Genomic DNA, 56,238 nt, shown 5'->3' on the forward strand with positions numbered 1-56,238 from the left:
GAGGCCGACGAGGTCGTGCCCTCGCTCCAGTCGTACTGGCTGCCGATCCACGTGACCGTCGCGACCCTGTCCGTCGGGGTCTTCGCCGTCGGCGCCATCGTCAGCGGGCTCTACCTGCTCAGCGACCGCGAGGTCGGCGGTGAGCGCTTCTGGCGCAAGCTGCCCCCGCCCCAGTCGCTGGAGAGGTTCTCCTACTCCCTGCACATCATCGGGTTCCCGCTGTGGTCCTTCACGCTCATCGCCGGCGCGATCTGGGCGCGCGAGGCCTGGGGTGCGTACTGGACGTGGGACCCCAAGGAGGTGTGGACCTTCGTCATCTGGACGGTCTACGCCGCCTACCTGCACGCGCGGGCGACGAAGAACACCTCGCGCCGCACGGCGAACTGGATCGCCGTCGCCGGATTCGCGTGCATCATCATCAACTACACCGTCGTCAACTTCTACTTCATCGGCATGCACAGCTACGCGCAGTGAGGGCGACATGATCCGCTACACCCTGCTCCGGTTCCTCATCTTCTTCGGGTGCCTCGCGTTGTTCTGGTTGCTCGGCCTGCGGGACACCAACGAGCTGCCCTGGCTGGCCGTCCTGGCCGCCATCGCGTCGATGGTCATCTCGGCGTTCGTCCTCAAGCCCTTCCGGGCGGACATGATCCGGCAGATCGAGGAGCGTCGCGCCGCCAAGGCGGAGAAGCGGGCCGCCAGGACCGACACCGACGAGGCCGTCGAGGACCGCGCCCAGGAGCGCAAGGCGACCGAGCGCGAGGCGGAGTCCCCCGTGGAGGACGAGGAAGAGACCTACCGCTGAGGCGCTCGCGCTTGGCACACCAGGGCTGAAGTACCTGCACGTGGCCGGGAAACCTTGTGATGACCGCGCCACGAGCCGGCCCCGGGAGGCCAAGGCGGTCAACTCAGGGCTTCCCGGCCATTTCGGACGCTCGAGGACGGCGGCAGGCCCCCTTGAGGCGTCGGTCGGGCGAGTCGCACGGGTATCAGGTGGCCCGAACGCCCTCGCTCGCTCAGACGGCCAGCGGGACGACCAGCAGGACCGCCCAGGCCAGCTCGGCGATGCCGGTCAGGCCCAGCGCGGGGATCAACGCCCGGCCGGTGGCCCCGTCCTTGACGGCCCTGATGCCCGGCCACGCGACGAGCAGCCCGAGGAGGGCGACCGGCGCCCAGACCTGCCAGATGGCCATGAGCAGCGTGCACACGGCGGCCACGACGAAGAGCGCGAGGTAGAGCCGGCGGGTGCCCGCGTCGCCGAGGCGGACCGCGAGCGTGGTCTTGCCGGTCTCGCTGTCGGTGGGGATGTCGCGCAGGTTGTTGGCCACGAGGATCGCGCTGGCCAGGGATCCGACACCGATGGCGCCGAGCAGGCCGATGGGGGTGATCGTGCCGATCTGGGTGTAGAGGGTGCCGAGGGTGGCGACGAGGCCGAAGAAGATGAAGACGTACACCTCACCCAATCCGCGGTAGCCGTACGGGTTGTCGCCACCGGTGTAGCGCCAGGCCGCGAGGATCGCGAGCGCGCCGATCGGCAGGAGGATCCACGCCGCGCTCAGGGCGACGAGCGCGAAGCCGAAGAACCCGCCGAGCCCCAGGAAGGCGAAGGCCATCGCCTTCACGTCGGCCGGCGCGGCCAGCCCCTGCCCGACGAGACGGACCGGGCCGACGCGCTCCTCGTCCGTGCCGCGGATCCCGTCGCTGTAGTCGTTGGCGTAGTTGACGCCGATCTGCAGGCAGCAGGAGACCAGCAGGGCCAGCAGTGCGAAGCCGAGCACGGCACCCGTCTCCTCCTCCTCGAGGTTCAAGTGGGCCGCCGCGGCGGCGGTGCCGACGATGACGGGTGCGATGGCTGCGGGGAGGGTTCGCGGTCGGGCGCCGGCGATCCAGTCGGAGAGTGAGGCCACGATGGTCGATCCTACGAGCGATCAGCCCTCGAGCAGGCGCGCCACGGCGGTGCGGTCGGGCTTTCCGGGGCCGCGCAGGGGCATCTCCGTCACGACGAGGGCCCGCCGGGGGAGCGCGTGGGCGGGCAGGTGGGGACGCAGCATCTCGCGGATCTCGCCGAGCCCCTCCGGCGGCACCGGACCGGGCGGCGGCCCCCCGGGTGAGGTGACCGCGGCGAGCCCGATGATCTGGCCCCACTCGGGGTCCGGCAGGCCGACGACCACGGCGCCGGTGACGGCCGGGACGTGCGCGACGACGGCGTCCTCGACGGTGCGTGGGGTGACCTTCATCCCGCCGGTGTTGATCAGGTCGTCCGACCGACCCAGGACGGTGACCCTCCCTTCGCCGTCGACGGAGCCGAGGTCGCTGGTGCGGAACCACGTCTGCCCGTCCCGGGCGACGAAGGCGTCCGTCTCGAGGCCGAGGTAGCCGTGCGCGACGACCGGTCCGCCGATCTCGAGGGTGCCGTCGACCCCGGTGCGCACGGTGACGTCGCGCAGGGGTTTGCCGTTGTAGACGCAGCCGCCGGCGGTCTCGGACATGCCGTAGGTGGTCACGATCCGTACGCCCTCGGAGCGGGCCCGGTCGAGCAGCGGTGCGGCAGTGGCGGCCCCGCCGACGAGGATCGCGTCGAAGCGACGCAGTGCCTCCAGCCCGAGCGGGTCATCGACGAGCCGGGCGAGCTGGGTGGGCACGAGGGAGGTGTAGCGGCGCTCCCCGTGCATCCTCGCCGTGGCCTCGACGAGGGCAAAGGCGCTGTCCTGAGGTGCGAGGGCCCCCCGACCCGAGCCTCGAAGGGGGGTGACCCCCGACGCCTCGAGGACCACCGGCGTCGTCCCTGCCGTGATGCTCCGCAGCAGCACCTGCAGCCCCGCGATGTGGTGCGGGGGGAGGGCGAGCAGCCACTGCCCGTGGCCACCCAGCCGCTCGGCGGTCGCCTCGGCGCTCGCGATGAGGTTCGCGGCGGTGAGGAGGGAGAGCTTGGGGGTGCCGGTCGAGCCGGAGGTGGCGACGGTGACCGCCAGGTCGTCGGGGACCGGCCCGTCCGGGATGATCGGCGACTCGTCCGGGGAGTGCGGGTGGATCGGTGCGGTGCCGGTCAGCGCGCGCTCCAGGGTGGGGAGGGCGTCGAGCACGGCGGGGCCTGCGGGCAGGGGGAGCGGGGTGATCGGCACCCGTCCATCTTGGCGGATGCGCAGGGCGCCGGGGGGAGCCCCTCCACAACCCGTCGGGCCAACCCCATCGCCAGCGCGCGCCGGCCTCCCTAGCGTCGTCCGCATGGGGATGACACGTTGTGCTTCCGTCGGCCGTGTGGGCGTGCCGCCGCAGGGGTGGGCGCGGGCAGCCGCGCTCGGCTGCCTGCTGTGCGTCCTGCCCTCGATCCTGTGGCGCCTGGCGATGCTCGCCGGGGTGGACACCGGCTTCGTCGACGCGGACTGGTACCGCGCGGAGGGCTCCAGGATCGCCTACGTCCTCGGCCTCGATGCCCTGCAGCTGGCCGGGGCGCTGCTCTGCCTGGGCCTGGCGATGCCGTGGGGCGAGCGGATACCCCCCTTCGTGCCGGTCCTCGGCGGCCGGGCCATCCACCGGCTGCTGCCGATGGCCCTGGGCGGAGCCGGGGCCGTGCTGCTGTACCTCGTCATGGGGCTGCTGGCCACGTCGTACGGCAGCGTGTGGTTGGGCCTGCGCGAGGGATGGACGCCGGCGGCGGGGATGGGCCCGGTCGAGGTGATGGTCCTCGGTCTGGCCTATGTGCCACTCCTGATGTGGCCGGTGGTGCTCACCGTGGCGCTCGTCGGGTACTGGCGGCGCCGCAGCCCCCTTCGCCCGGCATCAGGTGGTCACCTCGTGCGGTGAGGACCGACGGGAAGCGCACCGACCGACCATCTGATGGTGCCCGGGCTCAGGCGAAGATACTGGCCACGAGCACCAGCGGCAGCGAGACGACCGCGCCGAGGGAGGTCGCGAGGGTCAGCGTCTTCAGCGCGCCCTGGGTGGACAGGCCGAGGAGGCTCTTGAACATCCAGAAGAAGTTGCTGTTGACGTGCAGGGCGAACATCGCACCCGAGGCGATCGCCAGAGCGATGACGACGGGGTCGACCCCGGTGGAGGCGACGACCGGCGCGATGATGCCGGCCGCGGTGATCGCGCCAACCGACACGGAGCCGATGGCGAAGTGCAGCAGCGCGGCGATGAACCACGACAGCAGGACGGTGATGAGGATCGGTGCCCCGGCGTCCGCGGAGAAGAGTCCGGCGAGGGTCTTGTCGAGCCCGGTCTCGCTGATGACGGCGCCCAGCGAGCCACCGATGCCGGTGATGAGCAGGATCTCGCCCGTGGTGCGGAAGCCGTGGGAGAGCGCATTGCCCGTGCCGTCGCCGCCCAGGGTCCGGCGCCCGATCACGAAGGCGACGAGCAGGCCGATGAAGAGCGCGATGTTGGCATTGCCGACGAACGCGATGACCGCGTTGTCGCTGCCGAAGAGCTCGGCGAAGGCGCCCATGGCGATGAGCACGAGCGGGATGAGCACAGGGCTCAGGCGCAGGATCAGCGGCATCCGCAGCGCCTTGGCCGGGATCGCGTCAGGGTCCTCGATGTCGGCGTCGTGCGCGTCGTGCGCCGCCCGGTGCTCGTCCTCGGTGCCGATGGCCTTCCAGGCCGCGTGGTGCGGGTGGTCAGGATGTTCGACCTCGTCCTCGTCGATGTCGGTGCGCTCGTTCCAGAAGCCGGTGCTCAGCAGCAGCTTGAAGAGGAAGGCCACCACCAACGCGGTGATCAACCCGATCGGGGCCCCGTAGATGAGGTAGGTGCCCAGGGGGAGGTCGAGCAGCCCGGCGACGGCGACGGCCGCCAACCCGGGCACGACGAAGACGTACCCCGCGAAGATGCCGATGGCGATCGACCCGGCGAGCCACGGGAGGCCGCGGCGCTTGTCGATGACCGGCGCTGCTTGGCGGGCCATCGGCGAGGCGAGGACCACCTGCACGTCGACGTAGATCGAGGGGAAGATCGTCGACAGCGCAGCGGCCATCGCGTAGGGCAGACGGCCCCCGACCCGGGCGGCGATGATGTCCACCAACCGACGGAAGGTCCCGGTCGCCTGCAGCAGCGAGCCGATGAGGACACCGAAGCCGATGAGCAGACCGACCTCGGTCATGATGTCGCCGAAGCCGACCGTGATCGCCTCGGTGGTCCCCGCCAGCCCCACCCCGGCAGACAGGCCGAGGAAGAGCGAGGAGACGATCAGCGAGATGACCGGGTCGACCTTGAACCTGATGATGAGCAGGATCGCAAGGGCGATGGCGATGAGGGTGAGGGCGACGTCCACGGCGGGCACCCTACGCGCCGGTGGCCGGCATCACACCTCGGGACCGCGGCTGCCCGACAGGTGAGAAGGCGGTCAGAAGTACCAGGGGAAGGACGACCAGTCCGGGTCGCGCTTGTCGAGGAACTGGTCACGCCCCTCGACGGCCTCGTCGGTCATGTAGGCCAGCCGCGTGGCCTCGCCGGCGAAGACCTGCTGGCCCATGAGCCCGTCGTCGGTGAGGTTCAGGGCGAACTTGACCATCCGGATCGCTGTCGGCGACTTGGCCATGATCTCGCGGGCCATCTGCAGCGCCTCGACCTCGATCTCGGCGTGCTCGACGACCGCGTTGACGGCGCCCATCTCGTGGGCCTCCTGTGCGGTGTAGGCGCGGCCGAGGAAGAAGATCTCGCGAGCGCGCTTCTGCCCGACCATCTTCGCCAGGTAGGCGCTCCCGTAGCCGCCGTCGAAGGAACCCACGTCGGCGTCCGTCTGCTTGAAGCGGGCGTGCTGGCTGGCGATCGTCATGTCGCACACGACGTGCAGCGAGTGCCCGCCGCCGGCGGCCCAGCCGCCGACGAGGGCGATGACGACCTTCGGCATGGTGCGGATGAGCCGCTGCACCTCGAGGATGTGCAGCCGGCCCCCTTCGGCCTTGACCCGGCGCTCGTCGATGCCGGCGACACTGTCGTCGCCGGTCGGGTCGCTCGCGTACTGGTACCCGGAGCGGCCGCGGATGCGCTGGTCGCCGCCGGTGCAGAAGGCCCAGCCCTCGGTCGTCGCGCTGCTGCCCTCGCGCGGCGTGGGGCCGTTGCCGGTGAGCAGGACGACGCCGACGTCCGGGCTGCGGCGGGCGTGGTCGAGCGTGCGGTAGAGCTCGTCGACGGTGTGCGGTCGGAAGGCGTTGAGGATCTCGGGGCGGTCGAAGGCGATCCGCACGCAGCCGAGCTCCGTGGAGCGGTGGTACGTGATGTCGGTGAGGTCCTCGAAGCCGGGGACCACCTCCCAGGCCTGCGGGTCGAAGGTCTCGCTGACGTTCTCCAGTGCACTCACGGCCCGAGCCTATGGCCATTCGCTGCCGCGATCTCCACAACCCCCGTCGCCGGTCCGTCGACCCCCACAGCCGGGCGAAGGGGGCTCCCCCTCCCCTCCCGCAGCCGGTGGGCTGGGCACGTGGCCGATCGCAGGGACCGGTCACCGACGAGAGGACGGACCGATGGGCGAGCGCTGGTTGTACGGAGTGGACGGTGGGCTGCTGGAGCCCGACGACGAGTGGGGGAGGGACCCCTGGCTCGACGGGGTCCCCCCGTCCCGGGACGCCGGTCGCGTCCCGGACGGCCTGGGCACGGTGACCGAGGTCGTCCTCATCGACGGTCACGTCGTCGACTCGGTGACTCGGCCGGTCTCCGGGAGCGGGTACGAGTGTGCCGCCCTCGAGCTGGCGCACCTGCGCGAGCCCGCACCGCCGCCACGGGTCGAGCGCGTGATCGTCCGGGAGGAGCCGCAGGAGCAGATGCTCCACTGGCTCGAGCGCGTGGTCGGCAGCAAGGAGGCACTCGACACACTGGACGACGACCCGCTGCCGCTGGGGGAGCCGCTCGAGCCCGACCTGCTGCCACTCGGGAGCCGGGACCTCGCGTGCGCCGTCGACGAGCACCTCGACCTGCTGGAACCGGCGCCGATCCTGTCCGGGCAACTGATCACGGCCTACCGTCGGCTTCTCGCCACGGCCGCCCACGCGGGGATGCTCCACCTGTGGCGGGACTTCCCGCCGACCAAGGTGACGGCGACGATCGTCCACACCGTCGTCAAGGCGAATGCGCTCACCGGCACCGGCGCCCCCTTCAGCTACGGAACCTTCGTGCGCGGGCTGGGTGAGGGCACGGCACCCTCGGCGCGCTCCCGCAGCCTGGCGCTGCTCGTCGGCGGCAGCCAGTGGCCGCACGGGCGCAGTCCCTCGGAGGCCCCGGGGGTCTACGTCCTCGGCGACACCGGCCTGCTCGTGAGCCGCTTCCGCAACGAGCTGATCACCTACCGTGACCTCGCCCGCACGGCCGAGGCCGCACTCGGGCAAGTGGCGGCGGGGTGACGTGCCGGGCGGCCCCGGGGAGCCGACGTGAGGCAGGCTGTCCCCATGGCGAGCAAGCAGTCGACCCGGGTCCGCAGGGCCGTCCAGCGCTACGCCGCCGGACGCGAGGAGCTGCGCGCCGTCACGGACGCCTATGTCGCCCTCGTGACGCAGCTGCTCGACGACGCGGGCATCAACTACCTGGCGGTGACCGGGCGGACCAAGTCGGTCGAGTCCTTCGCCAGCAAGGCAGCCCGCCGACTGCCGGGTGGCCGGCTCGCGCACCCGAAGCCGCTCACCGACATCACCGACCAGATCGGCGTCCGTGTCGTCACCTACGTGCTCTCCGACGTCGCCGCGGTCGCCCAGCTGCTCACGGCCCAGCTCGAGGTGCGCGAGGACCGCGACATGGGCCAGGAGACGGCGGACGCCGGACGGTTCGGTTACTCGAGCCGGCACCTCCTCGTCGCCCTCGACGAGGAGCGCGAGGAGCCGGGGATCCCCACCGGGACCCTGGCCTCGGTCCAGATCCGCACCGTGCTCCAGCACGCCTGGGCGGAGTTCGAGCACGACGTGCGCTACAAGGGATCCGTCAGCGCGGAGCACGGCCCCGACTTCGACCGCCGGTTCACCCTCGCGGCGGGTCTCCTCGAGCTGGCCGACCAGCAGTTCACCGCCATCCGCGACCGCCACCGCGAGGAGCTCACGTCGCCGGCGGAGGGAGCCGACGACGACCCCCGGATCAGTCCCACCGACCTCGCCGCCTTCCTCGCCGGCCAGTTCACGGACGCCGGCTGGTCCCGCACCGACCACTACGCGTGGATCAGCAGCCTGCTGCTCGAGCTGGGCATCACCTCTCTGTCCGAGCTGCGCGAGGTCCTGCGGGACGTCGACGTCGAGGCCATCGAGTCGCGGATGGGGTACCGCTACCCGCCCGGCGCGGTCCGCCGTCTCGATGACGCCCTGCTGTCGGTGTACGGGCAGCGGTACGTCGAGCTGCACGGCAATGCGCACCGGGTCCGCCTTCTCGCCGCCAGACTGGACAAGTTCACCGACTGACCGGTCGCGCCCTCGGTTACCGTCGGGCCATGGCACTTCGCTGGTACCAGGTCTCCGTGGACGCGCGGGACGCCGCAACCCTTGCCCGCTGGTGGGCCGACGTCCTCGACTGGGAGCTCGGCTTCGAGGACGAGTACGAGGTCAACGTCGTCCCGCCCGGGACCAGCGACGACCCCGTCGACACGGTGGAGACGTGGCAGGCGATGCCGCCGACCTTCGTCTTCGCGCCGGTACCCGAGGGCAAGACGGTGAAGAACCGCCTGCACATCGACCTCGCCCCGCACATCGACCAGGACCGGGACGCGTTGATCGAGGAGCTGCTGGTCAAGGGCGCCACCCGCGTCGATGTCGGCCAGGACCCCGATGTCACCTGGACGGTGCTCGCCGACCCGGAGGGCAACGAGTTCTGCGTGCTCTCCAGCCGCGACCGATGAGCGCACCGGCCCCGGACGAGCTGCTCGACGCGCTGCACGTCGTCACCCTGCCGCTGCGCACCCGGTTCCGCGGGATCACCGAGCGGGAGATCGCGCTGGTGCGCGGGCCCCACGGTTGGGGTGAGTTCGCGCCCTTCGTCGAGTACGGGCCGCAGGAGTCGGCCCGCTGGCTGGCCGCGGCGATCGAAGCCGCCTGGACCGGGTGGCCGGACCCGGTGCGCACCGCGGTGCCCGTCAACGCGACCGTCCCTGCGGTCCCCGCCGGCGACGTGGCGGGGATCCTCGCCCGCTACGACGGATGCACCACCGCCAAGGTCAAGGTCGCCGAGTCCGGCCAGAGCCGGGCCGATGACATCGACCGGGTCGCCGCGGTCCGCGACGCCATGGGCCCGCACGGTCGCATCCGCGTCGATGCCAACGGCGGCTGGACCCTCACCCAGGCGCACGACGCGCTCGCAGCCCTCGCCCCCTTCGGCCTGGAGTACGCCGAGCAGCCCTGTGCCGACGTGCGTGACCTCGCCCGGCTGCGGGTGGAGCTGGCGCGCGCCGGCATCGACGTACCGGTCGCCGCCGACGAGTCGATCCGCAAGGCCGAGGACCCGCTCGAGGTCGCGCGGCTGGGCGCCGCGGACCTCGTGGTGGTCAAGGTCGCCCCCCTCGGTGGCGTCGTCCGCGCCCTCGAGGTCGTCGCCGACTGCGGGCTGCCGGCCGTCGTCTCCTCCGCGATCGACTCCAGCGTCGGCCTGCGGGCCGGGGTGGCGCTCGCCGCAGCGCTGCCCGAGCTGGAGCACGCCTGCGGTCTCGGCACCGGGGCGCTGCTCGGCGCGGACGTCACGACCGACCCGCTCCTGCCCGTGCACGGGCAGCTGCCCGTGCGCGACGTCGTGCCCGACCCCGACCTGCTCGCCACCCACGCCGCGCCCGCGGCGCGGCTGGACTGGTGGCGCGACCGTGTCACCGCCGCCCTGGCGCACCTGTGACCCCCACGTCCACAGCCCGAGCCGCCTGACTCCGCTGCTCCACAACCGGGGCGAAGGGGGCGCTCGCTCACCCCACGAGCCGATGGGCTGTGGGCATGGACATCCCACCGCTGCTGCTCGAGGACCTCGAGGTACCAGCCCTCCGCCTGGAGCGCCTCGCCGACGGTGTCGACGGGCTCGTCGCGCGGACCGCGCACGGTACGAGCCACTCGTGGCGGGGCCCTGCCGCCGACCGGCACCGCGAGCTCGTCGCGGCGCACGCGGCCGACCTCACCGCGCTCGGTGCCGCCCTCCGGGACGCAGCCGCCGCGGTGCGGACGCTGGCGGCGGTTGCGTCGGGGCACGCGGCCGTGCGGCGGACGCCTCCGGTGAGTCATGCCGGCTCACCTGCCGGTGAGTCATGACTGACCCAGTCGCTTCACGCGGTCGCACGGCTTCCCCGTCCGGTGCGGGTGCTGCCGTGAGCCGCGAGCTCACCGTCACCGGCGGCGCGCACGGCCTGGCCGTCTCCCTCGAGGAGCTCGAGGAGGGGGCGCGGGTCCTGGAGGTCGCCGGCCGGGACGTGGCGGAGACCGCGGTGCTCGTCGGCGCCACGGCGGTCGAGCCGGCTCTCGCACTCGCTGGCGTGATCGCACCCGTCGAGTACGTGACCGCGGAGGCCGCGGTCCTCGACTGCGCCCGCGACGCCGTCGGGGTCTCGGCGCGGGTGCTCGCCACCGCCGAGGCGACCCGGGCGGCGGTGGGGCTGTACCGCGAGGGGGAGCAGGCGGCGGAGGCGCTCTTCGACGTCGCAGCCACCTCGGTGGGAGTCACCATCGGCGCCTCCGTGCCGACCGCGGCCCTGGCGGTCGGTCTCCTCACCCCGCTCCTGCTCCCGCGGCTGCCGGTGCTCGGCGCACCCGCCACGGCGGCCCTCGTCGGTCTCGGCCTGGGACTGGGGCAGGAGGTCGACGAGCTGCTCGTGCACGCGCCCGGACTCGTCCCGTTCGTGGCCGAGGGGTTCGACGGTCTGGTCATCGGTCTCGGCAGGGGCACACCGGCGCTGGGGACCTGGCTGCGGTGGCGGTCGGGACGGCTGGGTGTGCCCTACCCGCCACGCACGCAGCAGGAGGCACTGCAGGTCGTCATCGCCGCGACCGAGGGGATCGCCCTCGACGAGTCCGACCAGGACGTGCGCGTGGTTCCCCACGTCGTGACGGGTGTGCGGGCGCCCCGCAGCGTCGCCGACCTCGTCGACGACAGCGGCCCCACCTCGGGCGGCTCCCGGGTCCGGGTCGTCGGTGTCCCGCGCGCCGAAGGGTCGTGGACCTGGGTGGTCGACGTGCCGGGGACGCAGAGCTTCGACCCCCGGGCGGGGGAGAACCCCTGGGACCTCACGAGCAACGTCCTGCTCGCCGCGGGGGAGCAGACCCTGACGATGCGGGCCGTCACTCGCGCCCTCACCGACGCCCAGCGGCGCACCGGCTCCGGTGGACGCAGCCGGGTCCTCCTCGGTGGCCGCAGCCAGGGCGGCCTCACGGCCGCCGCGCTCGCCGCCGACCCGCACTTCCGCCGCCGCTTCCGGGTCACCCACGTCGTCACCGCCGGCGCGCCCGTCGCGGGCCTGGACGTCCCCGACGACGTGTCGGTGCTCAGCCTCGAGCACACCGAGGACCCCGTCGCCGGGCTCGACGGCGCGGACAACTCCGACCGGGAGGACTGGGTGACCGTGGAGCGCCGGGTGGCTGACCTGCTCGGGCCCGACGACGGGGCGACGGACGCGCACGCCACCGAGCTGTACGCGCAGACCGCCCGCCTCGTCGACGAGAGCGACGACCCCTCGCTGGCGGCGTGGCGCGCGGGCGCGGACGCCTTCCTGGACGGCGAAGGGGGTGACCCGGTCGTCATCGACTACGCGGTCGAGCGGGTCCCGGCCGGGAGCGCGGCAGTGGCAGGATCGGTCCCGTGAATCCCTCGACGACCGGAGCCCGCGTCCTCCTCGACGAGCTCGTCCGGCTCGGCGTGCGTGAGATCGTCCTGTGCCCGGGCTCCCGCTCGGCGCCCCAGGCCTACGCCGCGCACGACCTCGACGCGTCCGGTCGGGCCCGGCTGCACGTGCGGGTGGACGAGCGCAGCGCGGCCTTCCTCGCCCTCGGTCTGGCCAAGGAGAGCAGGCGCCCGGCCGTCGTCATCACCACGAGCGGCACCGCCGTCGCCAACCTCCACCCCGCCGTCCTCGAGGCACACCACGGGGCGGTCCCGCTCCTCCTGCTCACCGCTGACCGGCCACCCGAGCTGCGGGGAGTCGGCGCCAACCAGGCGACCGACCAGCCCGGCATCTTCGGGGAGCACGTCCGGCTCGCCCTCGAGCTGGAGACCCCGCAGGACCCGCCCCGCCAGGCCGCGGCATGGCGCACCGGTGCCGCCCGCGCATGGGCAGCGACCACCGGGGCGCTCGGCGGCTCCGGTCACGCCGGGCCGGTCCACCTCGACCTGCCCTACCGCGACCCCCTCGCGCCGGACACGACGTCCACGGTTCGAGGTACTAGGGCGCCGCTGGACACACCCGAACACCTCGAACCATCGGACCCGGTCGCCGGTCGCCCCGGTGGGACGCCGTGGGTGACCCTGCCCGCGCCCGCCCCGGTGGCAACTGCCGGGGCCACGCCCCTGGCGCACGACCCGCAGACCCTCGTCGTCATCGGCGAGCTCCCGGGCGCCGAGCACCGCGCCGCCGCGCTGGACTGGGCGGCCCGCCACGGCGCGCCGGTCATCGCCGAGCCGGGGCCGGGGACGCACGACCTGGTCCTCCCGCACGGTGCGCAGCTCCTTGCCGCCACCGGGTGGGTCGACGCCCACCTGCCCGCCCGTCTCCTCGTCATCGGCCGGCCGACCCTCGGGCGCGCGATCCCGGCCCTCACCCGTCGTCCCGGCGTGCGTGTCGAGGTCGTGACGCCGGGGGAGCCCGGGGCCGCCGGCTGGGCCGATGCCACGCACTCGGCCGCAGCGGTCCACCCCTTCGCCGCGCTCATCGGTGACGACGACGACCGGGGGGCGGCCCCCCTTCGCGCGGGCGGGGGGACCCGCGCACCAAGGGGCACGGCCTTCGCCCGGACGTGGCTGGAGGCCGCCGACCGGGTGGCCGACGCCCTGGACGGTGCCGGTGACCTCGACGGGCCCACGACCGCCCGGACGCTGCACGACGCGGTGCCGGGGGAGAGCCTGGTGCTCCTCGGCAGCAGCAGCGTCGCCCGGGACCTGCACCTCGGGGTGGCACGGCCGCGGGCCGACGTGCGCCCCGTGACCAGCCGTGGGCTGGCCGGTATCGACGGCTGCGTCTCGACGGCGGTCGGGCTGGCGCTGGCCCGCACCGACCCGACCTACGCGCTGCTCGGGGACCTGACCTTCCTCCACGACGCCAACGGACTGCTCATCGGTCCCGACGAGCCGGTGCCGGACCTGACGATCGTCGTCGTCGACGACGACGGGGGCAGCATCTTCGACACCCTCGAGTACGGGGCGGACGAGCACGCCGGGCCGATGCGCCGGCTCTTCACCACGCCGACCGGCGCGGACATCGAGGCCCTCTGCGCCGCTCACGGCGTGCCCGCCACGACCGCCCGGACCCCCGAGGACCTCGCCCGCCTGGTCGAGACCCCCGCCACGGGTGTCCGCGTGGTCCGGGTCCCGATCGCCGCCGGCTCCCGCCGCGCCGCAGGGGAGCGGACCCGGGCGGCCGTCGTCGCGGCCCTGGGCTGACCCGGGCCCTCGGGCGTCAGCCGCCCAGGGCGGTGCGCATCGGCAGCAGCTTGGCCACCGACTCCGCGACCTCGTCCTCGGCGCGGGAGCCGGCGACGATGCCGCAGCCGGCGTAGAGGCGAAGGGAGTTGGGCGCGTCGTAGGAGCCGCACCGCAGCGCGATGCCCCACTCGCCGTCACCGGAGGCGTCCATCCAGCCGACCGGCCCGGCGTACCGGCCGCGGTCCATGTGCTCCAGCTCCGCGATGACGCGGTCGGCGTCCGCCGTCGGGGTCCCGCACACCGCCGCGCTCGGGTGCAGCGAGGCGGCCAGGGCCAGCGAGGTGGAGCTGTCGTCGACGACCCCCGCGACGTCCGTCGCCAGGTGCATCACGTTGTTCAGGTGCAGGACGAAGGGGGACTCCGGCACGTTGATCGAGGAGGTGTGGTCGGTCAGCGCGTCCGCGACCGAGCGCACGGCGTACTCGTGCTCCTCGAGGTCCTTGCTGCTGCGGGCCAGGGAGCCGGCGAGTGCCAGGTCGTGGCTGTCGTCACCGGTGCGGCGGATCGTGCCGGCGAGCACGCGGGAGGTCACGAGGCCGCGCTCGAGGCGGACAAGCATCTCGGGGGTGGCGCCCACCAGCCCGTCCACGGCGAAGACCCAGGTGGTGTCGTAGTCCTCGGCCAGGCGCGTGAGCAGCCAGCGGGGGTCGATGCGCTCGTCCGCGGTCGCCTGCACGGAGCGCGCGAGGACGACCTTGTCCAGGTCGCCGGCGTTGATCCGGGAGACCGCCTCCTCGACGGCGGCGGCCCACCGCTCCTTGGTCAGGTCGCTGTCGGTGAAGGCGACCGCCCCGGGGTCCACGGGGGCGGGCTGGGGCTCGAGCGGCTCGTCGGCCGTCGGGACCGCGGCGGCGGTCGTGGTCGTCGTCACCCAGGCCCGGTCACCGCGGCGGCCGACGACGACCTCGGGGACGACGAGCACGGACTCGGTGCCGGAGTGCGACGAGTAGGCCATCGACCCGAAGGCGATGGGCCCGGTGCCGGGCTCGTCCACGTCGTCGCGCACGATGGCCTCGGCGGTCACCGTGCGCCACCACTCCTGCGCCCGGACGAAGCGGTCCGACCCGCGCGAGCGGAAGGTCGCGACCGTGCCCCACCCGACCAGGCCTTCTCCCTTGCGCACCCACGAGACGATGTCGCCCGCGTCCGCCGGCTCCGGCAGCAGCCTCAGCAGGTCGCCGACCTGAGCCGCGGGGACGGAGATGGTGCGTACGACCAGGGCGGGTCGGGAGTGGCCGAGCGGCCCCGGGACGTCGTCGGGTGATGGAGATGTCATGGCCGCAACAGCCTACGACCGCGGGTGCGAGGATGTGCACATGAGCCGCGCCACCCTCCAGAAGGACCCCAAGGCCGTCGCCGCGATGTTCGACGAGACCGCAGCGAAGTACGACCTGATGAACGACGTGATGTCCCTGGGCCAGACCCGCCTGTGGCGGCGGGCCGTCCTGCAGTCGCTGGAGCCGCGGCCCGGCCAGCGCATCCTCGACATCGCCGCGGGCACGGGGACCTCGTCGGTGCCGCTGCGCAAGGCGGGCGCGGACGTCGTCTCGGCCGACTTCTCGCTCGGGATGCTCCACCAGGGCCAGCGCCAGTACCCCGACCTGGACTTCTCCGCCGCGGATGCGACGCGGCTGCCATTCGCGGACGAGTCCTTCGACACGGTCACCATGTCCTTCGGCTTCCGCAACGTCGTCGACCGCGGCGCGGCGCTCGCGGAGTTCCTGCGCGTGACCAAGCCGGGTGGCCGGCTGCTCATCTGCGAGTTCAGCCAGCCGGTCAACAAGGCCTTGCGCACGGTCTACTCCGAGTACCTCATGGCCGCCTTCCCGCCGGTGGCCCGCACGCTCAGCTCCAACCCCGACTCCTACGTCTACCTCGCCGAGTCGATCCAGGCCTGGCCCGCCCAGCGCGAGCTCGCCACGACGATCTCCGCGGCCGGATGGGCCGACGTGCAGTGGCGCAACCTGACCGGCGGCATCGTCGCCCTCCACCGCGCGACCAAGAGGTAACGGGCCCGGAGGTTAGGTCTACCTGTGTCGTTCGCCTCGACATGGAGAGGTAGGCTTCCCGCGATCGTGAAATCCTTCACAAGCCCTCGAGGAACCCATTCGTGACCAGTGCACTGCCTGCGGCCGGTGATGGCCGCACCGCCGACGTCATCGTCGTCGGGGCCGGCCCCGGTGGCTCCGCGACGGCGGCATGGTTGGCGAAGGCCGGCAAGGACGTCGTCCTGCTGGAGAAGTCCGTCTTCCCCCGGGACAAGATCTGCGGCGACGGCCTGACCCCCCGCGCCGTCCGCCAGCTGATCAACCTCGGACTGCCCATGTCGGAGACCGACGGGTGGGCCCACAACAAGGGCCTGCGGATCATCGGCGGCGGCATGACCCTCCAGCTCGACTGGCCGGACGTCGCCTCCTTCCCGGGGCACGGCATGGTGCGTGCCCGAGCCGACCTCGACGAGGTGCTCGCCCGCCACGCCGCCGCCAGCGGCGCCACCCTCCTCGAGGGCCGCAACGTCGCCGAGCCGATCCTCGACGAGCAGGACCGCATCATCGGCGTCACCGCCAAGGTCGTCGACCAGCGCGGCCGCGCCACCGGCGAGCGCGAGACGTACTACGCCCCGGTCGTCGTCGCCGCGGACGGCGTCTCCTCACGGCTGTCCGTGAAGATGGGCCGCGAGAAGCGCGAGGATCGGCCGATGGCCGTCGCCGTGCGCGCCTACTACGAGACCCCCCGCCACGACGACGAGTACCTCGAGAGCCACCTCGAGCTGTGGTCGACGACGCCGAAGGGGGAGAAGATCCTCATGCCGGGGTACGGCTGGCTGTTCGGCCTCGGCGACGGTCGCAGCAACGTCGGTCTGGGCGTGCTCAACACCTCGGAGGCCTTCGGCCGCACCGACTACAAGGACGTCATGCGCCGTTGGGTCGAGACGATGCCGCCCGAGTGGGGCATCAACGCCGACACGATGAGCGGGGAGATCACCGCTGCCGCGCTGCCGATGGCCTTCAACCGCCAGCCGCTCTACGACCGTGGCCTGATGCTCGTCGGCGACTCCGGCGGCATGGTCAACCCCTTCAACGGCGAGGGCATCGACTACGCGCTCGAGGCCGGCCACGCGGCCGCGGAGACCATCCTCCAGGCCCTCGCCCGCCCGACCGCGGCCGACCGCGAGCGGGTCCTGCAGTCCTACGTCACCCGGATGAAGGACATGCACGGCGGCTACTTCCGGCTCGGTGCGCAGTTCGCCAAGATCATCGGCAAGCCCGAGATCATGCGCCTGGCGACGAAGTACGGGTTGCCCCGGGAGACGCTGATGAAGTTCATGCTCAAGCTCATGGCCAACCTGCCCGAGGAGAAGGGCGGCGGGGTCGACGACCGGCTCGTGCGCCTCCTGACCAGGATGGCCCCCAATGCCTGAGGGCACTGCAGGCAGGGCAAACACCTGCCCTAGGATCGTCAGTGGCGTGCATCACATGAGAGAAAGCGAGGCCGTGCAGCGATGAACCCCTACATCCCGCTGCTGATCCTCTTCGCGCTCGGCCTCGGCTTCGCGCTCGTCTCGGTCGGCACGAGCCTGGTCGTCGGACCTGCTCGCTACAACGCCGCCAAGGCACAGGCCTACGAGTGCGGCATCCAGCCCACTCCGCAGGCCGCTGAGGGTGGCAAGTTCCCGGTCAAGTACTACCTGACCGCAATGCTGTTCATCATCTTCGACATCGAGGCCCTGTTCCTCTACCCCTTCGCCGTCGCCTTCGACGAGCTCGGGGCCTTCACCCTCGGTGCCGTGGTGCTCTTCCTGTTCAACGCGTTCTTCATCGCCGACGCCTACGTCTGGCGTCGCGGCGGGTTCGAGTGGGACTGACGAGGACGGAGACGAAAAATGGGACTTGAGGAGAAGCTGCCTTCGGGCATCGCACTCACGACGGTGGAGAAGCTCGCCGGCTACATGCGCAAGTCGTCGATGTGGCCCGCCACCTTCGGCCTGGCGTGCTGCGCCATCGAGATGATGGCCGTGGGCACCCCGCACTACGACCTGGCCCGCTTCGGCATGGAGCGCTTCGCGGCGACCCCCCGGCAGGCGGACCTGATGATCGTCGCCGGTCGGGTGAGCAACAAGATGGCCCCGGTCGTGCGCCAGGTCTACGACCAGATGGCCAACCCCAAGTGGGTCATCTCGATGGGCGTCTGCGCCAGCTCCGGTGGCATGTTCAACAACTACGCGATCGTCCAGGGCGTCGACCACATCATCCCGGTCGACATCTACCTGCCCGGGTGTCCGCCGCGGCCGGAGATGCTGCTCAACTCGATCCTCACCCTCCACGAGCAGATCCAGAGCACTCCGCTGGGCGTCAACCGTGAGGCAGCGGCCCGTGCCGCCGAGAAGGCTGCCCTCGGCGCGGTCCCGACCGAGCTGCAGGCCCCGACCCACGACCACGAGTCCCTCCTCGGAAGGAACCTGCTGGCATGAGCGAGGAGAACGCCTCCCCGGATGAGCCGGGCAAGGACGTCGAGGCCCCGCAGCCCAAGGGCGTCCGGCCGGAGGGCAAGGGACTCGGCGGCAATGCGCACGAGGACTACCCCTCGACCGAGGGCCTCACCGGCGACCAGCGCCCGGTCGAGTACACCAACGTCGGCGGTACGCCCGAGGTGGGCGACGTCGACCCGGACCACACGCCGGTCGTCCGGGGCCAGCGGGTCGGCATGTTCGGCGCGCGCCAGGGCCAGGACACCTCCGGCTACGGGGGCCTGCAGGCCCCGATCGCCTTCCCGGGAGCGGCCACGCGGCCCTACGGCCGCTGGTACGACGCCGCTGTCGACACCCTCGCCGAGGCCACCGGTTCCGACCTCGTGCGCAAGGTCGTCGTCCACGCCGACGAGCTGACCCTCCACGTCGCCCGCGAGGACCTCGTGCCCGTGATGCGCGCCCTGCGCGACCAGCCCGACCTGCGGTTCGAGATGTGTGTCTCCGTCTCCGGGGTCCACTTCCTGCAGGACTCGGGTCGCGAGCTGCACGTGGTCTACCACATGCTCTCGATCACCCACGGCGGCCGACGGCTGCGCGTCGAGGTGACCGCTCCGGACGCCGATCCGCACATCCCGAGCATCGTCGAGGTCTACCCGGGTGCCGACTGGCACGAGCGCGAGACCTGGGACATGTTCGGCGTGATCTTCGACGGGCACCCCGCGCTGACCCGCATCCTCATGCCCGACGACTGGGCGGGCCACCCCCAGCGCAAGGACTACCCGCTGGGTGGCATCCCGGTGGAGTACAAGGGCGGCACCGTCCCGCCGCCCGACGAGCGGAGGTCGTACAACTGATGGCATCCACCGACACGAACACCGGGGTCCACTCGACACCCGGCGCCGACGACCTCGCCGAGGGCCACGTCGTCAACGTCCAGGGCGGCGACTGGGACCGTGAGATGGGCGAGCTCGGGATGAACCCCGAGGAGCGGATCATCCTCAACATGGGTCCGCAGCACCCCTCGACGCACGGCGTCCTGCGCCTCATCCTCGAGCTCGACGGCGAGACCGTCACCGAGGCCCGCGCCGGCATCGGCTACCTGCACACGGGCATCGAGAAGAACATGGAGTTCCGCACCTGGACCCAGGGCGTGACCTTCTGCACCCGCATGGACTACCTCACCCCGATGTTCCAGGAGGCGGCCTACTGCCTCGCCATCGAGAAGGTCCTCGGGATCACCGACGACATCCCCGAGCGGGCCAGCGCCATCCGCGTGCTGATGATGGAGCTCACCCGCATCTCCAGCCACCTGATCTGCATGGGCACCGGTGGCATGGAGATGGGCGCGACGACGGTCATGACGATCGGCTTCCGTGAGCGCGAGCGCATCCTGTCGATCATCGAGGCCATCACCGGCCTGCGGATGAACAACGCCTACATCCGTCCCGGCGGTGTCGCGCAGGACCTCCCGCACGGCGCGATCGACAAGATCCGCGAGACGATCCCGCAGCTGCGCAAGGGCATCGCCGAGCTCTCGGCGATCCTGCTGGAGAACCCCCTGCTGAAGGGCCGCACCAAGGACGTCGGCGTCCTGTCCCTCACGGGCTGCACCGCACTGGGCATCACCGGTCCCGTGCTGCGCTCGACCGGGCTGCCGCACGACCTGCGCAAGCTGGACCCGTACTGCGGCTACGAGAAGTACGACTTCGAGGTCATCACCCGGACCAACGCCGATGCCTACGACCGGTGGGCCATCCGCATCGACGAGATGCTCGAGAGCCTGAAGATCATCGAGCAGGTCACCGACGAGCTGCAGCACAACCCCGGCCCGACGATGGTCGCGGACAAGCGCATCGCGTGGCCGGCCAAGCTGGCGATCGGCGGTGACGGCCAGGGCAACAGCCTCGACCACATCCGCGAGATCATGGGCACCTCGATGGAGTCGCTCATCCACCACTTCAAGCTCGTCACCGAGGGATTCCGCGTCCCGCCCGGCCAGGCCTACGCCGCCATCGAGTCGCCCAAGGGGGAGCTCGGCTGCCACATCGTCGCCGACGGCGGGACCCGGCCGTTCCGGGCCCACTTCCGGGACCCGAGCTTCAACAACCTGCAGGCCGTCGCGGCCATGTGCGAAGGGGGCTTCCTCGCCGACGTCATCGTCGCGGTCGCCTCGATCGACCCCGTCATGGGAGGAGTGGACCGCTGATGTCCATCAAGTTCGGCAGGCAGACCGACTTCGGGTACCTGTACGTCTCGTCGGAGAGCAAGGAGCCGTACACCGTCGAGGTGCTCGAGCAGCTCACCGCGGACTCGCAGGAGATCATCTCGCGCTACCCGCAGAAGCGCTCGGCGCTCCTGCCGATGCTGCACCTCGTCCAGAGCGTCGACGGCTACGTCACCGGGCGCGGCATCGAGTTCTGCGCACAGCTGCTCGACCTGACCGCGGCCGAGGTCTCGGGCGTCGCCACCTTCTACACGCAGTACAAGCGCCACCCCAGCGGTGAGTACAACGTCGGCGTGTGCACCAACACCCTGTGCGCGATCATGGGCGGCGACCAGATCTGGGACACCGTCAGCGAGCACCTGGGCGTCGGTCACGACGAGACCACCGAGGACGGCAAGATCACCCTCGAGCGCGTCGAGTGCAACGCCGCGTGCGACTTCGCGCCGGTCGTGATGACCAACTGGGAGTTCTTCGACAACCAGACCCCCGAGTCGACGGTCGAGCTCGTCGACGACCTGCGTGCGGGCAAGCCCGTGAAGCCGACCCGCGGCCCGGACCGCGTGTGCAGCTTCAAGGAGACCTCACGTCTCCTCGCCGGCTTCACCGACGGTCGTGCGGACGAAGGGGTCGGGGCCGGCCCCGCCTCCCTCCGCGGCGTCGAGGTGGCCCACCGCGAGGGATGGACCGCCCCGGGCGATGAGCCCGGGCCCACCACCACACCGGACACGGCGGGCGAGCGGGTCGAGGGCCTGGCGCCCGGTCGCCACGTCCCCGCCGACGTGGACAACGTCTCCGACCAGACCCCGCCGAGCACCACGGACGAGAAGGGGGAGTGACCGGGATGCCGACGCAGCTGACCCCGATCCTGACCAAGTTCTGGGACCACCCGCAGTCCTGGACCATGGCCACCTACGAGGACAACGGCGGGTACCGAGCCCTGCGCTCCGCCCTGGAGCTGGACCCGACCGACCTGGTGCAGGTGACCAAGGACTCCGGCCTGCGCGGGCGCGGCGGTGCCGGGTTCCCCACCGGCATGAAGTGGGGCTTCCTGCCGCCGCACGACGGTGGTCCGCGCTACCTCGTCGTCAACGCCGACGAGTCCGAACCGGGCACGTGCAAGGACATCCCGCTGATGATGGCCGCCCCGCACTTCCTCATCGAGGGCGCGATCATCACCTCCTTCGCCATCGGGTCCGACAAGGCCTTCATCTACGTGCGCGGCGAGGTCGCCCACGTCTACCGTCGCCTGCTGCGCGCGGTCGAGGAGGCCTACGCGGCCGGCTACCTCGGCAAGGACATTCTCGGCACCGGGTACGACTTGGACATCGTCGTCCACGCCGGTGCCGGCGCCTACATCTGCGGTGAGGAGACCGCGCTGCTGGACTCCCTCGAGGGGCGCCGCGGCCAACCCCGTCTCAAGCCCCCCTTCCCCGCGGTCGCCGGCCTGTACGCGCGCCCGACGGTGGTCAACAACGTCGAGAGCATCGCCTCCGTCCCGCTGATCGTCGGCAAGGGTGCCGAGTGGTTCTCCGACATGGGTACCGAGAAGTCCCAGGGTTTCGGGATCTTCTCCCTCTCCGGTCACGTGAAGCACCCCGGCCAGTACGAGGCGCCGCTCGGGATCACCCTGCGCGAGCTGATCGACATGGCCGGTGGCATGCGCGACCCGAACCACCCGCTGAAGTTCTGGACCCCGGGTGGTTCCTCGACGCCGATCTTCACCGACCAGCACCTCGACGTGCCGCTCGACTTCGAGTCGGTGGCCGCCCACGGCTCGATGCTCGGCACCCGCGCCCTGCAGATCTTCGACGACACCGTCTCCGTCGTGCGCGCGGTGAGCCGGTGGAACGACTTCTACATGCACGAGTCCTGCGGCAAGTGCACACCGTGCCGTGAGGGCACCTACTGGCTCGCCCAGATCCTGCACCGGATCGAGGAGGGTCGTGGCACCCAGCAGGACATCGACATGCTCGTCGACATCTGCGACAACATCCTCGGCCGCGCCTTCTGCGCGCTCGGTGACGGTGCCACGAGCCCGATCACCTCGGCCGTGCAGTACTTCCGTGAGGAGTTCGAGGCGGGCTGCCACACGCCGGCCAGCGAGCTCTTCCCGCCAGCAGCCTCGACGCTCTTCGCCAACCAGGAGACTGTGCAGGTGACCGCATGACCACCACGAGCGACAAGCAGACGCCCGGGGCCGAGGCCAAGCCCGACCTCGTCACCGTCACCATCGACGGGGTGGAGGTGTCCGTCCCGCGCAGCACCCTGATCATCCGCGCGGCCGAGCAGGCAGGGATCGAGATCCCGCGCTTCTGCGACCACCCGCTGCTGGACCCGATCGGCGCCTGCCGCCAGTGCCTCGTCGAGGTGGCGACCCCGGACCGTGAGGGCAACGTCAAGCCGATGCCCAAGCCCCAGCCGAGCTGCACCATGACGGTCAGCGACGGCATGCAGGTGCGCAGCCAGCACACCTCCCCGATCGCGGACAAGGGCCAGCAGGGGATCATGGAGATGCTCCTGATCAACCACCCGCTGGACTGCCCGGTCTGCGACAAGGGCGGCGAGTGCCCCCTGCAGAACCAGTCGATGAGCAACGGCCGGGCCACCTCGCGCTTCGACGACATCAAGCGCACCTACCCCAAGCCGATCAACATCTCCTCGCAGGTCCTGCTGGACCGCGACCGCTGCATCCTGTGCACGCGCTGCACCCGATTCTCGTCCCAGATCGCCGGCGACCCCTTCATCGAGATGGGGGAGCGCGGTGCCCTGCAGCAGGTGCTGATCTACGAGGAGAAGCCCTTCGAGTCCTACTTCTCGGGCAACACCGTCCAGATCTGCCCGGTGGGCGCCCTCACCGGTGCGGCGTACCGCTTCCGCTCGCGTCCGTTCGACCTCGTCTCGACGCCGGACATCTGCGAGCACTGCGCCTCCGGCTGCTCCATCCGCAGCGACCACCGTCGTGGCACCGTGCTCCGCCGCCTGGCCGGCAACGACCCCGAGGTCAACGAGGAGTGGAACTGCGACAAGGGCCGCTGGGCCTTCACCTGGGCCTCCCTGGGTGACCGCCTCGAGTTCCCGATGGTCCGGGACGAAGGGGGCGAGCTGCGCGTCGTGTCGTGGCAGGAGGCCCTCGCGGCCGCTGCGGACGGGCTGCGCGCCGCCCGGGGCCACGGTGTGCTCACCGGCGGCCGCGTGAGCATCGAGGACGCATACGCCTACGCCACCCTCGCTCGTGAGGTCCTCGGGACCGACAACATCGACATGCGCGCCCGACCGCACTCGGCCGAGGAGCGCGACGTCCTCCTGCGCCACGTCGCGGGAGCGACCCCGCAGACCGGTGGCGTGACCTACCGGCAGCTGGAGAAGGCCGGATCGGTCCTCCTCGTCGGCTTCGAGCCGGAGGAGGAGAGCCCCATCGTCTTCCTGCGGCTGCGCAAGGCGTACCGCAAGCACGGTCTGAAGGTCCACGCCGTCGCGCCGCTGGCCACCCGCGGCCTGACCAAGATGGGCGGCAGCCTCATCCCGTCCGCCCCCGGCACCGAGACCGAGGTGCTCGCCGCCCTGGCGGACGACGAGGCCCCGGAGTCATTGGCCGCGGCTCATGCCGCATTGCGCGAGGAGGGCGCGACGATCCTCGTCGGCGAGCGTCTGGCGACCGTGCCCGGTGCACTGACCGCAGCCGTCCGCCTCGCGGAGGCCACCGGGGCCCGCCTCGCGTGGATCCCGCGTCGTGCGGGGGAGCGCGGCGCGATCGCCGCCGGCTGCCTCCCGACCGGCGACGGCCTCGACACCACGGGGATCCTCGCGGCCGCCGGCGCCGGGTCGATCGGCGGCCTCGTCGTCGGTGGCGTGGACGCCGACGACATCGGTGTGGCGGGTGCTCGCCAGGCCTTCGAGCGGGCCTTCGTCGTCTCCCTCGAGGTGCGCCCGAGCAACGTCACCGAGCACGCCGACGTCGTCCTGCCGGTCGCCCCGCACGCCGAGCGCGCGGGCAGCTTCATGGACTGGGAGGGACGGGTGCGTCCCTTCGAGGTCTCCCTCGAGACCAACGCCGTCCCGGACCACCGGGTGCTGCACATGCTCGCCGACGAGATGGGTGCCTTCCTGGGCACCCGCACCGTCGGGGAGGCGCGACGCGCCATCGAGACCGCTGCGGCCCCGACGGCCGGCGGCCCGGTGACCGACGTCCCGGCGACCGTCCTGCCCGAGCCCGGCGCCGGTGAGGCCGTCCTGGCGACGTGGCGTCCGCTGCTCGACAAGGGGACGATGCAGGACGGCGAGCCCTTCCTGGCCGGCACCGCGAAGGCGCCGCGTGCGGCCCTCTCCCCGCTGACGGCCCAGACCCTGGGGATCGTCGAGGGCGACCTCGTCACGGTCTCCGCCGATGACGTGCGCATCACCCTGCCGGCCGACATCCGCGCGATGGTCGATCACGTCGTGTGGTTGCCGACGAACTCCGAGAGCTGCGACGTGCGCAGCCTCTCCGGGCGAGCCGGAGCGATCGTCTCCGTGACGAAGGGCGGTGCCGCGTGAACACCCTCGCGATCCTGACCACGGCGGCCGAGCAGCCGGTGGTGGCCGACTTCAGCGACACCCCGGTGTGGCTCTCGCTCGTCAAGGCCCTGATGCTCTTCGTCTACCTGCTCCTCAGCGTCCTGCTGATGATCTGGTTCGAGCGGCGCATCATCGGTCGCATGCAGCAGCGCCCCGGTCCCAACCGCGTGGGGCCCTTCGGTCTGCTCCAGTCCCTGGCCGACGGCATGAAGTCAATGCTCAAGGAGGACGTGCGCCCCAAGGGGGCGGACGCCCTGATCTTCACCCTGGCGCCGGTCGTGTTCGCCTCCGCGGCCTTCATCTCCTTCGCCATCGTCCCGCTGGGTGGCGAGGTGGAGCTGTTCGGCCACACCACGCCACTGCAGCTGACCGACCTGCCCGTCGCCGCGCTCCTCGTGCTCGCGGTCGCAGGCATCGCCGCGTACGGGATCGTCCTCGGTGGCTGGTCGGCCGGCTCGACCTACCCGCTGCTGGGTGGGTTGCGCGCGACCGCGCAGATCATCTCCTACGAGATCGCGATGGGTCTGGCCCTGGTGGCCGTCTTCATGTACGCCGGGTCGATGTCGACGAGCGAGATCGTCGCCGCCCAGTCCGACCTGTGGTTCATCATCCCGGCCTGCGTGTCCTTCGTGCTGTACATCATCACGATGGTCGGTGAGACCAACCGTCTGCCCTTCGACCTCGCCGAGGGCGAGGGCGAGCTCGTCGGCGGGTACTTCACCGAGTACTCGGGCATGCGCTTCGCCATGTTCTTCCTCGGTGAGTACGTCAACATGTTCACCGTCTCCGCCCTGGCCACCACCTTCTTCCTCGGTGGGTGGCAGGCACCCCCCGGCATCGCCGCGATCGGCGATGGCATGTTCAACACCGGCTGGTGGGGCGTGCTGTGGTTCACCGTGAAGATGTGGCTGTTCATGTGGGGCTTCGTCTGGCTGCGCGGCACCCTGCTGCGGACCCGGTACGACCAGTTCATGCGTCTGGGGTGGAAGTTCCTCATGCCCGTGGCCGTCGCCTGGGTGGTCGTCGTGGCCTTCATCCGCGGCGCCGACGCCGGCTTCTTCGGTGACAGCACCATCTCCATCCTCGGTCGGGCCTTCCCGGTCTCCTCGCTGATCATCATCGCCTTCCTCGCCGTGCTCGTCTTCGGCTCCATGTGGATCTGGGAGACCCGTGCGGAGAAGAAGGCCGGCGAGATCGAGGAGGCCAATGTCCTCCCCGGCGAGGTCGACCCCTTCGCCGGTGGGCACCCCGTCCCGCCGCTGCCGGGCCAGCGACTCGTGGAGCCCCCCCGCGACGGGACCGCGATCGAGACCAAGCCGGCGCGTACCCGGCAGACCAGCGCACCGCTCGCCGAGCAGGAGGAGCACAACCGTGGCTGACGACGAGACCAAGGGCGGGTTCTTCGCGGACCTCTTCGCCCCCGTTGCCGGATTCGGGGTGACCTTCCAGACGATGTTCCGGAAGGTCGCCACGCAGGAGTACCCCGAGGTGAAGTGGCCGACGCAGCCACGCTTCCACGGGCGCCACCAGCTCAACCGTCACCCCGACGGTCTGGAGAAGTGCGTCGGCTGCGAGCTGTGCGCCTGGGCGTGCCCGGCGGACGCGATCCTGGTCGAGGGCGCCGACAACGACGACGAGCGGGGGCTGCGCTTCAGCCCCGGCGAGCGGTACGGGCACATCTACCAGATCAACTACCTGCGCTGTATCTTCTGCGGCCTGTGCATCGAGGCGTGCCCCACGCGCGCCCTGACGATGACCAACGAGTACGAGATGGCCGACAACAACCGCGCCGACCTGATCTTCACCAAGGAGCAGCTGCTCGCACCGCTGCAGGAGGGCATGATCTCCGCGCCCCACCCGATGGTCGAGGGCATGAACGAGCGCGACTACTACAACGGCAAGGTGGCGGCCGCCACCGACGAGCAGCGCGCCTGGGTCGACGAGCACGCCGTCGACGACAGCGGAGCGACCCCGACGGACGAGGCAGTGGCTCCCAGAAACCACGCGGAGGGCGTTCGATGACCGGCACCGGTGAGGCCGTCTTCTTCTGGCTGCTCAGCGCCGTCGCCGTCCCGGGGGCCCTCGCGCTGCTCTTCGCCCGCAGGGCGGTGCACGCGGCCATCGGCATGGTGACGACCATGATCGTCATCGGCGCGTTCTACCTCCTGCAGGAAGCGCCCTTCCTCGGCATCGTGCACATCTTCGTCTACACCGGCGCCGTGATGATGCTCTTCCTCTTCGTCGTCATGCTCGTCGGTGTCGACCACTCGGACTCGCTCGTCGAGACCCTCAAGGGCCAGCGCTTCATGACCGTGCTGCTGTCCCTGGGCCTGGTCGCCCTGCTCGTCGGGGCCGTCGGCCGGATCACCTACACGGGTGACCCGAACCTGACCGCGGTCAACACCGACCCGGGCAACGTCGAGGCCATCGCCTACCTCGTCTTCGGCAAGTACGTGTGGCTCTTCGAGGTCACGGCCGGTCTGCTGACCGTCGCCGCCATCGGCGCGATGACCTTCGCCCACCGCGAGCGGATCATCGCCAAGCCGACGCAGAAGGAGTGGATGGAGAAGCGCTTCCGCGAGGGCGAGCACCTCGCCGGCCTCCCGGTCCCCGGTGTCTACGCCCGCCACAACGCGGTCGACACCCCGGCCCTGCTGCCCGACGGCAGCATCTCCGAGCTCTCGCTCAACCGGGTGCTGGTCGCCCGCGAGCAGGTCACGTCACCGACCCGTTACACCGAGATCGACGAGCACGAGAGTCGCACGGACGAGTCGGCTGACTCCACTGAGTCCCTGGGCCGCACGGCCTCCGAGAGCACGCCCGAAGGGAGGCAGCAGTGAGCCCGCTGAACTACATCTACCTGGCGATCATCCTCTTCGCGATCGGTAGTGCGACCGTCCTGCTGCGGCGCAACGCGATCATCGTCTTCATGGGTGTCGAGCTCATGCTCAACGCGGCGTCGCTCGCCTTCGTCACCTTCGCCCGCATGCACGGCTCGGTCGAGGGGCAGGTCATCGCGATGTTCGTGATGGTCGTCGCCGCGGCCGAGGTCGTCGTCGGTCTGGCCATCATCATGGCCGTCTTCCGTGCCCGCCGGTCGGCCTCGGTCGACGACGCCAACCTGCTGAAGCTGTAAGGAGCCACCTTGCTCACCGCACTGTCTGCGACGGCTGCCCAGGTGACCGCCGCCGCCGCGCCCGAGCCGGCCTCGGGGGTCACCGCCCTCGGCTGGCTGCTCGTCGCCCTGCCGCTGCTGGGTGCCGCCCTGCTGCTGCTCGGCGGCCGGCTCACCGACTCCTTCGGTCCCCTCCTGGCGACCGCCCTGTCCTGGGCCTCCTTCGTCATCGGAGCGGCCATCTTCGTCGCGCTGCTGGCGAAGGACCCCGCCGAGCGGGCCGCCACCATCGAGCTCTACGACTGGGTCCCCGGCGGGTCGATCGACGTGACGGCCGGGCTGCTCATCGACCCGCTGTCGGTGGCCTTCGTCCTGCTCGTGACCTTCGTCGGGTCGCTGATCCTCGTCTACTCGCTCGGGTACATGGAGCACGACCCCGACAAGCGGCGCTTCTTCGCCTACCTCAACCTCTTCGTGGCGTCGATGCTCCTGCTCGTCCTCGCCGACTCCTACCTGCTGCTCTTCGTCGGCTGGGAGGGCGTCGGACTCGCGTCGTGGCTGCTCATCGGCTTCTGGAACCACAACCCGGCCTACGCCACCGCCGCCAACAAGGCCTTCGTCGTCAACCGTGTCGGTGACGTCGGCCTGATCCTGGCGATGTCGATGATGTTCGCGACCTTCGGCACCGCCGACTTCGGTGCGGTCAACGAGGCCGTCTCGGGTGCGAGCGAGGCCACGGTCACCGGCATCGGCCTGCTCCTGCTGCTCGCGGCCTGCGGCAAGTCGGCGCAGTTCCCGCTGCAGTCCTGGCTGGGGGACGCCATGGCCGGCCCGACCCCGGTCTCGGCTCTCATCCACGCGGCGACGATGGTCACCGCCGGCGTCTACCTCATCGTGCGCAGCCACGTCCTCTTCGACGCCGCCCCCAACGCGCAGCTCGCCGTGGTCGTCGTCGGTGCGATCACCCTCCTCTACGGAGCGATCGTCGGGTGTGCGAAGGACGACCTGAAGAAGGCCCTCGCGGCGTCCACGATGAGCCAGATCGGCTACATGATGCTCGCCGCCGGTCTCGGGCCGGTCGGCTACGCCTTCGCGATCTTCCACCTGATCACCCACGGCTTCTTCAAGGCCGGGATGTTCCTCGGCGCCGGCTCGGTGATGCACGGGATGAACGACCAGGTCGACATGCGCCGCTTCGGTGGCCTGTCCTCGGTCATGAAGATCACCTGGATCACCTTCGGACTGGGCTGGCTGGCGATCCTCGGTCTGCCCCCCTTCTCCGGCTTCTGGAGCAAGGACAAGATCATCGAGGCGGCCTTCGTGGGCGAGGGCTGGCGGCCGTGGGTCTTCGGCCTCACCGCGCTCATCGGTGCCGGGATCACCGCCTTCTACATGTCCCGCCTGTTCTTCATGACCTTCCACGGCAAGAAGCGGTGGACCGACGACGTCCACCCGCACGAGTCGCCCCTGACGATGACCATCCCGATGATGGTCCTCGCCGTCGGCTCGGCCTTCCTCGGTCTCATCCTGGCGACGGTCGCCCCGATCTCCACGTGGCTGGAGCCGACCCTCGGCCACGTCGAGCACCACGAGCCCGTGCTGCCGGTACCGGTGCTGATCATCGCGACGATGGTCGTGGTCGTGGTCGGTGCCGGATGGGCCTGGCTGGTCTACGGCCGCGAGGAGGTGCCGGTCGTGGCACCCGTCGGCTCGCCCCTGACCCGCGCGGCCCGCAAGGACCTCTACCAGGACGACCTCAACGAGATCCTGCTCATGGGCCCGGGCATCAGCCTCACCCGTGGGTTGCTCGAGGTCGACCGTGACGTCGTCGACGGAGGCGCCGTCGGCGGCCTGTCCCGCACGATCGCGCGCAGCGCGAACTGGTTGCGGCGGGCCCAGACCGGCTTCGCACGCTCGTATGCCCTGACGATGCTCGCGGGCGTCGTCGCCTTCCTCGGAGCACTGTGGGTGATCAACTGATGGACAACATGCCCTGGCTCTCCCTGCTGATCGTCGTGCCGCTCGTCGGCGCGGTCGTGGTCGCGGCCCTGCCCGCGCGCAGCTCAGCGCTGGCCAAGCCGATCGCCCTCGGAGTATCCCTCCTCACGCTGCTGCTGGGCGTCGTCGCGACGGCGACGAGCTTCACCCGCGGCTCGAGCGAGCAGTTCCAGATGGCCGAGCAGTACGAGTGGGTCCCGCAGCTCGGGGTCAGCTACGCGCTCGGTGTCGACGGCATCGCCATCGCGCTCATCCTCATGGCGCTCGTGCTCATGCCCGTCTGCCTGCTCGCCGCCTGGCACGACATCCCCGAGGGTGGCGCCCGGGAGAAGGGGTACTTCGCCCTCCTCCTGTCGCTGCTGCCCTTCATGGTCGGCGTGTTCGCCGCGACCGATGTCTTCCTCTTCTACGTCTTCTTCGAGGCGATGCTCATCCCGGCGTACTTCCTCATCGGGATGTTCGGCGGGGCCAACCGCCGCGGGGCAGCGCTGAAGTTCCTGCTCTTCAGCCTCGCCGGTGGACTGATCATGCTCGCCGGCGTCATCGCCCTGTACGTCCAGGGTCCCGGCGGGGCGGACGGCTTCCTCGTCGAGAACCTCACCGGCCTGGAGCTGAGCACGAACACCGGGCGTTGGCTGTTCATCGCCTTCTTCATCGCCTTCGCGGTGAAGGCACCGATGTGGCCGGTGCACACCTGGCTCCCGGACGCGGCCGCCGCGTCCAAGCCGGCGGTCGCCACGCTGCTCGTCGGGGTGCTCGACAAGGTCGGCACCTTCGGGATGATCCGCTTCTGCCTGCAGCTCTTCCCGGAGGCGAGCCAGTGGGCCAGCCCGGTGGTCATCGTCCTGGCCGTCTTCTCCGTGCTCTACGGCGCGATCCTCGCGATCGGCCAGGAGGACATGATGCGCCTGATCGCCTTCACCTCGATCAGCCACTTCGGCTTCATCGTGCTGGGCATCTTCGCGTTCACGTCGGCCTCCCACGCCGGGAGCAACCTGTACATGGTCAACCACGGCTTCGCGACCGCGGCTCTCTTCCTCCTCGCGGGGATGCTCATCGTGCGTCGCGGCAGCCAGCGCATCGACGACTACGGCGGCTGGCAGCGGGTGACCCCGGTGCTCGGCGGGTTGTTCCTGCTCGCCGGCCTGGCGAGCCTGTCGCTGCCGGGCCTGTCGCCCTTCGTCTCCGAGTTCCTCGTCATCGCGGGCACCTGGGCGCGGCACCCCGTCGCGACCGCCTTCGCCGTGTGGGCCGTGGTCCTCGCAGCCCTGTACATCCTGCTGATGTACAAGCGGATCTTCACCGGGCCGCCGCCGATCATCGGTGGGCTGGACGACGATGTCCTGCGGAACGACACCGGAGCACCGACGGGGGGCGAGACCCCCGTCTCCGGGGAGGTGCCCTACGTGCGTTCGGACCTCGACGCCCACCGCCCGGTCCGTCGTCTGCCCGCCGCGGTGCGTGACCTCGGCCTGCGGGAGAAGGTCGTCATGGCCCCGATCGTGGCCTCGCTGGTGTTGCTCGGGTTCTTCCCCGCGCCGGTGCTGGACACGCTCAACCCGGCCGTCGAGCGCACCCTCGAGATCGTCGGTGTCGCAGACGTCGCCCCGACCGCACCCTCTGGGCCGGCCGACGCCGCCACGACCTCCGGGAGTGACCACTGATGCCTTTCGCCCTGCCCACTGCCTTCGAGGCGCCCGAAATCAGCTACTGGGCCCTCTCGCCGATGATCGTGCTCCTCGTGGGCGGCTTCGTCGGGGTGCTCGTCGAGGCCTTCGCCCCCCGTCCGAAGCGTCACCTGGCCCAGGTCGTCGTCGCGCTGGCCACGGTCGTGGTCTCCTTCGCCGCCCTGGTGCTGATGACCGGGGACCAGCTCGGCGTGACCGTCGGCGGCACCGTCGTCGTCGACGAGGCGACCCGCTTCTTCCAGGGTGCGCTGCTCGTCATGGGTCTGCTCGGGCTGCTCGTCATGGCCGACCGCCTCGGCGGGGAGACCGCCGACGCGTTCACACCGATGGGCGCGGCCAGCCCTGGGTCGAACCTCGAGGCGCAGGCCGCCCGCAAGGGATGGGCGACCACCGAGGTCTTCCCGCTGACGCTCTTCGCCCTGGCCGGCATGCTGCTCTTCCCCGCGTCGAACGACCTGTTGACGATGTTCGTCGCGCTCGAGGTCCTGTCGCTGCCGCTGTACCTGATGTCGGGACTGGCCCGTCGTCGACGCCTGCTCTCGCAGGAGGCGGCGATGAAGTACTTCCTGCTCGGCGCCTTCTCCTCGGGCTTCTTCCTCTTCGGCGCGGCGCTGCTCTACGGCTACGCCGGGTCGCTGCACCTGGCCGACATCGCGGAGGCGACGAGCACCTCGAACGGCAACTTCGATGGCCTGCTCCTGCCCGGTGTCGCCATGGTCATCGTCGGGCTGCTCTTCAAGGTCGGCGCCGTCCCGTTCCACTCGTGGACCCCGGACGTCTACCAGGGCGCGCCCAGCCCCGTCACCGGCTTCATGGCGGCTGCGACCAAGGCCGCGGCCTTCGGTGCGCTCGTGCGCCTGTTCTACGTCGGGCTGGAGACCACCCGGTGGGAGTGGCGCATGGGCGTCGTCGTCATCGCCGCCCTGACGATGGTCGTCGGTGCGGTGCTGTCGGTGACCCAGACCGACATCAAGCGGCTGCTCGCGTACTCCGCCATCTCGCACGCCGGTTTCATCCTCGTGGCACTGATCGCCTTCGACGTCACGGCCATCACGGGTGTGCTCTTCTACGTCGTCGCCTACGGCATCTCGACCATCGCGGTCTTCGCCATCGTCCACCTCGTCCGGGAGCGGGGCGCCGAGGCGACCCACCTGTCCCAGTGGGCGGGGCTGGGTCGTCGGCACCCGTGGGTCTCCGCGGCCTTCGCGCTGATGATGCTCGCCTTCGCCGGCATCCCGCTGACCTCCGGATTCACGGCCAAGGTCGCGGCGTTCATGCCGGCCCTGGAGCACGGTGGCCTCTCCGGGACGGTGCTGGTCGTCATCGGTGTGCTGGCCTCGGCCGTCACGGCCTTCGTCTACGTGCGCCTGATCGTGCTCATGTACTTCACCGAGCCCTCGGGTGAGGTCGTCGTCGCCGCGCCGGCCACGATGTCGCTCGTGGTCATCACCGTCGGAGTCGTCGTGACCATCGCGCTCGGCGTCTACCCCGGCCCGCTGCTGGAGCTCGCCGAGCAGTCCAGCGTGCTCATCACGCGATGACGCGGACGACGAGCACGACCCCGCCCCTCGCCCTGCCGCAGGCGAGTGACCAGCTGAGCGCTCGGCTCGCGGACGGGCTGGAGCGGGTCGAGCGGACGATCATCGACCGGGCGAGGAACGAGAGCGACTTCATCACCGAGGCGAACCTGCACCTCGCCAAGGCGGGTGGCAAGCGGTTCCGTCCGGTGCTGACGATGCTCGTCTCCGAGCTCGGTGACGGGATCAACGACAAGGTCGTCGCCGCGGCCGCAGGAGTCGAGCTGACCCACCTGGCCAGCCTGTACCACGACGACGTCATGGACGAGGCCGACCTGCGTCGGGGAGCGCCCAGCGCCAACGCGCAGTACGACAACTCGACCGCGATCCTCGTCGGTGACCTGCTCTTCGGCACCGCGTCGGACATCATCGCCGACCTCGGCCCCGAGGCCGTGAAGATCCAGGCACGGACCTTCATCCGGTTGTGCGCGGGGCAGATCCGCGACGACCGGCCCTGCCCGGAGGGGCAGGACCCCCGGGAGTACTACCGCGGGGTCCTCGCGGACAAGACGGGCGTCCTCGTCGCCACGGCCGCCCGCTACGGCGCGATGTACGGCGGGTGCTCCGCGGACGTCGTCGCCGCGGCGACCGAGTACGGCGAGCGCCTGGGCATGGCCTTCCAGCTGGCCGACGACCTCATCGACATCGCGAGCGACTCGGGTGAGACCGGCAAGACGCCGGGCACCGACCTGCGCGAGGGCAAGCGCACCCTTCCGGTGCTCAACGCGCTCGCCTCCACGGACCCGGCCGATGCCGAGCTGCAGGAGCTGCTGCGCTCGGACCTGAAGGACCAGGACCGTCTCGACCGGGCACTGGAGCTGCTGCGCGACCACAGCGCGATGGCCGCGGCCCGCGAGGAGACCCTCGCTGTCGGGCGCGGGGCCGTCGAGGCGCTCGCGCCGCTCCCGGACGGCGACGCCAAGACCGCCCTCATCGCACTCATGGACGGCGTCGTCCACCGCGTCGGCTGACCCGCCGCCCCGTCACAGCGGCTCGACAGGCTCCAGGGGTTCTGCTTCCTTGGCGGACAGCCGCCGACGCCGGCGGGCGGTGGTGAGCGAGTCGACGCTGAGGAAGAACAGCGCGACCCAGACGATCGCGAAGCCGACCCAGCGCTCCACGGTCAGCTGCTCCCGCAGGATCGTCACGCTGACGATCAGCTGCAGCACGGGGGTGATGAACTGGATCAGCCCGATGGTCACGAGTGGGATCCGCCGCGCGGCCTCGGCGAAGAGCAGCAGCGGGATCGCGGTGACCACGCCTGCCGAGACGAGCAGCAGCAGGTGTCCGACGCCCTCGGTCGTGAAGGTCGACTCGCCGGTCGCCGAGAGCCACCACACCAGGCCCAGCGCGGGCGGGGCGAGGAAGATCGTCTCCGCGGACAGGGAGCTGAGGGCGGGCAGGGTGGCGCCGAGGCGCTTCTTGGTCAGGCCGTACCCGCCGAAGGAGCCGGCGAGCACCAGGGAGATCCACGGCAGCCCGCCCCCCACGAAGGTCAGGTAGAGGGCGGCCGCGGCGCCGATCCCCACGGCGACCCACTGCAGTCGCCGGAGACGCTCGCCCAGGACGAGCACACCGAGGGCGACGGTGACGATCGGGTTGAGGAAGTAGCCCAGGGCCGCCTCGTTCGTGCGCCCGGTGCTGACGGCGTAGACGTAGACGAACCAGTTGATGCCGATGAGGTAGGCCGCGATCCCGACACCGAGCGCGAGCCGGCCGCGCAGCTGGCGCAGCAGGTCGACCAGCTCCCGGCGCAGCACGAGGATGAAGACGCACAGGACGAGCGTCCACAGGATCCGGTGGGCAAGGATCTCGTCCGCGCCCGCCGGGCGCAGGGCGTGGAAGTACAGCGGGAAGAGTCCCCAGATGCCATAGGCGAGCCAGGCGGCCACGACGCCGAGCCCGTGGCGTTCACGAGTCACACGTCGAGGCTAGACGACCCGGTCGCCCGCCTCGATGGCGGGACTAGTTGACTCGCGAGTAATGTGTGGGGATGGATCGTGCCACTGCATGGGAGCGCGCGACACGGGGGCGGGCCGCCCCCTTCGCCGTCGTCGACCTCGCCGCCTTCGACGCCAACGCGGCCGACCTGGCCCGCCGCGCCGCCGGCCGGCCGATCCGGGTGGCGAGCAAGTCGATCCGGGTGCGCCACCTGCTGGAGCGGGCGCTGGCGCACGAGGGCTTCGCCGGGGTCATGTCCTACTCCCTGCGTGAGGCGCTCTGGCTCGCCGAGTCCGGGCTGACGGACCTCTTCGTGGCCTACCCGACGAGCGATCGTGGCGCGCTCACCGCGCTCGTCCGGGACGAGCAGGCGCTCAGGGAGATCGCGATCGCCGTGGACTCCGTCGAGCACGTCGAGGCCCTCCGCCGCTGGCTGCCCGCCGGCGCCCCCGTGCGCGTCGTCATCGACGTCGACGCCTCCCTGCGGCTCGGCCCGGCGCACCTGGGGGTGCGCCGCAGCCCGACCCGCTCGCCGCGTCGTGCGGTCGCCGTCGCCACGGCCGCACACCGTGCCGGGCTGCGGGTCGACGGGCTGATGTTCTACGACGCCCAGATCGCGGGCCTGCCGGACAGCTCGGCGGCGGTGCGCCTGGTCAAGGCGCGCAGCGATGCCTCCCTGCGACGACGGCGCGGAGCCGTGCGCAGTGCCGTCGAGGAGGTGGTCGGCCCCCTTCGCATCGTCAACGGCGGTGGGACCGGCTCGCTCGAGGTGACCGGCGCGGACCCGGCCCTCACCGAGCTCGCCGCCGGCTCCGGTCTGATCGGGCCGACGCTCTTCGACGGCTACGACGCGTTCAGCCCCCAGCCGGCCGTCGCCTTCGCGCTTCCCGTCGTTCGGCGGCCCGCGAGGAGCATCGTGACCGTCTTCTCCGGCGGGTACATCGCCTCCGGTGCGGCGGGGAGGAGCCGGGTGCCGTCCGTGCACCACCCCGAGGGGCTCGGGCTCATCGGCTCCGAGGGTGCCGGCGAGGTGCAGACACCGTTGCGTGGCAAGGCCGCTCGCGACCTCAGCATCGGTGATCACGTGTGGTTCCGGCACGCCAAGGCGGGCGAGCTCGCCGAGCGGTTCGACGAGTACCTCGTGGTGCGCGGCGACGAGGTCGTCGACGTCGTGCCGACCTACCGCGGCGAGGGGAAGAACTTCGGATGAGCACGACGTGGACCAACTGGGCGGGGACCGTGACGGCGTTGCCCGAGGTGCTGCGTCCGCGTACGCCCGAGGCGCTCGCGGGGGTGGTGCGCGACGCCGCGGAGCGGGGACGACGGGTCCGGCCCGTCGGCAGCGGGCACTCCTTCACCGCCGTCGCGCGACCGGCCGACCTCCAGCTGAGCCTCGAGCACCTCTCCGGGATCGTCTCGGCCGACCGGGAGACCGGCCGGGTCCGCGTCCTGGCGGGGACCCCCCTGCGCGTCCTCAACCGGGCCCTGGACCTGCTCGGCCTGGCGATGCCCAACCTCGGTGACATCGATGCGCAGACCATCTCGGGCGCGCTGTCCACCGGTACCCACGGCACCGGAGCGACCCTGCCCGGGCTGACCGGCGCCATCGCCGGCCTGCGGCTGGTCACCCCGGACGGGGAGAGCCGGTGGATCGACGCGAGCGAGCCGCAGCTCTTCGGTGCCGCCCGAGTGGGGCTCGGGGCGCTCGGCGTCATCACCGAGATCGAGCTGGCCTGCGTGCCCGCCTACCGGCTGCGCGCCGTCGAGCGTCCCGACTCCCTCGATGCCGTGCTGCCCCGGATCCAGGAGCACTTCGATGCCCACCGGCACTTCGAGCTCTACTGGTTCCCCGGCACGCGGCGCGTGCAGACCAAGGCCAACGACCTCGTCGGCGACGACGTGGACGAGCCGCTCGCGCCCTGGCGTCGCCGTCTCGACGACGAGATCCTGTCCAACACCGTCTTCGGAGCCGCCAACCGGTTGCTGGTCAGGGCGCCGCGAGCGGTCCTGCCCTTCAACGCGATCGCGGCCCGGGCGCTCACCGAGCGCGTCTACACCGGACGCTCGCACGAGGTCTTCTGCACGCCCCGCACCGTGCGCTTCGTCGAGTCCGAGTACGCCGTGCCCCGGGAGGCCGTCACGGACGTGCTCACCGACCTCGCGGCCTGGGTCGCGCGGCGCCGGGAGCCGATCTCCTTCCCCGTCGAGGTGCGGGTCGCCGCACCCGACGACATCTGGTTGTCGACGGGCTACGAGCGCGCGAATGCCTACATCGCCGTGCACCAGTACCACCGGGGTGACCACCGCGCGTACTTCGCGGCCTTCGAGGACATCGTCGCCGCGCACGCCGGGCGGCCGCACTGGGGGAAGATGCACCGGCTCGGTGCCGACGAGCTGGCCGCGCTGTACCCGCGGATGGCCGACTTCCGCGCGGTGCGCGACCGGCTCGACCCGGATCGCGTCCTGTCGAACGACTACCTGGAGCGAGTCCTCGGCCCCTGAGCGAGGGAAGGATGGTCGGGGCAGTGGTGGTCCGGCTCAGGCCGCAGCCCGGACTGGATGCACAAGGTGCGGTGCACCACCAAGGAGTCCGGGCTGCGCGCCAAGGGCCACCGCTGCCCTGGCCACCCGCCCGCGCTGGCTTCGAGACGGTCGCGGGGCGACCTCCTCAACCAGCGGTTGGGAGGCGCCTACTCGACGGTCCAGGTGTCGTTGCCCAGGAGCAGCTCCTGCAGGTCGGCGTCACCCGCGGGACCACCGGCGAGGTCGACGGCGGACTCGACCTGCGCGCGTGTCTGGTCGTCGTAGGTCGGGCGGTCGACGGCGCGGAAGATGCCCATCGGCACGTGGGTCATCGACTCGGAGTCCAGCCGGCTGATCGAGAACGCCTGGCTCGGGTCGGAGAGGGTCACGTCGTGGACGACGACCTGGTCGGCCAGCCCGTGGGCGGAGACCTCGCCCTCGGGGCGGAAGGTGACCGAGCCGCCCTCGCCGCGCACGAGGACCTCGCGCTCGCCCTCGTCACCGATGGTGACCGGCTCGCCGTCGACGAGGTGGACCAGCCGGGCCTTCTTCTGCTCGACGTCCTTGATCAGCTCGAAGGCGCCGTCGTTGAAGATCGGGCAGTTCTGGTAGATCTCCACCAGTGACGTCCCGCGGTGGGCGGCGGCCTGCTTGAGCACCTCGGTCAGGTGCTTGCGGTCGGAGTCCATCGTGCGCGCGACGAAGGTCGCCTCGGCGCCCAGGGCGAGGGAGACCGGGTTGAAGGGGGCGTCGACGCTGCCCATCGGCGAGGACTTGGTCACCAGACCGGTCTGCGAGGTCGGGCTGTACTGCCCCTTGGTCAGGCCGTAGATCCGGTTGTTGAAGAGCAGGATCGTCATGTTCACGTTGCGGCGCATCGCGTGGATGAGGTGGTTGCCGCCGATCGAGAGCGCATCGCCGTCACCGGTGACGACCCACACCGACAGGTCCTCCCGGCTCGTCGCCAGACCGGTCGCGATCGCCGGTGCGCGCCCGTGGATCGAGTGCATGCCGTAGGTGTCGAGGTAGTACGGGAAGCGCGAGGAGCAACCGATCCCGGAGATGAAGGTGATGTTCTCCCTGCGCAGCCCGAGCTCGGGCAGGAACCCCTGCACGGCCGCGAGGACCGCGTAGTCACCGCAACCGGGGCACCAGCGCACCTCCTGGTCGGACGCGAAGTCCTTGCGGGTCTGCTTCTCGCCGTCGGCGATGGCAGGAACCCCGGCGGTGCCGGAGGCGACGGTGGGGATACCGAGATCCATGGTCATGCTCAGACCTCCTGGAGGGCTGCATCGATGACCTCGGCGAGGTCGGCGACCTTGAAGGGCAGGCCGCGCACCGAGGTGTGGGAACGGACGTCGACGAGGAACTCCGCGCGCAGGAGCATCGCCAGCTGGCCGAGGTTCATCTCCGGCACGATGACGCGCTCGTACCGGCGCAGGACCTCGCCGGTGTTGGCCGGGAAGGGGTTGAGGTGGCGCAGGTGCGCGTGGGCGACGGACTCACCGCGGGCGCGCAGGCGGCGCACGGCCGCGAGGTTGGGGCCGTAGGTCGAGCCCCAGCCCAGGACGAGGACCTTGGCGTCGCCGCTCGGGTCGTCGACCGCCAGGTCACCGATGGAGTCGGCGACCTTGTCGACCTTTGCCTGGCGGGTGCGCACCATGAGGTCGTGGTTGTCCGGGTCGTAGGAGATGTTGCCGGTCGTGGCGTCCTTCTCGATGCCGCCGACGCGGTGCTCGAGCCCGGCGGTGCCGGGCACCGCCCACGCCCGGGCGAGGGTCTCCTCGTCGCGGACGTAGGGGTGGAAGACCGGGTTGCCCTTGGCGTCCTCGCCGTTGGTCTCGGTGGCCAGCCGGACCGGGAACTGTGGCAGGTCCGCGACGGCGGGCACCTGCCACGGCTCGGAGCCGTTGGCCAGGTAGCCGTCGGAGAGCAGGAAGACCGGTGTGCGGTACGTCGTGGCGATCCGCACCGCCTCCACCGCAGCGGAGAAGCAGTCGGCGGAGGTCTGCGGGGCGACGATCGGCACCGGTGACTCGCCGTTGCGCCCGAACATCGCCTGCAGCAGGTCGGACTGCTCGGTCTTGGTCGGCAGCCCGGTGCTCGGGCCGCCGCGCTGGACGTCGACGATGACCAGCGGCAGCTCGAGGCTGACCGCCAGACCGATCGTCTCCGACTTCAGCGCCACGCCGGGGCCGGAGGTCGTCGTCACGCCGATCGACCCGCCGAAGGAGGCACCGAGCGCCATGCCGATGGCGGCGATCTCGTCCTCGGCCTGGATCGTCGTCACGTCGTGGCGCTTGTAGCCGGAGAGGGCGTGCAGCACGTCGCTGGCCGGGGTGATCGGGTAGGACCCGAGCACGAGCGGGCGGCCGGCCTGGTGCGCGCCGGTGACCAGCCCCAGCGCCAGAGCGGTGTTGCCGGTGATGTTGCGGTAGGTGCCCGGCGGGGTGGGGGCGGCCTCGACCGTGAAGGGGACGGCGAAGTCCTCGGTCGTCTCGCCGTAGTTCCAGCCCGCGCGCAGCGCCGCGAGGTTGGCGGCGAGGATGTCGGGCTTGGCGCCGAACTTCGACGCGAGGAACTCCTCGGTCGAGTCCGTGGGGCGCGAGTACATCCACGACAGCAGACCGAGGGCGAACATGTTCTTCGCCCGCTCCTTCTCCTTGCGGGTCAGGGAGTCGAACTCGGCCAGGGCCTCGACGGTGATCGAGGTCAGCGGCAGCGGGTGCACGTGCCAGGAGTCGAGGCTGTCGTCGTCGACGGGGCTGCTCGTCCAGCCGACCTTCTTCAGGTTGCGGGTGGTGAACTCGTCGGTGTTGACGATGATCGTCGCCCCGCGCGGGACGTCCTTGAGGTTGGCCTTGAGCGCGGCCGGGTTCATCGCGACGAGGACGTCGGGGGCGTCGCCGGGGGTGAGGATGTCCCAGCTGGCGAAGTGCAGCTGGAAGGAACTCACCCCGGCCATCGTGCCCTGGGGGGCGCGGATCTCGGCCGGGAAGTTCGGCAGCGTGGACAGGTCGTTGCCCAGGGCCGCGCTGTCGGCGGTGAACCGGTCACCGGTCAGCTGCATGCCATCACCGGAGTCGCCGGCGAAACGGATGATGACGCGGTCCTTGGTCTGGGTCGGCGTGCTGCTGCTCATGGTGGGTGGTCGTGCCCCTTGCGGAAAGTCGATGCACGCCCGGGTCCCCGAGCGTTCTTCCATGGTAGGCCGTAAAAAATCCCAGAACCTAGTCGATCACGTTATGAGATGCATAACACCGAGTTATGGAGCAGGATGGCCACCCGATCACCCGGTCAAAACCGTGGCGCGGACTCACTCGAGCACGGCCTGGTCGTCGGGGATCGCTACCTCGAGTGTCTCGCCCGCGGCGAGGTCCGGCAAGCGCGGGAGCAGCAGCTCGACCACCGTCGACGGCTGGTGGTGCATCGGCTTGGTCTCCGGGTGGGGGAGGTAGACGAGCCCGTCGTGGGCCTCCTCGCCGCGTCGGACGGTGCACTCGACGAAGGAGAAGGTCTCCGGGCCGTGCACGTCGGTCCACTCCACGTCACGGAAGGTCCACCGCGGCGTGCGCACCCGCAGCCGGTGCGGGGCGAGGTCGAGGTTGACCGTCGCCGGGACGAAGGGGGTCAGGTCCAGTCCCCGGGCCGCGAAGTGCGGCGCCTGCAGGGCGATCGTGCCCGAGGGGAAGGGGGAGTCGCCCGCCCGGCCGGAGGCGACCCCGTGGCCGGCGACGACGACCCCCTTCGCCCTGCGGGTCACCGGACGAACTGCGGTGTCAGCGGCGGCATCCACCACTCGCCGTTGTTGGCCTTGACCGCGCCGATGACGTGGATGACGGTCGCCACGACGATGACGATCGGGTAGAAGAGGAAACCGATCAGCACGAACATCAGCAGCGACGACAGGATCAGCAGGATCGCGGTGATGATCTGCACGTTGAGGCTGTTGACCGCGTGCTGGCGCACGAAGGGACCGCGGTCCTTGTAGATCAGGTAGATCACGAGCGAGCCGACGAAGCCGAGCAGGCCGGCGCTCAGCGGCAGCAGGATCGCGGGGACGAGGTGGGCGAGCATCCCGAGGCTGCGCTCCTCGGACGGCTTCAGCGGTGTCGAGGTGTTCCAGACCCCGCTCTGCGGGGGGAACTGGCGCTGCGGGTTGCCGTACGGGTCCTGGTCGCCCTGGGCGTGCGGGGGTGGCCCCTGCGGCGCCTGCCCCTGGGGCGTCTGGCCGGGCGGGGGCGGTGAGCCCTGGGGCGTCTGGCCGGGCGGGGGCGGTGAGCCCTGCGGCGTCGTACCGGGCGGGGGCGGCGGGGGACCCTGGCCCGGGTTCTGGCCGGGCTGGTTCGGGTCCTGCGGGTTCTGCGGTGGGGTGGTCATGCGGGCCTCCTGGTGGTCTCACCGACGACTCTGCCCTGTCCGGCGGGGGGGAGTCCATGAGGAGGACGCCCGTAAGGGGGTGGGGTATTCCCCCCGTGGCACGGCGAAGGGGGACGCTCCCGCAACGGGAACGCCCCCCTCGTCATGGGGTGGAGTCGGTCAGGCCGCGTCGCTGCCCTCCGGCGCGACCGGGACGGTCGGTCCGGGCTTGCCGGACTTGCCGCGGCTGGTCTTGCCGTTGATCTCCTTGGTGGACTGGCCGAGCGTGATCGCGGAGTGCGCGATCGCGTCGCTCATCGTGTCCAGCGCCTCCATGTTGATGTTGTCGATGTCGTCCTCGGCGGTGTGGTAGTTCGGGTCGTAGGTGATGCCGGCGGTGCCGCCGAACATCTCCGCCTCCTCCTCGGTCTTGATGCCGTCGGCGCCGGTGAAGAGGCCGGAGGCCGGGACACCCGCGTCGATGAAGGCCGAGTAGTCGCTGCGACCGGAGAACTCCGTGTCCACCCACGGCTGGTTGGCCGCGTCGAAGTAGTCGGTGAAGACCTCCTCGGTGGCCGCGGAGCCCTGGGGCACCTCGACGGGCGCCTCGTAGGTGGACTCGTCCGCGTCGTAGACGCCGATGATGTGGTTCGGCGAGGCGATCATGTCGAAGTTGAGGTAGGTCGCGATGTCGTCCAGGGCGGCCGGGTCGTTCTCCTGCAGGTCGGCGACGTAGTGGTTGGAGCCGACCAGCCCCAGCTCCTCGGCGCCCCAGAAGGCGAAGCGGACCGTGTTGTTGAGCTTGTTGACCTCGCCCAGCTGCACGGCGGTCTCGAGGATGCCGGCGGTACCGGACCCGTTGTCGTTGATGCCGGGACCCTCGTGGGTGCTGTCGAGGTGGGCGCCGAGCATGACGACGTTGTCATCACGGCCGGTGTCGGTCTCGGCCAGGACGTTGAAGGTCTCGCGCTCCTCCATCGTCTTGTCGAGGGTGAAGTTCATGGTCACCGGGCCGGCCGCCATCTTCTCCAGCAGCGCCTGGCCCTCGGCCATGGTGATGCCGGTCGCCGGGGCGCTCGTCGGCTCGACGCCGCCCAGGGTGCCGTTGAGGACACCCTCCTCGTTGTTGTAGATGATCACGGCCTCGGCGCCGGACTCGCCGGCGGCGACGGCCTTGGCGGCGAAGGAGCAGGCGCCGCGGCTGACGAGGGCGATGTCGCTGTCGCCGCTGAGGTCGACGCCGTCCCAGGCGGCGGCGTCGCAGCCGGTCGCGCTCGCGGGGGCGATGAGCTCGCCGGTGACGCCACCCTCGGGTGTGGGCTGGCTGTAGGCCATCGGGACGTGCTCGACGTCGCGGGCGTCGGGGGAGAGCTCGCTCAGGCTCGCTGCGTGCACCTCCTCATAGATGAAGGAGAAGTACTGGCGCTCGGTCTCGTAGCCGGCGTCCTGCAGGGTCGTCTCGACGTACTCGGCGCTGGCCTCGTAGCCGGACGTGCCGGCGCCGCGGTTGCCGTCGTTGGCGTCGGCGATCGCCTGGAACGCCTCGAGGTGGTCATGGACGTTGTCGAGGGTGACCGCTTCGGTCATCTTCTTCGAGTTGTTCGGGTTCTTCGCCTGGGCGGGCCCGGCGGCGAGGGTCGTCATCGCCAGGGCTGCGGTGGCTGCGGCCGCGGTGACGGCTGCTGTACGTGAACGCACGTGTCCTCCAAATGTCGCGGCCGAGCCTCGTTGCACGACCGTGCCCCCAGAGGGTAGAGGTGATCGGCGTCACGCGCACGGCGAACGCCCTCCCCGTGCGACGCGGTGGCCGACAGTAGGCTGGCGGGGTGGATGGATACCTTGTCGTCGCAGGGGTGCTCGCCGTCGGCGTGCTCCTCGTCGTCGCGGGGTACACCGCCCGTCGGGCGCTCGCGCCCTCGGCCCCGAGCCGGGCCAAGCTGGCGACCTACGAGTCCGGGGTCGACCCGGTAGGCGAGCACTGGGCGCAGACGCGGGTGCGCTACCTCGGCTACGCCTTCCTCTACGTGATCTTCGCGGTGGACGTCGTCTACCTCTTCCCGTGGGCGCTCGTGCTGCGCACCGACCTGGGGCCCGCGAGCCTCGTCGAGGTCGCGATCTTCATCGGTGTCGTCCTCCTCGGACTCGTCCACGCGCTCCGGCGCGGGCTCCTGCGATGGACGTGAGGCGATGACCACCGACCTGCCGATGCCGCGCGTGGGCCCCGTGGCCGCCCACGCGCCCAAGCCGATGAAGATCGTCCTCAACTGGGGTCGGCGGTACAGCCTGTGGGTCTTCAACTTCGGCCTCGCCTGCTGCGCGATCGAGTTCATCGCCGCCTCGATGGCCCGGCACGACTTCATCCGGCTGGGCGTCATCCCCTTCGCCCCCGGCCCGCGGCAGGCCGACCTCATGGTCGTCTCCGGCACCGTGACCGACAAGATGGCGCCCTCGATCCGCCGCCTCTACGACCAGATGCCCGAGCCGAAGTACGTCATCTCCTTCGGGGCCTGCTCCAACTCCGGCGGCCCGTACTGGGACTCGTACTCGGTGACCAAGGGTGTCGACCAGCTCATCCCCGTCGACGTCTACGTGCCCGGCTGTCCGCCGCGCCCCGAGGCGCTCCTCCACGGGATCATCACCCTCCAGGACGCGATCGCTGCAGAGTCGCCCGGCCGGGCGCGCCGCGACAGCGGCCGCACCGTCACCGCCGGCTCCGTGCGGCGCGGCCTCCTGCGACGCCCGGCGAAGGGGGAGTGACGTGCCCCAGGAGAAGCTCACCGTCGCCCTCGGGGAGTGGCTCGGGGAGGTGCGCGCCGCGCGGGAGCGGGGGTACACCTTCTTCGACTGGCTGTCCGCGGTCGACGAGAGCGACCGCGAGGAGGACCCCGGCCTCGACGTCGTCTGCCACCTGCTCGACCCGCACCCGGGCCCGGAGCGGGACCTGCGCACGCTGCTGCTGCGCACCCGCGTGCCGCTCGGCGTCCCGCTGGCCAGCCTGACCGGCCTCTTCGCCGGGGCGGCGTGGCACGAGCGCGAGACGCACGAGATGTTCGGCCAGGAGTTCACCGGCTTCGACGACGGCACCGGGCTGGGCATGCGCCCGCTGCTGCTGCCCGACGGTTTCGAGGGCACGCCGCTGCGCAAGTCCTTCGTCCTCGCCGCCCGGGCGACCAAGCCGTGGCCCGGCGGCAAGGAGCCCGGTGAGGGTCACTCGAGCACGACGAGGAAGTCGCCGAGCCGTCGCCGCGTGTCCGCCCCCGGCGTCCCCGGCCCGGAGTGGGGTCCCCGACCCGCGAAGGGGGACGAGCCGTGAGCCTGCTCGAGATCACCCTGCGCTCCCTCGCCGCGCTCGCGGCCGTGCTCGTCCTGCCCCTGGTCGCGGGGCAGACGGAGCACAAGGTCATGGCCCACATGCAGGGCCGGCTCGGCCCGATGTACGCCGGCGGCTTCCACGGCTGGGCACAGCTCCTCGCCGACGGGGTGAAGTTCGTCCAGAAGGAGGACATCACCCCCGCTGCGGCCGACCAGCGCATCTTCCGCCTCGCCCCGGCGATCGCGCTCGTCCCCTACGTCGTGGCCATGGCCCTGCTGCCGATCCACCCCGGCGTCGCCGCGGCGGAGGTCCCGGCGAGCCTGCTGCTCGTCCTCGCCGTCATCGGGGTCGGTGTCCTCGGCGCCCTCGTGGCCGGGTGGGCCAGCGCGAACAAGTACGCCCTCATCGGCGGGATGCGCGCTGCCGCGCAGCTGCTCGCCTACGAGCTGCCGCTCGTGCTGTCCGTCGCCTCGATCGCCATGGCCGCCGGGACCCTGTCGCTCGCCGGTGTCATCGCGGCGTGGTCCCCGTGGTGGCTGCTCTGGCAGCTGCCCGGCGCGGTGGTCTTCCTCGTGGCCGCGACCGCGGAGCTGCAGCGACCCCCCTTCGACGCACCGATCGCCGACAGCGAGGTCGTCATGGGCCCGCTGACGGAGTACACCGGGCTGCGCTTCGCCTTCTTCATGCTCGCCGAGTACGCCGGCATGGTCGTCATGGGGCTGCTCTTCGGCATCCTCTGGCTCGGCGGGTGGCAGGGCCCCCTGGCCGAGCAGCTCGGCTGGCTGTGGACCCTGGCCAAGGGGTCGCTCGTCGTCCTCCTCATCATCTGGATGCGGGTCTCGTGGCCGCGGCTGCGCGAGGACCAGCTCCAGCGCCTGGCGTGGACGGTCCTCGTCCCGCTGGCCCTCGCCCAGCTCGCACTGACAGCCGTAGGGGTGGTGATCGTCGGATGACCCGGCACGAGCACGCTGACAGCACGCCGGAGCCGACCCGCGGTCGGGCGGCCGGTGCCGGCCGGCGGGACGGCGGGACCGGTTTCGTCCCGGGGCTGGTCTCGGGGATGGCCGCGACCGCGAAACAGCTGGTCAGCCGGCCGCACACCGCGGAGTACCCGGACGTCGCGCCCGAGCTGCCGGCGCGCTCGCGCGGCGTCATCGCACTCATCGAGAGCAACTGCACCTCGTGCATGCTCTGCGCCCGCGAGTGCCCGGACTGGTGCATCTACATCGACTCGCACAAGGAGGAGGTCCCGCCGCCGAAGGAGGGTGGGCGCACCCGCCAGCGCAACGTCCTCGACCGCTTCGCCATCGACTTCTCGCTGTGCATGTACTGCGGCATCTGCGTCGAGGTGTGCCCCTTCGACGCCCTCTTCTGGAGCCCGCAGTTCGAGTACGCCGAGACCGACATCCGCGACATGCTCCACGAGAAGGACCGGCTCGGGCAGTGGGCCGAGGAGGTCCCGGCCCCGCCCGAGCTCGACCCCGCCGCCGCGGACCCGCCGGAGGTGACGGCAGCCAACAAGCCGACGCGCAGAGGGCGCCGATGACGGGTCTCGATCTCGCCTTCGCCGCCACCGGTCTCATCACCGCCGCCGCAGGTGCGATCGCGGTCACGACACGCCAGGTCGTCCACTCCGCCCTGTGGCTCGTCGTCGCGCTCCTCGGCCTCGCCGGCTGCTACCTCGTCCTCGGCGCGGAGCTCGTCGCCCTGATCCAGGTCCTCGTGTACGTCGGGGCCGTGGTCGTCCTCGTGATCGTCGCGCTCATGCTCACCCGGGCACCGATCGGCCGGCGGGCGGAGCACTCCACCTCGCGTGGGCACCGCGCGCTCGCGGCCCTCGTCGGCGCGGGGACCGCCGGGCTCATCGCCGCGGTCCTGCTGCCGACGGCCGCCCGCGTGGAGGTGCGGCCCGGGGGCACCGCCGAGCTCGGGCGGCAGATCTTCTCCACCTGGGTGTGGCCCTTCGAGCTGCTCTCGCTGCTGCTCCTGGCCGCGCTCGTCGGAGCCTTCGCGGTGTCCGGCCTGACCGGGGCGAAGGGGGAGGAGCCGCGATGATCCACGCCGCCGGTCCGTACCTGCTCGCCAGCGTCCTCGTGGGCCTGGGGCTCTACGGGATCCTCGCCCGGCGCAACGCCGTCCTGGTCCTCGTCGGCACCGAGCTGCTCATCGCCGGGGGCAGCCTGCTGCTCGTCACCGCCGGGGCGCTCGGACGTGACGAGGCCTGGTCCGGCCAGGTGCTCACGCTCTTCGTCATCACCATCGCGGCCGCCGAGGTGGTCATCGCCCTGGCCGTCATCGTCGCCGCCTACCGGCGTCGCGGCACCATCGACCTGGCCGAGGACGCAGCGTGACGGGCACGACGACCGCGACGATCCTCGTCCTCCTCCCCGCGGGCACGGCCGCCCTCGTCCTCGGGCTGGCGCGGCACGCCGTCCTCGCCGGCATGCTCGCGATCCTCGGGTCCGTCGCCTCCCTCGTCGTCTCGGTCGTGGCGCTCGCCGGCGCCGGTGCCGGGGCGGCCGGGGACCCCTTCGCCGACCGCCGAGCCACCGGCGGTGACCTGGTGGTCGGCGGGGTGGACCTGCCCCTCGCCCTCGGGCTGTCGAGCACCAGCGCCTTCCTCGTCCTGACGGTCTCCCTCGTCGTCGCGGCCGTGCAGACGTACTCGGCGTGGTTCCTGGCCGACGACGACCGCCGCGGGGTCTTCCACGCGACCATCGCGCTCTTCGCCGGGGCGATGACCCTCGTCGTCCTCTCCTCGGACCTCGTCCTGACGGTCGTCGGCTGGGAGGTCATGGGCTGGTGCTCCTACCTGCTCATCGGCCACTGGTCGCGGCGGCCGGCACCCCGCCGCGCGGCGCACACCGCCTTCATGGTCACCCGCCTCGCCGACGTCGGGCTCCTCCTCGGCATGGCGGTGCTCATCGCCGGAGCCGGCACCACCGGGCGGGCCGAGGCCATCGAGCACTGGACCTCCGCGGGCGACCCGGCGCTGCGCTCGACCGCCCTGGTCCTCGTCGTCATCGGGGTCCTGGGCAAGTCGGCGCAGCTGCCCTTCCACGACTGGCTGCTCGACGCGATGGAGGGTCCGACGCCGGCCTCCGCCCTGATCCACGCCGCGACGATGGTCGCCGCCGGCACGGTCGTGCTGGGGCAGCTCTTCCCGGTGCTCGTGCAGGCCGACGCGGCGCGCACGGTCCTGGGCGTCTCCGTCGCGGTGACCATGCTCCTCGCCGCGCTCCTCGCCCTCGTCGAGCCGGACCTGAAGCGCCTGCTCGCCTGGTCGACGATCAGCCAGATCGGGGTCATGCTGGCCCCGCTCGCCGCCGCCGGTACCGGACCCGCGGTCGGCAGCGCCCTGGGTCACCTCTACGGGCACGCGATCTTCAAGGCCCTGCTCTTCCTGACCATCGGCTGGCTCGCCGTGACCGGCGGCTCGACCCGCTGGGAGACGCTCCTCGGCACCGCCCGCACGCACCCCGTGGCGCTCTTCGCGTGGGGTGCCGGACTCCTCTCCCTCGCGGGGGTCCCGCTCGTGCTCGGCGGCGTCACCAAGGAGCACGTCATCGCCGCGGTCGCGCAGGACTCCGACTCCCGCGCCGGGGTGGCCGGCCTCGTCCTGGCCAGCCTGCTCGTGACCGCCGTGGTCACCGCCGCGTACGCCACCCGGGCGTTGCTCGTGGCCGTGCGGGACGAAGGGAGGGTCGGCCCGCGCGCCGTCCGCGCCCGGGCGGTGATGCCCGGCGCCGTCGCCGGCATCCTCGTCGTCCTCGGTGTCGCCAGCATCCTCGGCGGGATCGCGCTCGGCGTGCGCCTGCCGCGGGCGGGGGAGGTTCCCCTCCTGCTCTTCATCGGCATCCTCGCGCTCGTCCTCCTCGGCATCGCGGTCGGTTACCTGCTCGACGCCACCGGTCTGCAGAGCCGACTCGTCGAGGGGCGTCCCGGCGCACTCGTGGGGCAGGGGCTGCACGTCCGGCGACTGCAGGAGCTGGTCGTCGTGCGCCCGGTCCTGGCCCTCGCGCGGTTCGTCGCCTTCCTCGACCGGGAGGTCATCGACAGCTACGTGCGCGCTGCTGCCTCGGCTGCGCTCGGCGTGGGCGAGGCCGGCACGCGGGCCCATGCCCGCTCCCGCCCCACGACGGGCCTCGCCCTGCTGGGGGTCGGCGTCCTCCTCGTCGTCGGTCTCGGCGTGCTCGCCCTGCGGGGGGCCCCGTGATCGGCCTCGCCTGCGCGCTGCCGCTGCTCGCCGGAGTCGTCCTGCTCGGCGGGGGGACCGAGATGTCCGGGCGCACCGCGGCCCGTGCCGGCATCGCCGCCTCCCTGGTGACGCTCGTGCTCGTCGGCGCCGCCTGGGCCACCGACGCGGTCGTCGACATCGCGTGGCTGCCGGCGCTCGACCTGCGGCTGCACCTCGGGCTGGACGGGATCAGCGGCCCGCTGGCCGTCCTGGCGGCCCTGGTCACGGCGGCTGCCTGCACGACCCTCCTTGCCGAGCGTCCCCGCGGCGGCAGCGGGGCGACCTTCGTCGGCTGCCTCCTGCTCACCCTCGGCGGGGCGGTGGCCACCTTCGCCGCCAGGGACGCCCTCCTCTTCGTCATCGCGTTCGAGCTCGTGCTCGTCCCGATGTGGGTGCTCATCACCCGGTTCGGCGACGACCGTGACCCGCAGGCCCGGCGCGAGGCGGGCGCGCGCTTCGTCATCTACACCGGGACCGGCTCCACGCTCATGCTCCTGGGGGTGCTGCTGCTCGTCGCCCGGGCCGGCACCGCCGACCTCGCCGCCCTCGGCGCCGCCCGGGGCGACGGGCTCGACGCCGGCACCCAGCTGGTCATCGCCGTGCTGCTCACGCTCGGTCTGGCGGTCAAGGTCCCGGTGTGGCCACTGCACTCGTGGCTGCCGCTGGCCCACACCACCGCACCGACCGCGGGCTCGATGCTGCTCGCGGCCGTGCTGCTGAAGATGGGCACCTACGGGTTGGTCCGGCTGCCGCTGGCCACCGTGCCCGACGGCTTCGCGCGCATCGCGCCCGCCCTCGCGGTCTGCGGTGTCATCGGCATCATCTGGGGTGGGCTCGTCTGCCTCGTCGAGCGCGAGCTGAAGCGCCTCATCGCCTGGTCCTCGATCGCGCACATGGGCTTCGTCGCCCTCGCCCTGGCCACCGGGACGGCGACCGGCGTGACCGCCGCGCTGTACGGCAACCTCGCCCACGGCCTGATCTCCGCGCTGCTCTTCCTCGTCGTCGGGGGGCTGAAGCACCGCTGGGGCGGCGACGACCTGGACATCCCGCGACCGGCCCTGCGCGACCACGCACCCGTGACCGGACTGCTGCTGCTCACCGGTCTGGCCGCCGGTCTCGGCCTGCCCGGTCTCGCCGGCTTCTGGGGGGAGTTCCCCGCGATCATCGCGGCCCTCGACCCGGGCGAAGGGAGGTCCGCCGCCCTCTTCGCCGCCTGCGCCGCGGTGGCCGCGGCCGGCGCGGTGCTGGCCGCCGCCTATGCCCTGCGGGTGGCCCGCCTCGTCTGGCTCGGCGAGGGGTACCTCGACGCGCCGCCCGACACGGGTCCCGACGCCGGGCCCGCGCCGGACCCCGACACGGAAGCCGACACTGACGCGGGCGGGACCGCGGACACCCGGACGATGCCCGTCGCCGCGTCGGAGATTGCCGGAGTGGGCCGTAGCGGCGAGCTCGGCCGGGCCGAGACAGTCCCCGGCCTCGCCCTCGCCCTCGCCGTCCTCGTCCTCGGTGTCGCGCCGGTGCTCGTGCTCGTCGTCACCGAGCCCGCCCTGACCGCGGTGGTGACCCGATGACGCCGAGCGCCGCGCCCCCGCAGATCGACGTCCTGGTCGCCGGCCCCGTCCTCGCCCCGGCGATCGGCGCCGTGCTCGTCCTCGCCATGGACGCCCTCCGGCCGCACCGACGCACCCCGGCCCTGGTTGTCGGGGCGCTCGCCCTGCTCCTGGGACTCGGTGCGGCGATCTCCCTTCGCCTGCGGTCCGTGAGCGAGGGGGATCTGGGCACGGTCTGCCTGCCCGGCGACCCGGCCCTCCGGCTGGCCGCCCCCGAGGGGAGCGAGGTCGGTCACTGCCTGCTGCAGGTCGGGCCGTCGGGTGCGCTCCTGCAGGCGCTGGCCGCGGCCGCCGGGCTGGCCGTGCTCGCGCTGCTGGGTGGTTTCGAGGCTCGGCCGCGGGGCGGCCTCACGCCTCAACCACCGGGTGTGGCTCGCGGCCTCACACCTCAACCGCCGGTCCCTGAGGTGCGACGAAGGAGCCTCGAAGGGACTCCCGAGGCGGACGTCGGGGTCGAGACCGCGCTGCTGCTGGCGACCGTCACCGGTGCGACCACCGTGGCCGTCGCCCACGACCTCGGCACATGGCTCGTCGGCCTGGAGCTGGCCACGCTCCCGGTGGTCGCGCTGGCCGTGCTGCGCGGCGGCGCCCGGGACAGCGGTGCGATGCAGCTGATCATGACCTCGATCAGCTCCTTCGGCGTGGCCGTCGTCGGCGCCGGGCTCTGGGCCACCGCCACCGGCAGCATCCGTCTCGGGGGAGGGGCGGCCTGGTCGGCGTGGCAGGAGGACGGGACCCGTGCCGTGCTCACCCTCGCGCTGGTGCTGCTGCTCGCGTCCGTCGCCTTCAAGCTCTCCCTGGTGCCCTTCCACGCGTGGACGCCGGCCACCTACCCGCGCGCCGGCGCCGTCGTGACGATGCTCCTCGCGAGCGTCTCCGCGATCGCGGCCGTGGGGGCACTCATCGCCGTCATGGAGGGCGCCGCCGGCGTCCTGCCCGACCTCGTCCCGGTGATCGGGGTGCTGGCCGTGTCCTCCATGCTCGTCGGTGCCCTCCTCGCGCTGCGGGCGAGTGACCCCCTTCGCCTCATCGCCTGGTCCGCGGTCACCCAGGGCGGCTGGGTGGTCGCCCCGCTCGCGGCGGGCGACACCGACGCGGCCATCGGCTACCTGGCGGTCTACGTCGTCGCCGTCACCACCGTCCTCGCCGTCGTCGCCGACCTCTCACCCGACGGCGGCCGCACGCTCGCGGACGACCGCGGGCTGCTGCGGCGCCGCCCCGTCCACGCCGCCCTCCTCGGGATGGGGCTGCTCACCCTCGCCGGCCTGCCGCCCGGGGTCGCCGGCCTGCTCGCGAAGTTCGTCGCGCTGCGCCCCCTCGCGGACGCCGGGCTGTGGTGGATCGCCCTGCCGGCCGTCCTCGCCGCAGCCCTCGGCTTCGCCGTCTACCTGCGCTGGCTGGCGCTGGTGCTCCTGCCCGAGCGGACCCCGCGCGAGCCGGAGGCCGTCACGCGGACCGGCACGGGCGTCGCCGCCGTCGCCGGCCTCGTGCTGCTGACCGCCACGGTCCTGCCGGTGCTGCTGCTGGGCGCGGGAACGAGATGACCCTCCTTCGGCGTTGGGACTGACATGCACAACCACTTCAACGGGCTGAAGACAGCAGCCCTCTTCGGCGGGATCTTCACGCTGCTGCTGCTCGTGGGCTACGCCCTCGGCGGCAGCATGTACATGTGGCTCTTCGGCCTCGTCGGCGTGGGGATGACCGCGTACTCGTACTGGAACTCCGACAAGTTGGCGATCAAGGCCATGCGCGCCCAGCCGGCCGACCCGATGCAGTTCCCCGCGATGTACCGGATCGTGCAGGAGCTGAGCCAGAAGGCGAACCAGCCGATGCCGCGCCTGTACGTCTCGCCGACGCGGGCGCCGAATGCCTTCGCCACCGGCCGCAACCCCGAGCACGCCGCCGTGTGCTGCACCGAGGGGATCCTCGAGCTGCTCGACGAGCGCGAGCTGCGCGGCGTCCTCGGCCACGAGCTGATGCACGTGTACAACCGCGACATCCTCACCAGCTCGGTCGCGGGCGCCATCGCCGGTGTCATCTCCTCGGTCGCCTCGATCGGCCTGTGGTTCGGCGGCCGCGACCGCAACCCGATCGCCGCCATCGCCGTGGCGCTGCTCGCCCCGGTGGCCGCGATGGTCATCCAGATGGCGATCAGCCGCACCCGCGAGTACGACGCCGACGAGGACGGCGCCGCGCTCACCGGTGACCCGCTGGCGCTCGCCTCGGCGCTGAACAAGCTCCAGCACGGGGTCGCCAGGGCGCCGCTGCAGCCCACGCCGCAGCTGCAGAACACGAGCCACATGATGATCGCCAACCCGTTCAGGGCCGCGGACGTCTCGAAGTTCTTCTCCACCCACCCGCCGATGGACCAGCGGATCGAGCGCCTCGAGGCGATGGCCCGCGGGCCGCAGGGGCTGCGCTGACCCTCCCTTCGCAGCCGCTTGGGCTCCTGCGGAGGGCCGGCCCACCCCTCGCAACTGCTTGGGCTCTTGCGGGGGCCGGCCCGCCCTTCGCAACTGCTTCGGCTCTTGCGGGGGTCGGGCGGTAAACCGTCACATCTGCTGCTCGCCCGTGCGGATGGCCTCCCGGATGCGGGTGTAGGTGCCGCAGCGGCAGATGTTGCGGATGCCGTCGAGGTCGGCCTCGCTGATCGCGCGGCCCTCCCGACGGACCTTGCGCACGAGGGCGACCGCGGCCATGATCTGGCCGGGCTGGCAGTAGCCGCACTGGGCGACGTCGTGCTCGATCCACGCCTCCTGCATCGGGTGCAGGTCACCATCGACGGTGTCGGCCAGGCCCTCGATGGTGGTGATCTCGTCGTCGGCGGAGATCTGGTCGACCGGGACGGAGCACGGATTGAAGGCCTTGCCGTTGACGTGCGAGGTGCACGCCTTGCAGACATTGATCCCGCACCCGTACTTCGGGCCGGTGACGCCGAGGACGTCGCGCAGGACCCAGAGCAGGCGCACGCCCGGCTCGACGTCGACCGTGACCTTCTCGCCGTTGAGGACGAAGGTGTGACTGGACATGGCAGGCTCCTCAGTAGGTGAAGTTCAGGCCGTTGGTCGGCGACTGCGGGACCGCGGGCACGAAGGGCTTCGGCTCGAAGGCGAGCGGGTCGGCGTGGTTGATCGGGAACTCGGTGGGCATCGCTCCCGTGGCGCGCGCGTACGCGCAGGCGATGGCGGCGAAGCTGGCCGCGACCCCGGCCTCGCCGGCACCGCCGGGCTGGCCCTCGTCGGAGGGCATGATCTCCACGCGCAGCTCCGGCGGGGCGTTCCACTGGCGGGTGTAGAAGTAGTTGTCCCAGCTGGCCTCGAGGAAGTGGCCCTCGTCGAAGTGGCAGCTGGAGGTGAGCGCGAGCGCGATGCCGTCCATGACGCCGCCGAGCATCTGCGCGTCGAGCCCGGTCGGGTTGATGACCAGGCCGGCGTCGACGGCGAAGACGACCTTGGTCACCCGCGGACCCGTGACGGCCGCCCGGATCTCGCGGTTGACCGTCTCGGGTCGCATGTCGAGCTCGACGAGGCACGCGGTGACGCCCTTGTACTCCTTGTGGATCGCCACGCCCTGGGTGATGCCCTCGGGGAGGTCCCGGCCCCACTCACCGACCTCGGCGACCCGGTCCAGCGCGGCCCTGGCCCGCTCGTTGCGCAGGAAGGAGCGGCGGAAGGCGACCGGGTCCTTGCGCATCCTGCGGGCCAGTTCGTCGACGACCAGCTCGTTCGCCACGCGAACGTCGGGTGAGTAGATGTTGCGCATGCTGCCGGTGTTGAAGCGGTCGTCGGTCTCGTTGAGCAGCTGGGTGACGGCGCCGAAGTTGTACGGGATCTCCTGGGTGAGGGCGAAGATCGTCTGGGAGAAGGACATGTCACCGACGGGCAGCTTCGCGGCCTCCGCGGTGATGATCTCGCCCAGCCCGTGACCGAAGTCGGTCTTGACGCTCGTGTGCCGCTGCTCGAAGGAAAGCACCTCGCCCAGCAGGTGGGTGGCCCGCACCCGGGAGGTGCACATCGGGTGCAGCCTGCCCTGGCGCGGCTCGTCGGCCCGGTGCCACATCAGCTTCACCGGCTTGCCCATCGCCCGGGAGATCCGGGACGCCTCGAGCGCCGCGTCGTGGAAGAGCTTGCGGCCGAAGGACCCGCCACCCTGGGTGACCTCGACCGTCACTGCGGAGACGGGCAGGCCGAGCTCGGCGGCGATGTCCTCCTGGGCGACGACTGGGGACTTCATCGAGCCCCAGATCCTCGCCGAGCCGGACCGCACGTCGGCGATGGCGCAGTTGGGCTCGAGCGAGGAGTTGCTGCGGAAGCGGAAGGTGAACTCTGCGTCCACCTGCTTGGCGAGCAGCGGCACCTCCGGCACCGCCATCGGCACCTCGGCCTTCCTGAGGTTCGCCAGGATCGAGGCGTCGTCCTCGCTCGCCAGCTCGCCCCCTTCCCACTCCACGTCCATCTCGATGATGGCGTCGATGCACTGGCCGAAGGTCCTGGCGCGCACCGCGACCCCCGTCGGGACCATCGCGACGTCGGTGACGCCGGGCATCGCCGTGATCGCGGCCTGGTTGCGCAGGCGGACCGGGGCACCGTTGTGCGTCGGCGGGCGGCAGACCATCGTCGGGAGGGCGTCGGGCACCTCGAGGTCCATCGCGAAGACCTTGGCGCCGGTCACCGCGGCACGGGCATCGGTGCGGCGCTGCGGGGTGCCGATGACCGTGTGGTCGGCGCGGTCCTTCAGCGTGACCTCGGCGGTGACCGTCTCGCCGGCAGCGGCCCTGGCAGACAGCTCGCCGTAGCCGATGCTCTGGCCGGTGCTGTCGGTGATGAGGCCGTCCTTGGCCGTCAGCGCGTCGACGGTGTCGCCGAGGACGATCGCGGCGGCCTCCAGCAGGCGCTGCCTGGCCAGGGCCGCGGCGACCCGGATCGGGGTGTAGGTGGAGATCGTCGTGTTCGAGCCACCGGTCAGCTGGTTGAACGCCAACTCGGGGCGGGCCTTGGCCAGGGTGACGTCGATCCTGTCCACCGGCAGGTCCAGCTCCTCGGCGATCATCATCGCGGTG

At 71.6% G+C, this 56,238-nt stretch carries 53 protein-coding genes (2 of these 53 only partly in view); 40 read left to right on the forward strand and 13 right to left on the reverse strand.

Annotated features, from left to right (window positions below):
• Together ccsB and O9K63_RS14870 are read left to right on the forward strand one after the other, a co-directional pair.
• Positions 1 to 474, forward strand: partial view of a c-type cytochrome biogenesis protein CcsB gene (ccsB, locus tag O9K63_RS14865; protein WP_277239085.1) — the end only. It extends 483 nt beyond the left edge of the window; 474 of the gene's 957 nt are visible here — the last part of the coding sequence; its start codon lies beyond the left edge, outside the window; it ends in the stop codon at positions 472 to 474.
• 7 nt (positions 475 to 481) lie between these two features.
• Positions 482 to 805, forward strand: a complete 324-nt coding sequence (locus O9K63_RS14870; protein WP_277239086.1) for a DUF4229 domain-containing protein — start codon at positions 482 to 484, stop codon at positions 803 to 805.
• 211 nt (positions 806 to 1,016) lie between these two features.
• On the opposite strand, the gene O9K63_RS14875 is transcribed toward O9K63_RS14870, so the two are convergent.
• Both O9K63_RS14875 and menE read right to left on the reverse strand, forming a co-directional pair.
• On the reverse strand, positions 1,017 to 1,907 hold the full coding sequence (locus O9K63_RS14875) for a 1,4-dihydroxy-2-naphthoate polyprenyltransferase (RefSeq protein WP_277239088.1): 891 nt from the start codon (positions 1,905 to 1,907) through the stop codon (positions 1,017 to 1,019).
• Between the two features lie 21 nt (positions 1,908 to 1,928).
• Positions 1,929 to 3,122: an o-succinylbenzoate--CoA ligase gene (gene menE / locus O9K63_RS14880; protein ID WP_277239090.1), complete on the reverse strand. Its 1,194-nt coding sequence runs from the start codon at positions 3,120 to 3,122 to the stop codon at positions 1,929 to 1,931.
• Positions 3,123 to 3,225: 103 nt separating this feature from the next.
• Between menE and O9K63_RS14885 the strand changes: the two genes are divergently transcribed.
• On the forward strand, positions 3,226 to 3,804 hold the full coding sequence (locus tag O9K63_RS14885; RefSeq protein WP_277239092.1) for a hypothetical protein: 579 nt from the start codon (positions 3,226 to 3,228) through the stop codon (positions 3,802 to 3,804).
• Positions 3,805 to 3,850: 46 nt separating this feature from the next.
• Here O9K63_RS14885 and O9K63_RS14890 read toward each other — a convergent pair whose 3' ends face one another.
• Both O9K63_RS14890 and O9K63_RS14895 read right to left on the reverse strand, forming a co-directional pair.
• Complete coding sequence (locus O9K63_RS14890) at positions 3,851 to 5,275, reverse strand: GntP family permease (RefSeq protein ID WP_277239094.1); 1,425 nt, start codon at positions 5,273 to 5,275, stop codon at positions 3,851 to 3,853.
• A 72-nt stretch (positions 5,276 to 5,347) separates the two neighbouring features.
• Entirely contained in the window at positions 5,348 to 6,304 is a 957-nt protein-coding gene (locus O9K63_RS14895) for a 1,4-dihydroxy-2-naphthoyl-CoA synthase (protein WP_277239096.1), read from the reverse strand.
• 163 nt (positions 6,305 to 6,467) lie between these two features.
• Here O9K63_RS14895 and O9K63_RS14900 point away from each other — a divergent pair, with 163 nt between their 5' ends.
• From O9K63_RS14900 to menD, 7 genes are all read left to right on the forward strand, one after another.
• Positions 6,468 to 7,340: a hypothetical protein gene (locus O9K63_RS14900; RefSeq protein WP_277239098.1), complete on the forward strand. Its 873-nt coding sequence runs from the start codon at positions 6,468 to 6,470 to the stop codon at positions 7,338 to 7,340.
• 45 nt (positions 7,341 to 7,385) lie between these two features.
• Positions 7,386 to 8,378, forward strand: coding sequence for a GTP pyrophosphokinase (locus O9K63_RS14905; protein WP_277239100.1), 993 nt, complete (start codon positions 7,386 to 7,388; stop codon positions 8,376 to 8,378).
• A gap of 29 nt (positions 8,379 to 8,407) precedes the next feature.
• Positions 8,408 to 8,812: a VOC family protein gene (locus O9K63_RS14910; protein WP_277239102.1), complete on the forward strand. Its 405-nt coding sequence runs from the start codon at positions 8,408 to 8,410 to the stop codon at positions 8,810 to 8,812.
• The gene (locus O9K63_RS14915; protein WP_277239105.1) at positions 8,809 to 9,792 is read left to right on the forward strand and encodes an o-succinylbenzoate synthase; all 984 of its coding nucleotides are present in this window, start codon (positions 8,809 to 8,811) and stop codon (positions 9,790 to 9,792) included. The genes O9K63_RS14910 and O9K63_RS14915 overlap by 4 nt, the downstream gene beginning before the upstream one ends.
• Positions 9,793 to 9,887: 95 nt before the next feature.
• On the forward strand, positions 9,888 to 10,196 hold the full coding sequence (locus O9K63_RS14920; protein WP_277239107.1) for a hypothetical protein: 309 nt from the start codon (positions 9,888 to 9,890) through the stop codon (positions 10,194 to 10,196).
• 56 nt (positions 10,197 to 10,252) lie between these two features.
• A complete protein-coding gene (locus O9K63_RS14925) occupies positions 10,253 to 11,740 on the forward strand; it encodes a hypothetical protein (protein WP_277239109.1) in 1,488 nt (495 codons plus the stop codon).
• The gene (gene menD, locus O9K63_RS14930) at positions 11,737 to 13,530 is read left to right on the forward strand and encodes a 2-succinyl-5-enolpyruvyl-6-hydroxy-3-cyclohexene-1-carboxylic-acid synthase (RefSeq protein WP_277239111.1); all 1,794 of its coding nucleotides are present in this window, start codon (positions 11,737 to 11,739) and stop codon (positions 13,528 to 13,530) included. The genes O9K63_RS14925 and menD overlap by 4 nt, the downstream gene beginning before the upstream one ends.
• A 16-nt stretch (positions 13,531 to 13,546) precedes the next feature.
• Here menD and O9K63_RS14935 read toward each other — a convergent pair whose 3' ends face one another.
• Positions 13,547 to 14,848 (reverse strand): isochorismate synthase, encoded by a 1,302-nt coding sequence (locus O9K63_RS14935; RefSeq protein WP_277239113.1) that lies wholly within the window; start codon positions 14,846 to 14,848, stop codon positions 13,547 to 13,549.
• 40 nt (positions 14,849 to 14,888) lie between these two features.
• On the opposite strand from O9K63_RS14935, the gene O9K63_RS14940 reads away from it, so the two are divergent.
• The 17 genes from O9K63_RS14940 to O9K63_RS15020 all read left to right on the forward strand — a co-directional run bounded on the left by O9K63_RS14940 (position 14,889) and on the right by O9K63_RS15020 (position 34,167).
• Positions 14,889 to 15,581: a demethylmenaquinone methyltransferase gene (locus O9K63_RS14940; RefSeq protein WP_277242335.1), complete on the forward strand. Its 693-nt coding sequence runs from the start codon at positions 14,889 to 14,891 to the stop codon at positions 15,579 to 15,581.
• Positions 15,582 to 15,682: 101 nt separating this feature from the next.
• Positions 15,683 to 16,993, forward strand: coding sequence for a geranylgeranyl reductase family protein (locus O9K63_RS14945; protein ID WP_277239115.1), 1,311 nt, complete (start codon positions 15,683 to 15,685; stop codon positions 16,991 to 16,993).
• A gap of 81 nt (positions 16,994 to 17,074) precedes the next feature.
• Positions 17,075 to 17,437, forward strand: a complete 363-nt coding sequence (locus O9K63_RS14950) for an NADH-quinone oxidoreductase subunit A (RefSeq protein ID WP_185990642.1) — start codon at positions 17,075 to 17,077, stop codon at positions 17,435 to 17,437.
• 18 nt (positions 17,438 to 17,455) lie between these two features.
• Positions 17,456 to 18,043, forward strand: coding sequence for a NuoB/complex I 20 kDa subunit family protein (locus O9K63_RS14955; RefSeq protein ID WP_277239118.1), 588 nt, complete (start codon positions 17,456 to 17,458; stop codon positions 18,041 to 18,043).
• The gene (locus O9K63_RS14960) at positions 18,040 to 18,894 is read left to right on the forward strand and encodes an NADH-quinone oxidoreductase subunit C (protein WP_277239120.1); all 855 of its coding nucleotides are present in this window, start codon (positions 18,040 to 18,042) and stop codon (positions 18,892 to 18,894) included. Before O9K63_RS14955 ends, O9K63_RS14960 begins: the two co-directional genes overlap by 4 nt.
• On the forward strand, positions 18,894 to 20,246 hold the full coding sequence (locus tag O9K63_RS14965) for an NADH-quinone oxidoreductase subunit D (protein ID WP_277239122.1): 1,353 nt from the start codon (positions 18,894 to 18,896) through the stop codon (positions 20,244 to 20,246). The genes O9K63_RS14960 and O9K63_RS14965 overlap by 1 nt, the downstream gene beginning before the upstream one ends.
• Positions 20,246 to 21,100, forward strand: a complete 855-nt coding sequence (nuoE, locus tag O9K63_RS14970) for an NADH-quinone oxidoreductase subunit NuoE (RefSeq protein ID WP_277239124.1) — start codon at positions 20,246 to 20,248, stop codon at positions 21,098 to 21,100. Before O9K63_RS14965 ends, nuoE begins: the two co-directional genes overlap by 1 nt.
• Positions 21,101 to 21,105: 5 nt before the next feature.
• Positions 21,106 to 22,431: an NADH-quinone oxidoreductase subunit NuoF gene (nuoF, locus tag O9K63_RS14975; RefSeq protein ID WP_277239126.1), complete on the forward strand. Its 1,326-nt coding sequence runs from the start codon at positions 21,106 to 21,108 to the stop codon at positions 22,429 to 22,431.
• Positions 22,428 to 24,797 (forward strand): NADH-quinone oxidoreductase subunit G, encoded by a 2,370-nt coding sequence (locus tag O9K63_RS14980; protein WP_277239128.1) that lies wholly within the window; start codon positions 22,428 to 22,430, stop codon positions 24,795 to 24,797. Before nuoF ends, O9K63_RS14980 begins: the two co-directional genes overlap by 4 nt.
• Positions 24,794 to 26,197: an NADH-quinone oxidoreductase subunit NuoH gene (nuoH, locus tag O9K63_RS14985; protein WP_277239130.1), complete on the forward strand. Its 1,404-nt coding sequence runs from the start codon at positions 24,794 to 24,796 to the stop codon at positions 26,195 to 26,197. Before O9K63_RS14980 ends, nuoH (O9K63_RS14985) begins: the two co-directional genes overlap by 4 nt.
• Entirely contained in the window at positions 26,190 to 26,840 is a 651-nt protein-coding gene (nuoI, locus tag O9K63_RS14990) for an NADH-quinone oxidoreductase subunit NuoI (protein WP_277239132.1), read from the forward strand. Before nuoH (O9K63_RS14985) ends, nuoI begins: the two co-directional genes overlap by 8 nt.
• Positions 26,837 to 27,658, forward strand: a complete 822-nt coding sequence (locus tag O9K63_RS14995; RefSeq protein ID WP_277239134.1) for an NADH-quinone oxidoreductase subunit J — start codon at positions 26,837 to 26,839, stop codon at positions 27,656 to 27,658. The genes nuoI and O9K63_RS14995 overlap by 4 nt, the downstream gene beginning before the upstream one ends.
• Entirely contained in the window at positions 27,655 to 27,954 is a 300-nt protein-coding gene (gene nuoK / locus O9K63_RS15000) for an NADH-quinone oxidoreductase subunit NuoK (RefSeq protein ID WP_277239136.1), read from the forward strand. The genes O9K63_RS14995 and nuoK (O9K63_RS15000) overlap by 4 nt, the downstream gene beginning before the upstream one ends.
• 9 nt (positions 27,955 to 27,963) lie before the next feature.
• On the forward strand, positions 27,964 to 29,913 hold the full coding sequence (gene nuoL, locus O9K63_RS15005) for an NADH-quinone oxidoreductase subunit L (RefSeq protein ID WP_431190331.1): 1,950 nt from the start codon (positions 27,964 to 27,966) through the stop codon (positions 29,911 to 29,913).
• Positions 29,913 to 31,595 carry an NADH-quinone oxidoreductase subunit M gene (locus O9K63_RS15010; protein ID WP_277239137.1) on the forward strand — a complete coding sequence of 561 codons (1,683 nt, stop codon included), beginning with the start codon at positions 29,913 to 29,915 and terminating at the stop codon, positions 31,593 to 31,595. Before nuoL ends, O9K63_RS15010 begins: the two co-directional genes overlap by 1 nt.
• Entirely contained in the window at positions 31,595 to 33,160 is a 1,566-nt protein-coding gene (nuoN, locus tag O9K63_RS15015) for an NADH-quinone oxidoreductase subunit NuoN (protein WP_277239139.1), read from the forward strand. The genes O9K63_RS15010 and nuoN overlap by 1 nt, the downstream gene beginning before the upstream one ends.
• Positions 33,157 to 34,167, forward strand: a complete 1,011-nt coding sequence (locus O9K63_RS15020; protein WP_277239141.1) for a polyprenyl synthetase family protein — start codon at positions 33,157 to 33,159, stop codon at positions 34,165 to 34,167. The genes nuoN and O9K63_RS15020 overlap by 4 nt, the downstream gene beginning before the upstream one ends.
• Before the next feature lie 12 nt (positions 34,168 to 34,179).
• Here the strand turns inward: O9K63_RS15020 and rarD are convergent, their stop codons facing one another.
• Positions 34,180 to 35,118 carry an EamA family transporter RarD gene (gene rarD / locus O9K63_RS15025; RefSeq protein ID WP_277239143.1) on the reverse strand — a complete coding sequence of 313 codons (939 nt, stop codon included), beginning with the start codon at positions 35,116 to 35,118 and terminating at the stop codon, positions 34,180 to 34,182.
• A gap of 71 nt (positions 35,119 to 35,189) precedes the next feature.
• On the opposite strand from rarD, the gene O9K63_RS15030 reads away from it, so the two are divergent.
• Together O9K63_RS15030 and O9K63_RS15035 are read left to right on the forward strand one after the other, a co-directional pair.
• Positions 35,190 to 36,347: an alanine racemase gene (locus O9K63_RS15030; protein ID WP_277239144.1), complete on the forward strand. Its 1,158-nt coding sequence runs from the start codon at positions 35,190 to 35,192 to the stop codon at positions 36,345 to 36,347.
• Positions 36,344 to 37,639, forward strand: a complete 1,296-nt coding sequence (locus O9K63_RS15035) for a D-arabinono-1,4-lactone oxidase (protein ID WP_277239145.1) — start codon at positions 36,344 to 36,346, stop codon at positions 37,637 to 37,639. The genes O9K63_RS15030 and O9K63_RS15035 overlap by 4 nt, the downstream gene beginning before the upstream one ends.
• 188 nt (positions 37,640 to 37,827) lie before the next feature.
• Here O9K63_RS15035 and O9K63_RS15040 read toward each other — a convergent pair whose 3' ends face one another.
• The 5 genes from O9K63_RS15040 to O9K63_RS15060 form a co-directional block, all read right to left on the reverse strand.
• Complete coding sequence (locus tag O9K63_RS15040; protein WP_277239146.1) at positions 37,828 to 38,928, reverse strand: 2-oxoacid:ferredoxin oxidoreductase subunit beta; 1,101 nt, start codon at positions 38,926 to 38,928, stop codon at positions 37,828 to 37,830.
• 2 nt (positions 38,929 to 38,930) lie between these two features.
• Positions 38,931 to 40,802 (reverse strand): 2-oxoacid:acceptor oxidoreductase subunit alpha, encoded by a 1,872-nt coding sequence (locus O9K63_RS15045; protein WP_277239148.1) that lies wholly within the window; start codon positions 40,800 to 40,802, stop codon positions 38,931 to 38,933.
• A 174-nt stretch (positions 40,803 to 40,976) separates the two neighbouring features.
• Positions 40,977 to 41,423 carry a hypothetical protein gene (locus O9K63_RS15050; protein WP_277239149.1) on the reverse strand — a complete coding sequence of 149 codons (447 nt, stop codon included), beginning with the start codon at positions 41,421 to 41,423 and terminating at the stop codon, positions 40,977 to 40,979.
• A complete protein-coding gene (locus O9K63_RS15055) occupies positions 41,420 to 42,040 on the reverse strand; it encodes a DUF4870 domain-containing protein (protein ID WP_277239150.1) in 621 nt (206 codons plus the stop codon). Before O9K63_RS15055 ends, O9K63_RS15050 begins: the two co-directional genes overlap by 4 nt.
• Before the next feature lie 159 nt (positions 42,041 to 42,199).
• Positions 42,200 to 43,717, reverse strand: a complete 1,518-nt coding sequence (locus O9K63_RS15060; RefSeq protein WP_277239151.1) for a M20/M25/M40 family metallo-hydrolase — start codon at positions 43,715 to 43,717, stop codon at positions 42,200 to 42,202.
• Between the two features lie 128 nt (positions 43,718 to 43,845).
• Between O9K63_RS15060 and O9K63_RS15065 the strand changes: the two genes are divergently transcribed.
• Genes O9K63_RS15065 through htpX form a run of 11 tightly spaced genes read left to right on the forward strand, consistent with a single transcriptional unit; the run spans position 43,846 to position 53,602 of the window.
• Positions 43,846 to 44,202: an NADH-quinone oxidoreductase subunit A gene (locus O9K63_RS15065; protein WP_277239153.1), complete on the forward strand. Its 357-nt coding sequence runs from the start codon at positions 43,846 to 43,848 to the stop codon at positions 44,200 to 44,202.
• Between the two features lie 4 nt (positions 44,203 to 44,206).
• The gene (locus tag O9K63_RS15070) at positions 44,207 to 44,776 is read left to right on the forward strand and encodes an NADH-quinone oxidoreductase subunit B (RefSeq protein ID WP_277239154.1); all 570 of its coding nucleotides are present in this window, start codon (positions 44,207 to 44,209) and stop codon (positions 44,774 to 44,776) included.
• A gap of 1 nt (position 44,777) precedes the next feature.
• Complete coding sequence (locus tag O9K63_RS15075; protein ID WP_277239156.1) at positions 44,778 to 45,332, forward strand: NADH-quinone oxidoreductase subunit C; 555 nt, start codon at positions 44,778 to 44,780, stop codon at positions 45,330 to 45,332.
• On the forward strand, positions 45,329 to 46,285 hold the full coding sequence (gene nuoH, locus O9K63_RS15080) for an NADH-quinone oxidoreductase subunit NuoH (protein ID WP_277239158.1): 957 nt from the start codon (positions 45,329 to 45,331) through the stop codon (positions 46,283 to 46,285). Before O9K63_RS15075 ends, nuoH (O9K63_RS15080) begins: the two co-directional genes overlap by 4 nt.
• Positions 46,282 to 46,878: a NuoI/complex I 23 kDa subunit family protein gene (locus tag O9K63_RS15085; protein WP_431190332.1), complete on the forward strand. Its 597-nt coding sequence runs from the start codon at positions 46,282 to 46,284 to the stop codon at positions 46,876 to 46,878. The genes nuoH (O9K63_RS15080) and O9K63_RS15085 overlap by 4 nt, the downstream gene beginning before the upstream one ends.
• A complete protein-coding gene (locus O9K63_RS15090) occupies positions 46,875 to 47,387 on the forward strand; it encodes an NADH-quinone oxidoreductase subunit J family protein (protein ID WP_277239160.1) in 513 nt (170 codons plus the stop codon). The genes O9K63_RS15085 and O9K63_RS15090 overlap by 4 nt, the downstream gene beginning before the upstream one ends.
• Positions 47,384 to 47,683 carry an NADH-quinone oxidoreductase subunit NuoK gene (gene nuoK / locus O9K63_RS15095; RefSeq protein WP_277239163.1) on the forward strand — a complete coding sequence of 100 codons (300 nt, stop codon included), beginning with the start codon at positions 47,384 to 47,386 and terminating at the stop codon, positions 47,681 to 47,683. The genes O9K63_RS15090 and nuoK (O9K63_RS15095) overlap by 4 nt, the downstream gene beginning before the upstream one ends.
• Positions 47,680 to 49,548 carry an NADH-quinone oxidoreductase subunit 5 family protein gene (locus O9K63_RS15100; RefSeq protein WP_277239164.1) on the forward strand — a complete coding sequence of 623 codons (1,869 nt, stop codon included), beginning with the start codon at positions 47,680 to 47,682 and terminating at the stop codon, positions 49,546 to 49,548. Before nuoK (O9K63_RS15095) ends, O9K63_RS15100 begins: the two co-directional genes overlap by 4 nt.
• Complete coding sequence (locus O9K63_RS15105) at positions 49,545 to 51,140, forward strand: complex I subunit 4 family protein (RefSeq protein WP_277239165.1); 1,596 nt, start codon at positions 49,545 to 49,547, stop codon at positions 51,138 to 51,140. Before O9K63_RS15100 ends, O9K63_RS15105 begins: the two co-directional genes overlap by 4 nt.
• Positions 51,137 to 52,723, forward strand: a complete 1,587-nt coding sequence (locus tag O9K63_RS15110; protein WP_277239166.1) for a proton-conducting transporter membrane subunit — start codon at positions 51,137 to 51,139, stop codon at positions 52,721 to 52,723. Before O9K63_RS15105 ends, O9K63_RS15110 begins: the two co-directional genes overlap by 4 nt.
• A 24-nt stretch (positions 52,724 to 52,747) precedes the next feature.
• On the forward strand, positions 52,748 to 53,602 hold the full coding sequence (gene htpX / locus O9K63_RS15115; protein ID WP_277239168.1) for a zinc metalloprotease HtpX: 855 nt from the start codon (positions 52,748 to 52,750) through the stop codon (positions 53,600 to 53,602).
• A gap of 129 nt (positions 53,603 to 53,731) precedes the next feature.
• Here htpX and O9K63_RS15120 read toward each other — a convergent pair whose 3' ends face one another.
• Both O9K63_RS15120 and O9K63_RS15125 read right to left on the reverse strand, forming a co-directional pair.
• Positions 53,732 to 54,208 (reverse strand): (2Fe-2S)-binding protein, encoded by a 477-nt coding sequence (locus tag O9K63_RS15120; RefSeq protein ID WP_277239170.1) that lies wholly within the window; start codon positions 54,206 to 54,208, stop codon positions 53,732 to 53,734.
• A gap of 10 nt (positions 54,209 to 54,218) precedes the next feature.
• Positions 54,219 to 56,238, reverse strand: the 3' portion of a protein-coding gene (locus O9K63_RS15125; RefSeq protein ID WP_277239172.1) for a molybdopterin cofactor-binding domain-containing protein. The gene runs 239 nt beyond the window's last position; the window shows 2,020 of its 2,259 coding nt (coding positions 240–2,259); the start codon falls outside the window, past its right edge; it ends in the stop codon at positions 54,219 to 54,221.

The organism is Janibacter cremeus, assembly GCF_029395675.1.
In the GTDB taxonomy this organism is placed as follows: Bacteria; Actinomycetota; Actinomycetes; order Actinomycetales; family Dermatophilaceae; genus Janibacter; species Janibacter cremeus_A.

Excerpts from the sequence above, each read along its gene's own strand:
- O9K63_RS14870 (WP_277239086.1), top strand. The coding sequence starts at position 482 with ATGATCCGCTACACCCTGCTCCGGTTCCTCATCTTCTTCGGGTGCCTC.
- O9K63_RS14885 (WP_277239092.1), top strand. The coding sequence starts at position 3,226 with ATGGGGATGACACGTTGTGCTTCCGTCGGCCGTGTGGGCGTGCCGCCG.
- O9K63_RS14900 (WP_277239098.1), top strand. The coding sequence starts at position 6,468 with ATGGGCGAGCGCTGGTTGTACGGAGTGGACGGTGGGCTGCTGGAGCCC.
- O9K63_RS14905 (WP_277239100.1), top strand. The coding sequence starts at position 7,386 with ATGGCGAGCAAGCAGTCGACCCGGGTCCGCAGGGCCGTCCAGCGCTAC.
- O9K63_RS14910 (WP_277239102.1), top strand. The coding sequence starts at position 8,408 with ATGGCACTTCGCTGGTACCAGGTCTCCGTGGACGCGCGGGACGCCGCA.
- O9K63_RS14915 (WP_277239105.1), top strand. The coding sequence starts at position 8,809 with ATGAGCGCACCGGCCCCGGACGAGCTGCTCGACGCGCTGCACGTCGTC.
- O9K63_RS14920 (WP_277239107.1), top strand. The coding sequence starts at position 9,888 with ATGGACATCCCACCGCTGCTGCTCGAGGACCTCGAGGTACCAGCCCTC.
- O9K63_RS14935 (WP_277239113.1), bottom strand. The coding sequence starts at position 14,848 with ATGACATCTCCATCACCCGACGACGTCCCGGGGCCGCTCGGCCACTCC.
- O9K63_RS14940 (WP_277242335.1), top strand. The coding sequence starts at position 14,889 with ATGAGCCGCGCCACCCTCCAGAAGGACCCCAAGGCCGTCGCCGCGATG.
- O9K63_RS14950 (WP_185990642.1), top strand. The coding sequence starts at position 17,075 with ATGAACCCCTACATCCCGCTGCTGATCCTCTTCGCGCTCGGCCTCGGC.
- O9K63_RS14955 (WP_277239118.1), top strand. The coding sequence starts at position 17,456 with ATGGGACTTGAGGAGAAGCTGCCTTCGGGCATCGCACTCACGACGGTG.
- O9K63_RS14960 (WP_277239120.1), top strand. The coding sequence starts at position 18,040 with ATGAGCGAGGAGAACGCCTCCCCGGATGAGCCGGGCAAGGACGTCGAG.
- O9K63_RS14965 (WP_277239122.1), top strand. The coding sequence starts at position 18,894 with ATGGCATCCACCGACACGAACACCGGGGTCCACTCGACACCCGGCGCC.
- nuoE (WP_277239124.1), top strand. The coding sequence starts at position 20,246 with ATGTCCATCAAGTTCGGCAGGCAGACCGACTTCGGGTACCTGTACGTC.
- nuoF (WP_277239126.1), top strand. The coding sequence starts at position 21,106 with ATGCCGACGCAGCTGACCCCGATCCTGACCAAGTTCTGGGACCACCCG.
- O9K63_RS14980 (WP_277239128.1), top strand. The coding sequence starts at position 22,428 with ATGACCACCACGAGCGACAAGCAGACGCCCGGGGCCGAGGCCAAGCCC.
- O9K63_RS14995 (WP_277239134.1), top strand. The coding sequence starts at position 26,837 with ATGACCGGCACCGGTGAGGCCGTCTTCTTCTGGCTGCTCAGCGCCGTC.
- O9K63_RS15010 (WP_277239137.1), top strand. The coding sequence starts at position 29,913 with ATGGACAACATGCCCTGGCTCTCCCTGCTGATCGTCGTGCCGCTCGTC.
- nuoN (WP_277239139.1), top strand. The coding sequence starts at position 31,595 with ATGCCTTTCGCCCTGCCCACTGCCTTCGAGGCGCCCGAAATCAGCTAC.
- O9K63_RS15020 (WP_277239141.1), top strand. The coding sequence starts at position 33,157 with ATGACGCGGACGACGAGCACGACCCCGCCCCTCGCCCTGCCGCAGGCG.
- O9K63_RS15030 (WP_277239144.1), top strand. The coding sequence starts at position 35,190 with ATGGATCGTGCCACTGCATGGGAGCGCGCGACACGGGGGCGGGCCGCC.
- O9K63_RS15035 (WP_277239145.1), top strand. The coding sequence starts at position 36,344 with ATGAGCACGACGTGGACCAACTGGGCGGGGACCGTGACGGCGTTGCCC.
- O9K63_RS15040 (WP_277239146.1), bottom strand. The coding sequence starts at position 38,928 with ATGACCATGGATCTCGGTATCCCCACCGTCGCCTCCGGCACCGCCGGG.
- O9K63_RS15045 (WP_277239148.1), bottom strand. The coding sequence starts at position 40,802 with ATGAGCAGCAGCACGCCGACCCAGACCAAGGACCGCGTCATCATCCGT.
- O9K63_RS15055 (WP_277239150.1), bottom strand. The coding sequence starts at position 42,040 with ATGACCACCCCACCGCAGAACCCGCAGGACCCGAACCAGCCCGGCCAG.
- O9K63_RS15070 (WP_277239154.1), top strand. The coding sequence starts at position 44,207 with ATGACCACCGACCTGCCGATGCCGCGCGTGGGCCCCGTGGCCGCCCAC.
- O9K63_RS15085 (WP_431190332.1), top strand. The coding sequence starts at position 46,282 with ATGACCCGGCACGAGCACGCTGACAGCACGCCGGAGCCGACCCGCGGT.
- O9K63_RS15090 (WP_277239160.1), top strand. The coding sequence starts at position 46,875 with ATGACGGGTCTCGATCTCGCCTTCGCCGCCACCGGTCTCATCACCGCC.
- nuoK (WP_277239163.1), top strand. The coding sequence starts at position 47,384 with ATGATCCACGCCGCCGGTCCGTACCTGCTCGCCAGCGTCCTCGTGGGC.
- O9K63_RS15110 (WP_277239166.1), top strand. The coding sequence starts at position 51,137 with ATGACGCCGAGCGCCGCGCCCCCGCAGATCGACGTCCTGGTCGCCGGC.
- htpX (WP_277239168.1), top strand. The coding sequence starts at position 52,748 with ATGCACAACCACTTCAACGGGCTGAAGACAGCAGCCCTCTTCGGCGGG.
- O9K63_RS15120 (WP_277239170.1), bottom strand. The coding sequence starts at position 54,208 with ATGTCCAGTCACACCTTCGTCCTCAACGGCGAGAAGGTCACGGTCGAC.